General features: G+C 60.1%; 54 protein-coding genes (1 of these 54 running past the window's edge). 31 read left to right on the forward strand and 23 right to left on the reverse strand.

The features are described from left to right. Window positions 1-46 precede the first annotated feature (46 nt). Window positions 47-487, reverse strand: a complete 441-nt coding sequence (locus PSEUDOMOFG3G_RS06000) for a MarR family winged helix-turn-helix transcriptional regulator (protein WP_047229629.1) — start codon at window positions 485-487, stop codon at window positions 47-49. Between the two features lie 82 nt (window positions 488-569). Between PSEUDOMOFG3G_RS06000 and PSEUDOMOFG3G_RS06005 the strand changes: the two genes are divergently transcribed. Continuing rightward, complete coding sequence (locus PSEUDOMOFG3G_RS06005; RefSeq protein WP_139049417.1) at window positions 570-1,736, forward strand: PLP-dependent aminotransferase family protein; 1,167 nt, start codon at window positions 570-572, stop codon at window positions 1,734-1,736. 143 nt (window positions 1,737-1,879) lie between these two features. On the opposite strand, the gene PSEUDOMOFG3G_RS06010 is transcribed toward PSEUDOMOFG3G_RS06005, so the two are convergent. The 5 genes from PSEUDOMOFG3G_RS06010 to PSEUDOMOFG3G_RS06030 form a co-directional block, all read right to left on the reverse strand. Continuing rightward, on the reverse strand, window positions 1,880-2,251 hold the full coding sequence (locus PSEUDOMOFG3G_RS06010) for a glutathione S-transferase N-terminal domain-containing protein (RefSeq protein WP_047229660.1): 372 nt from the start codon (window positions 2,249-2,251) through the stop codon (window positions 1,880-1,882). A gap of 104 nt (window positions 2,252-2,355) precedes the next feature. Beyond that, window positions 2,356-2,901, reverse strand: a complete 546-nt coding sequence (gene folE, locus PSEUDOMOFG3G_RS06015; protein WP_003204506.1) for a GTP cyclohydrolase I FolE — start codon at window positions 2,899-2,901, stop codon at window positions 2,356-2,358. A 77-nt stretch (window positions 2,902-2,978) separates the two neighbouring features. Further along, window positions 2,979-3,536 (reverse strand): Smr/MutS family protein, encoded by a 558-nt coding sequence (locus tag PSEUDOMOFG3G_RS06020; protein WP_025214971.1) that lies wholly within the window; start codon window positions 3,534-3,536, stop codon window positions 2,979-2,981. Between the two features lie 74 nt (window positions 3,537-3,610). After that, the gene (locus tag PSEUDOMOFG3G_RS06025; protein WP_047229627.1) at window positions 3,611-3,931 is read right to left on the reverse strand and encodes a hypothetical protein; all 321 of its coding nucleotides are present in this window, start codon (window positions 3,929-3,931) and stop codon (window positions 3,611-3,613) included. 131 nt (window positions 3,932-4,062) lie between these two features. Then, on the reverse strand, window positions 4,063-4,653 hold the full coding sequence (locus tag PSEUDOMOFG3G_RS06030) for a cysteine hydrolase family protein (RefSeq protein WP_047229626.1): 591 nt from the start codon (window positions 4,651-4,653) through the stop codon (window positions 4,063-4,065). 266 nt (window positions 4,654-4,919) lie between these two features. Between PSEUDOMOFG3G_RS06030 and prmB the strand changes: the two genes are divergently transcribed. After that, window positions 4,920-5,828: a 50S ribosomal protein L3 N(5)-glutamine methyltransferase gene (gene prmB, locus PSEUDOMOFG3G_RS06035; protein WP_047229625.1), complete on the forward strand. Its 909-nt coding sequence runs from the start codon at window positions 4,920-4,922 to the stop codon at window positions 5,826-5,828. Between the two features lie 193 nt (window positions 5,829-6,021). Here the strand turns inward: prmB and PSEUDOMOFG3G_RS06040 are convergent, their stop codons facing one another. Further along, window positions 6,022-6,810, reverse strand: a complete 789-nt coding sequence (locus tag PSEUDOMOFG3G_RS06040; RefSeq protein WP_047229624.1) for a hypothetical protein — start codon at window positions 6,808-6,810, stop codon at window positions 6,022-6,024. A 99-nt stretch (window positions 6,811-6,909) separates the two neighbouring features. Further along, on the reverse strand, window positions 6,910-7,875 hold the full coding sequence (locus PSEUDOMOFG3G_RS06045; RefSeq protein ID WP_139049511.1) for an alpha/beta hydrolase: 966 nt from the start codon (window positions 7,873-7,875) through the stop codon (window positions 6,910-6,912). Window positions 7,876-8,018: 143 nt separating this feature from the next. Here PSEUDOMOFG3G_RS06045 and aroC point away from each other — a divergent pair, with 143 nt between their 5' ends. The 5 genes from aroC to mtnC are packed head-to-tail and all read left to right on the forward strand — an operon-like array spanning window position 8,019 to window position 12,159. Beyond that, a complete protein-coding gene (gene aroC / locus PSEUDOMOFG3G_RS06050; RefSeq protein WP_139049418.1) occupies window positions 8,019-9,110 on the forward strand; it encodes a chorismate synthase in 1,092 nt (363 codons plus the stop codon). 34 nt (window positions 9,111-9,144) lie between these two features. Continuing rightward, entirely contained in the window at window positions 9,145-10,290 is a 1,146-nt protein-coding gene (locus PSEUDOMOFG3G_RS06055) for an MFS transporter (protein WP_047229622.1), read from the forward strand. Continuing rightward, complete coding sequence (locus PSEUDOMOFG3G_RS06060; RefSeq protein ID WP_107321768.1) at window positions 10,287-10,907, forward strand: methylthioribulose 1-phosphate dehydratase; 621 nt, start codon at window positions 10,287-10,289, stop codon at window positions 10,905-10,907. The genes PSEUDOMOFG3G_RS06055 and PSEUDOMOFG3G_RS06060 overlap by 4 nt, the downstream gene beginning before the upstream one ends. 18 nt (window positions 10,908-10,925) lie before the next feature. After that, window positions 10,926-11,471, forward strand: a complete 546-nt coding sequence (locus tag PSEUDOMOFG3G_RS06065) for an acireductone dioxygenase (protein ID WP_139049419.1) — start codon at window positions 10,926-10,928, stop codon at window positions 11,469-11,471. Window positions 11,472-11,475: 4 nt separating this feature from the next. After that, complete coding sequence (gene mtnC, locus PSEUDOMOFG3G_RS06070) at window positions 11,476-12,159, forward strand: acireductone synthase (RefSeq protein WP_139049420.1); 684 nt, start codon at window positions 11,476-11,478, stop codon at window positions 12,157-12,159. A 42-nt stretch (window positions 12,160-12,201) separates the two neighbouring features. Here mtnC and PSEUDOMOFG3G_RS06075 read toward each other — a convergent pair whose 3' ends face one another. Then, the gene (locus tag PSEUDOMOFG3G_RS06075) at window positions 12,202-12,480 is read right to left on the reverse strand and encodes a DUF3509 domain-containing protein (protein ID WP_042732342.1); all 279 of its coding nucleotides are present in this window, start codon (window positions 12,478-12,480) and stop codon (window positions 12,202-12,204) included. 354 nt (window positions 12,481-12,834) lie between these two features. On the opposite strand from PSEUDOMOFG3G_RS06075, the gene PSEUDOMOFG3G_RS06080 reads away from it, so the two are divergent. The 4 genes from PSEUDOMOFG3G_RS06080 (at window position 12,835) to PSEUDOMOFG3G_RS06095 (ending at window position 16,212) form a co-directional block, all read left to right on the forward strand. Then, entirely contained in the window at window positions 12,835-14,661 is a 1,827-nt protein-coding gene (locus PSEUDOMOFG3G_RS06080) for a long-chain-acyl-CoA synthetase (RefSeq protein WP_139049421.1), read from the forward strand. 94 nt (window positions 14,662-14,755) lie between these two features. Then, on the forward strand, window positions 14,756-15,274 hold the full coding sequence (locus tag PSEUDOMOFG3G_RS06085; protein ID WP_047229617.1) for an ankyrin repeat domain-containing protein: 519 nt from the start codon (window positions 14,756-14,758) through the stop codon (window positions 15,272-15,274). A gap of 144 nt (window positions 15,275-15,418) precedes the next feature. Continuing rightward, on the forward strand, window positions 15,419-15,949 hold the full coding sequence (locus PSEUDOMOFG3G_RS06090; protein WP_139049422.1) for a hypothetical protein: 531 nt from the start codon (window positions 15,419-15,421) through the stop codon (window positions 15,947-15,949). A gap of 71 nt (window positions 15,950-16,020) precedes the next feature. Beyond that, window positions 16,021-16,212, forward strand: coding sequence for a PLDc N-terminal domain-containing protein (locus PSEUDOMOFG3G_RS06095; protein WP_047229615.1), 192 nt, complete (start codon window positions 16,021-16,023; stop codon window positions 16,210-16,212). Between the two features lie 63 nt (window positions 16,213-16,275). On the opposite strand, the gene PSEUDOMOFG3G_RS06100 is transcribed toward PSEUDOMOFG3G_RS06095, so the two are convergent. The 9 genes from PSEUDOMOFG3G_RS06100 to gcl form a co-directional block, all read right to left on the reverse strand. Continuing rightward, window positions 16,276-17,481, reverse strand: a complete 1,206-nt coding sequence (locus PSEUDOMOFG3G_RS06100) for an MFS transporter (RefSeq protein ID WP_076383802.1) — start codon at window positions 17,479-17,481, stop codon at window positions 16,276-16,278. 161 nt (window positions 17,482-17,642) lie between these two features. Beyond that, a complete protein-coding gene (locus PSEUDOMOFG3G_RS06105; RefSeq protein ID WP_139049423.1) occupies window positions 17,643-18,641 on the reverse strand; it encodes a sulfate ABC transporter substrate-binding protein in 999 nt (332 codons plus the stop codon). A 94-nt stretch (window positions 18,642-18,735) separates the two neighbouring features. Beyond that, complete coding sequence (locus PSEUDOMOFG3G_RS06110) at window positions 18,736-19,557, reverse strand: ion transporter (RefSeq protein ID WP_139049424.1); 822 nt, start codon at window positions 19,555-19,557, stop codon at window positions 18,736-18,738. A 21-nt stretch (window positions 19,558-19,578) separates the two neighbouring features. Continuing rightward, complete coding sequence (locus tag PSEUDOMOFG3G_RS06115; RefSeq protein ID WP_139049425.1) at window positions 19,579-20,481, reverse strand: urea transporter; 903 nt, start codon at window positions 20,479-20,481, stop codon at window positions 19,579-19,581. A gap of 123 nt (window positions 20,482-20,604) precedes the next feature. Further along, window positions 20,605-22,020 carry a pyruvate kinase gene (gene pyk, locus PSEUDOMOFG3G_RS06120; protein ID WP_047229610.1) on the reverse strand — a complete coding sequence of 472 codons (1,416 nt, stop codon included), beginning with the start codon at window positions 22,018-22,020 and terminating at the stop codon, window positions 20,605-20,607. After that, on the reverse strand, window positions 22,010-23,290 hold the full coding sequence (locus tag PSEUDOMOFG3G_RS06125; protein ID WP_047229609.1) for a glycerate kinase: 1,281 nt from the start codon (window positions 23,288-23,290) through the stop codon (window positions 22,010-22,012). The genes pyk and PSEUDOMOFG3G_RS06125 overlap by 11 nt, the downstream gene beginning before the upstream one ends. 150 nt (window positions 23,291-23,440) lie before the next feature. After that, on the reverse strand, window positions 23,441-24,331 hold the full coding sequence (locus PSEUDOMOFG3G_RS06130) for a 2-hydroxy-3-oxopropionate reductase (RefSeq protein WP_139049426.1): 891 nt from the start codon (window positions 24,329-24,331) through the stop codon (window positions 23,441-23,443). Between the two features lie 163 nt (window positions 24,332-24,494). Continuing rightward, complete coding sequence (gene hyi, locus PSEUDOMOFG3G_RS06135; RefSeq protein WP_139049427.1) at window positions 24,495-25,277, reverse strand: hydroxypyruvate isomerase; 783 nt, start codon at window positions 25,275-25,277, stop codon at window positions 24,495-24,497. A 137-nt stretch (window positions 25,278-25,414) separates the two neighbouring features. Further along, entirely contained in the window at window positions 25,415-27,190 is a 1,776-nt protein-coding gene (gcl, locus tag PSEUDOMOFG3G_RS06140) for a glyoxylate carboligase (RefSeq protein WP_139049428.1), read from the reverse strand. Between the two features lie 266 nt (window positions 27,191-27,456). On the opposite strand from gcl, the gene PSEUDOMOFG3G_RS06145 reads away from it, so the two are divergent. Both PSEUDOMOFG3G_RS06145 and PSEUDOMOFG3G_RS06150 read left to right on the forward strand, forming a co-directional pair. After that, window positions 27,457-27,897 carry a heme-binding protein gene (locus tag PSEUDOMOFG3G_RS06145; protein WP_139049429.1) on the forward strand — a complete coding sequence of 147 codons (441 nt, stop codon included), beginning with the start codon at window positions 27,457-27,459 and terminating at the stop codon, window positions 27,895-27,897. Window positions 27,898-28,108: 211 nt separating this feature from the next. Further along, complete coding sequence (locus PSEUDOMOFG3G_RS06150) at window positions 28,109-28,567, forward strand: transposase (protein WP_139049430.1); 459 nt, start codon at window positions 28,109-28,111, stop codon at window positions 28,565-28,567. 130 nt (window positions 28,568-28,697) lie between these two features. On the opposite strand, the gene PSEUDOMOFG3G_RS06155 is transcribed toward PSEUDOMOFG3G_RS06150, so the two are convergent. After that, the gene (locus PSEUDOMOFG3G_RS06155; RefSeq protein WP_139049431.1) at window positions 28,698-29,303 is read right to left on the reverse strand and encodes a TetR/AcrR family transcriptional regulator; all 606 of its coding nucleotides are present in this window, start codon (window positions 29,301-29,303) and stop codon (window positions 28,698-28,700) included. A 131-nt stretch (window positions 29,304-29,434) separates the two neighbouring features. On the opposite strand from PSEUDOMOFG3G_RS06155, the gene PSEUDOMOFG3G_RS06160 reads away from it, so the two are divergent. Beyond that, window positions 29,435-30,349, forward strand: a complete 915-nt coding sequence (locus PSEUDOMOFG3G_RS06160) for a DUF808 domain-containing protein (RefSeq protein ID WP_047229603.1) — start codon at window positions 29,435-29,437, stop codon at window positions 30,347-30,349. Between the two features lie 133 nt (window positions 30,350-30,482). Here PSEUDOMOFG3G_RS06160 and PSEUDOMOFG3G_RS06165 read toward each other — a convergent pair whose 3' ends face one another. Together PSEUDOMOFG3G_RS06165 and PSEUDOMOFG3G_RS06170 are read right to left on the reverse strand one after the other, a co-directional pair. Further along, window positions 30,483-31,271, reverse strand: coding sequence for a VacJ family lipoprotein (locus PSEUDOMOFG3G_RS06165; RefSeq protein WP_076383809.1), 789 nt, complete (start codon window positions 31,269-31,271; stop codon window positions 30,483-30,485). Beyond that, window positions 31,264-32,562, reverse strand: a complete 1,299-nt coding sequence (locus PSEUDOMOFG3G_RS06170) for a serine/threonine protein kinase (RefSeq protein WP_107321775.1) — start codon at window positions 32,560-32,562, stop codon at window positions 31,264-31,266. The genes PSEUDOMOFG3G_RS06165 and PSEUDOMOFG3G_RS06170 overlap by 8 nt, the downstream gene beginning before the upstream one ends. Window positions 32,563-32,991: 429 nt before the next feature. Here PSEUDOMOFG3G_RS06170 and PSEUDOMOFG3G_RS06175 point away from each other — a divergent pair, with 429 nt between their 5' ends. The 3 genes from PSEUDOMOFG3G_RS06175 to PSEUDOMOFG3G_RS06185 all read left to right on the forward strand — a co-directional run bounded on the left by PSEUDOMOFG3G_RS06175 (window position 32,992) and on the right by PSEUDOMOFG3G_RS06185 (window position 36,127). Next, window positions 32,992-33,843 carry a glycine betaine ABC transporter substrate-binding protein gene (locus tag PSEUDOMOFG3G_RS06175; RefSeq protein WP_139049432.1) on the forward strand — a complete coding sequence of 284 codons (852 nt, stop codon included), beginning with the start codon at window positions 32,992-32,994 and terminating at the stop codon, window positions 33,841-33,843. 317 nt (window positions 33,844-34,160) lie between these two features. Beyond that, on the forward strand, window positions 34,161-34,472 hold the full coding sequence (locus tag PSEUDOMOFG3G_RS06180; protein WP_047229599.1) for a DUF485 domain-containing protein: 312 nt from the start codon (window positions 34,161-34,163) through the stop codon (window positions 34,470-34,472). Further along, window positions 34,469-36,127: a cation acetate symporter gene (locus PSEUDOMOFG3G_RS06185; protein ID WP_047229598.1), complete on the forward strand. Its 1,659-nt coding sequence runs from the start codon at window positions 34,469-34,471 to the stop codon at window positions 36,125-36,127. Before PSEUDOMOFG3G_RS06180 ends, PSEUDOMOFG3G_RS06185 begins: the two co-directional genes overlap by 4 nt. Window positions 36,128-36,391: 264 nt before the next feature. On the opposite strand, the gene gltA is transcribed toward PSEUDOMOFG3G_RS06185, so the two are convergent. Beyond that, entirely contained in the window at window positions 36,392-37,681 is a 1,290-nt protein-coding gene (gene gltA / locus PSEUDOMOFG3G_RS06190; protein ID WP_003204440.1) for a citrate synthase, read from the reverse strand. Between the two features lie 364 nt (window positions 37,682-38,045). On the opposite strand from gltA, the gene sdhC reads away from it, so the two are divergent. The 11 genes from sdhC (at window position 38,046) to PSEUDOMOFG3G_RS06245 (ending at window position 52,008) form a co-directional block, all read left to right on the forward strand. After that, entirely contained in the window at window positions 38,046-38,420 is a 375-nt protein-coding gene (gene sdhC / locus PSEUDOMOFG3G_RS06195) for a succinate dehydrogenase, cytochrome b556 subunit (RefSeq protein WP_024780620.1), read from the forward strand. Continuing rightward, on the forward strand, window positions 38,414-38,782 hold the full coding sequence (gene sdhD / locus PSEUDOMOFG3G_RS06200; RefSeq protein WP_047230490.1) for a succinate dehydrogenase, hydrophobic membrane anchor protein: 369 nt from the start codon (window positions 38,414-38,416) through the stop codon (window positions 38,780-38,782). Before sdhC ends, sdhD begins: the two co-directional genes overlap by 7 nt. A gap of 3 nt (window positions 38,783-38,785) precedes the next feature. After that, window positions 38,786-40,558, forward strand: coding sequence for a succinate dehydrogenase flavoprotein subunit (gene sdhA, locus PSEUDOMOFG3G_RS06205; RefSeq protein WP_047230489.1), 1,773 nt, complete (start codon window positions 38,786-38,788; stop codon window positions 40,556-40,558). 11 nt (window positions 40,559-40,569) lie between these two features. Next, the gene (locus PSEUDOMOFG3G_RS06210; RefSeq protein WP_047230491.1) at window positions 40,570-41,274 is read left to right on the forward strand and encodes a succinate dehydrogenase iron-sulfur subunit; all 705 of its coding nucleotides are present in this window, start codon (window positions 40,570-40,572) and stop codon (window positions 41,272-41,274) included. Between the two features lie 262 nt (window positions 41,275-41,536). Beyond that, window positions 41,537-44,368, forward strand: a complete 2,832-nt coding sequence (locus tag PSEUDOMOFG3G_RS06215; protein WP_047230488.1) for a 2-oxoglutarate dehydrogenase E1 component — start codon at window positions 41,537-41,539, stop codon at window positions 44,366-44,368. A 42-nt stretch (window positions 44,369-44,410) separates the two neighbouring features. Further along, the gene (odhB, locus tag PSEUDOMOFG3G_RS06220; RefSeq protein WP_139049433.1) at window positions 44,411-45,634 is read left to right on the forward strand and encodes a 2-oxoglutarate dehydrogenase complex dihydrolipoyllysine-residue succinyltransferase; all 1,224 of its coding nucleotides are present in this window, start codon (window positions 44,411-44,413) and stop codon (window positions 45,632-45,634) included. A 109-nt stretch (window positions 45,635-45,743) separates the two neighbouring features. After that, the gene (lpdA, locus tag PSEUDOMOFG3G_RS06225) at window positions 45,744-47,189 is read left to right on the forward strand and encodes a dihydrolipoyl dehydrogenase (RefSeq protein WP_139049434.1); all 1,446 of its coding nucleotides are present in this window, start codon (window positions 45,744-45,746) and stop codon (window positions 47,187-47,189) included. 196 nt (window positions 47,190-47,385) lie between these two features. Beyond that, a complete protein-coding gene (gene sucC, locus PSEUDOMOFG3G_RS06230; RefSeq protein ID WP_003179235.1) occupies window positions 47,386-48,552 on the forward strand; it encodes an ADP-forming succinate--CoA ligase subunit beta in 1,167 nt (388 codons plus the stop codon). Then, window positions 48,552-49,436, forward strand: coding sequence for a succinate--CoA ligase subunit alpha (gene sucD / locus PSEUDOMOFG3G_RS06235; RefSeq protein WP_014339581.1), 885 nt, complete (start codon window positions 48,552-48,554; stop codon window positions 49,434-49,436). The genes sucC and sucD overlap by 1 nt, the downstream gene beginning before the upstream one ends. 313 nt (window positions 49,437-49,749) lie before the next feature. Further along, window positions 49,750-51,063: a branched-chain amino acid transport system II carrier protein gene (gene brnQ / locus PSEUDOMOFG3G_RS06240; RefSeq protein ID WP_139049435.1), complete on the forward strand. Its 1,314-nt coding sequence runs from the start codon at window positions 49,750-49,752 to the stop codon at window positions 51,061-51,063. A gap of 207 nt (window positions 51,064-51,270) precedes the next feature. Continuing rightward, on the forward strand, window positions 51,271-52,008 hold the full coding sequence (locus tag PSEUDOMOFG3G_RS06245; protein ID WP_139049436.1) for a DUF599 domain-containing protein: 738 nt from the start codon (window positions 51,271-51,273) through the stop codon (window positions 52,006-52,008). 73 nt (window positions 52,009-52,081) lie between these two features. On the opposite strand, the gene PSEUDOMOFG3G_RS06250 is transcribed toward PSEUDOMOFG3G_RS06245, so the two are convergent. Continuing rightward, a complete protein-coding gene (locus tag PSEUDOMOFG3G_RS06250) occupies window positions 52,082-52,345 on the reverse strand; it encodes a hypothetical protein (protein ID WP_139049437.1) in 264 nt (87 codons plus the stop codon). Window positions 52,346-52,503: 158 nt separating this feature from the next. Between PSEUDOMOFG3G_RS06250 and PSEUDOMOFG3G_RS06255 the strand changes: the two genes are divergently transcribed. The 3 genes from PSEUDOMOFG3G_RS06255 to htpG form a co-directional block, all read left to right on the forward strand. Beyond that, window positions 52,504-52,980, forward strand: coding sequence for a PaaI family thioesterase (locus PSEUDOMOFG3G_RS06255; RefSeq protein WP_139049438.1), 477 nt, complete (start codon window positions 52,504-52,506; stop codon window positions 52,978-52,980). Then, window positions 52,977-53,438 carry a PaaI family thioesterase gene (locus PSEUDOMOFG3G_RS06260; RefSeq protein ID WP_139049439.1) on the forward strand — a complete coding sequence of 154 codons (462 nt, stop codon included), beginning with the start codon at window positions 52,977-52,979 and terminating at the stop codon, window positions 53,436-53,438. The genes PSEUDOMOFG3G_RS06255 and PSEUDOMOFG3G_RS06260 overlap by 4 nt, the downstream gene beginning before the upstream one ends. Window positions 53,439-53,525: 87 nt before the next feature. Continuing rightward, on the forward strand, window positions 53,526-54,824 hold the 5' portion of the coding sequence (gene htpG / locus PSEUDOMOFG3G_RS06265) for a molecular chaperone HtpG (protein ID WP_047230356.1). The gene runs 606 nt beyond the window's last position; the window shows 1,299 of its 1,905 coding nt (coding positions 1-1,299); it begins with the start codon at window positions 53,526-53,528; its stop codon lies beyond the right edge, outside the window.

Consider the following 54,824-nt stretch of genomic DNA (forward strand, 5'->3'; position numbering starts at 1 on the left):
GAGCGAGCCTGCTCGCGATGGCGCCGGTTCTGACGCTACAAATCCCTCAGCTCGCCGAACCCTTGCCCAATCCCAGGTTCACCGCCAACCACCCATTCACCGCTTCCTCCCCAGCCTCGGCAAACACCCGCTCGAGCAATTTCACCTGCTCGCGACGCAACGCCTGTTCGAAGCGCTCGCCCTCGGCCGTCAGTTCCAGCAGCCGCTTACGCTTGTCGGTCTCGGACGCGACGCTGTTCACCAAATGCATTTCCATCAGCTGCCGCAACGGCATGTTCAACGCCTGTTTGCTCACGCCGAGCAGCGTCAGCAATTCCTTCACGCTCAGGGATGGGTAACGGGCGATAAAAAAAACGATGCGCTGATGCACCCGGCTCAGCCCGCGACGCTCAAGCATTTCATCGGCCTTGGCGGTAAACGCCTGGTAACCGAAGAAGAACGCTTCCATGGCCATTTGCTGGGAGGCCGGGTTTTTAAGGTCAAGCATGTTGACGTATCCAGAGAGGTCGGAGTAATTTCGGTCAACTAGTTTGACTCATTTTTCCAGTGACCCGCTACAGGTGACCCCCATGGCTTTTTCCGAACGTGTCTCGCGCCTCAAAAGTTCTTTGATTCGAGAAATCCTCGCCGCCGCGCAGCGTCCTGAAGTGATGTCGTTCGCCGGTGGCCTGCCGGCCGAAGCCATGCTGCCGAAAGTCGAATGGGCGGCCATGCCGGTGTCCATGGGCCAATACGGCATGAGCGAAGGTGAACCGGCCTTGCGCGAAGCCCTGGCGGCACAGGCGCGGTCATTGGGCCTGGCGTGTGAAGCCAGTCAGGTGCTGGTGGTCAGCGGCTCCCAGCAAACCCTCGACCTGGCGGCCAAGCTGCACATCGATGTCGGCACTCAAGTCATGCTGGAAGCGCCGACCTACCTGGCCGCGTTGCAGATTTTCCAGCTGTTTGGCGCCGACTGCATCACGGTGCCCCTGGAGGCCGATGGGCCTGATCTGAAACAGTTGCGAGCCCGGCTGGAACAGCATCGACCCGCGTTCATCTACCTGATTCCCACCTTCCAGAACCCTTCGGCGGTGCGCTACAGCGAAGCCAAGCGCGATGCCGTGGCGGCGCTGCTGGATGAGTTTGGCGTGACCCTGGTGGAAGACGAGCCCTACCGCGAGCTGACCTTCGACGGCGGCAGCGCCACGCCGATTGCCAGTCGCTTGAAGAAAGCCAGCTGGATCTACACCGGCACTGTGTCGAAAACCCTGTTGCCCGGGCTACGTGTGGGTTACCTGATCGCCAGCCAGGATCTGTTCCCACACCTGCTGCGGCTCAAGCAGTCGGCGGACCTGCACACCAATCGCATCGGTCAGTGGCAGGCATTGCAATGGATCGGCACCGAGCAGTACCAAAGCCATTTGAGCGAGTTGAGGGATTTTTACCGGGATCGTCGCGACCGGTTCCAGGCGGCGCTGCAAACACATTTTTCCGATATCGCGCATTGGAACGTGCCTCAGGGCGGGCTGTTTTTCTGGCTGACCCTCAAGCAACCGCTGGACACCCGCACCTTGCTCGACGCCGCGCTGGCTGCCGACGTCGCGTTCATGCCGGGAGAGCCGTTCTTTCCCGAGCCGGACAAGCATCCGGGGCACCTGCGGTTGAACTTCAGCCACATTGAGCCGGCGCGGCTGGATGAGGGGCTTAAGCGGTTGGCGGGGGTGGTGCGGGAGGCTTTGGCGGTAAAAGCAGCCTGACTTATGTGGTGACTGGACTGGCCCCATCGCGAGCAGGCTCGCTCCCACAGGGTTCAGAGTCGATCACAAAACCCAGTTATCCACAGTTCCATTGTGGGAGCGAGCCTGCTCGCGATAGGGCCCGCAAATACACCATAAAACTATCAGACTGCCGCAAACCGCTTATCCAGATAATCAATGATCACCTTGGACTCATACATCCAGGTGGTCTCGCCGTTCTCTTCGATGCGCAGGCACGGTACTTTGATCTTGCCGCCTTGCTCCAGCAGCGTCTGGCGATCCTGCTCGTTGTTTTTTGCATCCCGCAAGGCCACCGGCACGTTGAGGCGGTGCAGGGTGCGGCGGGTCTTCACGCAGAACGGGCAGGCGTGGAACTGATAGAGCGTCAGGCTGCGGGCGGCCTGATTGACTTGCGCCTGGGCTTCGGCCGGACGTTGCTTCTTGCCGGGGCGGGTGATGAAGTCGATGAAAATAATCAGCTGGCCCAGGCCAACTCGCAGCGCTTTGACGATCACGGTATTAAGCCTCACGACAGGGAAGAAGAGGGCGCGCAGCTTACCTGATTTTTCACGGGCGAAAAAAAACCGGCGATCAATGCCGGTTTTTTTCATGCGGGGGGTTACTTGATCAGGCTGAGGAACTCGCTGCGGGTCGCGGCGTTTTCGCGGAACTCGCCAAGCATCACCGAGGTGATCATCGAGGAGTTCTGCTTTTCCACACCGCGCATCATCATGCACATGTGCTTGGCTTCGATCACCACCGCCACGCCCAGGGCACCGGTCACCTGTTGGACCGCGTCGGCGATCTGGCGGCTGAGGTTTTCCTGGATCTGCAGGCGACGTGCGTACATGTCGACGATGCGTGCGACTTTCGAAAGCCCCAGCACCTTGCCACTCGGAATGTAGGCCACATGGGCCTTGCCGATGAAGGGCAGCAAATGGTGCTCGCACAGCGAGTACAACTCGATGTCCTTGACCAGCACCATTTCGCTGTTGTCGGAGCTGAACAAGGCACCGTTGGTGACTTCTTCGAGGGTCTGTTCGTAACCGCGGCAGAGGTACTGCATGGCCTTGGCAGCGCGCTTGGGCGTGTCGAGCAGGCCCTCGCGGGAAACGTCCTCGCCCAGTTGGCCGAGAATCGCGGTGTAATTCTGTTCCAGAGACATGAAACTACCTGTGGGATTTTACGCAAAGGGCAAGGGTACGGTGGCGGACACGGCGCTGCAAGCTCGGCAATCGGGTGCTACTCGTCGCGGCCTTCCATCATGGTGCGCTTGAGCATCACGTACACCGCCCCGGCGCCACCGTGTTTCGCCTGGCAGGAGGTGAAGCCCAGCACTTGCGGGTGCTGGCGCAGCCAGGTGTTGACGTGGCTCTTGATCATCGGCCGCTTGCCGTCCAGCCGCACGGCCTTGCCGTGGGTGACGCGCACGCAGCGGATTTCGAATTTGGTGGCTTCGGCCAGGAAGGCCCAGAGGGTTTCCCGGGCTTTTTCCACGGTCATGCCGTGCAGGTCGAGGCTGCCTTCGAAGGGGATCTGGCCGACCTTCAGCTTGCGCATCTGGCTTTCCTGAACGCCGTCGCGAGCCCACATCAGCTCGTCTTCAGGACCTACGTCGATCACGAACTGGTCGGACAAGCCATCCACGGTGGTGGCGTCGGTGCGCACCGTGGCGGCCTGGCGCAGCTTGGCGATTTGTGCGCGATCCGCCTTGGGTTTGCCGGTTTCGGCACGGTCGTGCTTGATCGGTTTAACGCCCTGGATCGCACTTTTGAACAGGGAAAAGTCGTCGTCTTGCATGTCAGCCTCCGCGAAGGCCGGCCAGTTTACCCAACTCCTGCGGGATCCGGCGCGACAAAACGTCGGGCGGCGGGTCAGTCGTGCTTTTTCATCAAGTGAGGAGCCATGGCCAGCTCCAGGGATTGGCGGGCCCGACGGCGGCAAAGGCGCCACAGCCACACGCCCAACAGCAGTACCAGCAAACCGATCACCAGAATGATCGTGGAGCCGAGCGGGGTTGCGTTCAACTCGCCCAGGGCGGGCGGGCGACCCAGCAGGCTGGCGGCGCCCGCCATCGACAGCAGTACACCGAGCGTTGCCAGGAGCGCCGCGAGCGCGGCACCGAAACGCAAGCGCCAGTTGCTCGGGCCTTTGGGCCGCAAGCGACGTGCGTCAAAACCATCGGATAACTTCATTCCGACCTTCCTCAATGGGTATCGGCCCTTCGACCGGAAGATGTTCGGGTTGTTCCTGACACTACGGCAATTGCGGCAAATGAGAGGCTTTTGCGGATAAGCGGCGCAACGGGCCGCTTATCGAAGGGGTGTCAGATGAAATCGCGGGTCAGGGCCAGGGTGGCGAAGTTGTCCGCCATGATCGCCATTTCGGTCTGGTGCACGTGTTCGGCGCTCAGGACTCCGCCCTTGTGCGGCAGATCGCGAGTGGCGCAGGCGTCTTCGACCAGAGTGCAACGAAAGCCCAGGTTCTTGGCGGCACGCACGGTGGTGCTGACGCTGGAATGGCTCATGAAACCACAAACGATCAGGTCCAGGGGGCCGAGGTCCTCCAGGCGCTTTTTCAGTTCGGTGCCGTGAAACGCGCTGGGCAGCAGTTTTTCCACCACGGTTTCGTCGCCCTGGGGTTCCAGGCCGCTAATGAACTCCCCGCGTTCGCCCTGTGGGTCGAATAGCCCGCCATGGGTGCCCAGGTGACGCACATGCACGATCGGCCGGCCGGCAGCACGGGCCGCGCCGAGCAATTGCTTGATGTTCGCGACCGCCGCATCCATGCCACTCAACGCCAGGGGGCCGGCGAGGTATTCTTTCTGGGCATCGATGATGATCAGCGTCGCTTGACTCAGATTGGCCGCTGCGTAACCGCGACCGCTGAGTTGAAACATCGTTTTTGGAACGGACATTCTGGGGCTCCTTCGAGTGGGGCTTTTGCGACATTCTCCTCTGGCTGAGCGGTTCTGTGAATCGCTTCCATCGCAAGGGCCGTCGTTGCTGGCCTACAGCCTTGTCAAGATGTCTGTCTTGTTCAATAGTCAGCGCGAAAAACGGATAAATCCTACATCTGCCCCGTCCTTTTTCGTGCGTGTTTGAGGTGTGTTTGAGGCGTGCTTTGGTGAGGGGAGTGTTTGGCTGGTAGACTCGCCAGTCGTTTTTTCTGGAGTTTGCCGCCGTGATCACTTCCCGTCTCCGTACCCTGCGCGACCATATACGTTGGGCCGTCAGTCGTTTCCATGGAGAGGATCTGTTTTTCGGCCATGGCACCGACAATGCGTGGGATGAAGCCCGGCAACTGGTGTTGGGCGCGTTGCATCTGCCGTGGGAGATTGCCGATAGCTACCTGGACTGCCGTCTCGAAGATGAAGAGCTGGTCCATGTGCAACGCCTGCTGCGCCGACGCATCGCCGAACGCATCCCGGCGGCCTACCTGCTGGGTGAAGCCTGGTTCTGCGGAATGTCTTTCATCGTCGACGAGCGCGTGCTCATTCCACGCTCGCCCATTGGTGAACTGATCGAAAACCGTTTTGCGCCCTGGCTGGGTCAGGAACCGGCACGGATTCTCGACCTCTGCACCGGTTCCGGCTGCATCGGCATCGCGTGCGCTTTCGAATTCCCGGAGGCGGAGGTGGTGCTGGCTGACCTGTCGTTCGAAGCGTTGGAAGTGGCCAACCAGAACATCGAGCGTCACGGCGTCGACGAGCGCGTGTTCACTGTCCAGGGGGATGGTTTCGAGGGCTTGCCGGGCCAGCGTTTCGACCTGATCGTGTCGAACCCGCCCTATGTCGATGCCGAAGATTTCGCCGACATGCCCCAGGAGTATCAGCACGAGCCGGAGCTGGGCCTGGCCTGTGGCGATGATGGCTTGAACCTGGTACGCCGGATGCTGGCCGAGGCCGCCGACCATCTGACCGAGAAGGGTTTGTTGATTGTCGAGGTGGGCAACAGCCAGGTCCACGTCGAGGCGTTGTATCCGGAAGTCGATTTTGCCTGGCTGGACTTCGAACGCGGCGGGCATGGTGTGTTCATGCTCAGCGCCGAACAGTGCCGTCAGCATCAGGCGTTGTTTGCTTCGCGGGTTTGACGACAATTGATCTGACGGAGCCGTCCTTGTGGCGAGGGGATTTATCCCCGCTGGGCTGCGTAGCAGTCCTGAACCCCGCCACCGCGATGTGTCAGGCAAATCGCATTCAGCTCTTTAAGGGCTGCTACGCAGCCCAGCGGGGATAAATCCCCTCGCCACAGGTAAAGTTTTGTCAAACGCCCTGCGGCAGTAATCAACTACGCGTCGCAATCCAGATCAACAACCCGGCCTGGAACATGGCAAATGCCACCAGGCAGGTGATGGTGAAACGCAGGCCGTTGTCTTCGCGTTTGAACTTGGCGACCTTTTCTTCCTGCTGCTTGAGTTTGACTTCCTGCTCCGCCAGGTTCTGCTCGGCTTGCTGGAGCATTTGCGCGGCTTCGAGAATTTCCACGAACTGCAGTTTTTCGGTGTTCCAGTCCCCCAGCAGATTGCCAACCTGGGCTGGCTTGACGCTGCCTTTGAGGTGCTGGGCGTCGGCGTAGACCACTTCGAAACCATGAGCTTTCAGGAAGTGGTCGCGGCGCAGGCGGGTGTCTTCGTTCAGCGCGTCCTTGTTATTCAGGTCGCTGCCATCGACCCGGTAGCTCGACCAGCGCTTCTTGGCCCAGGTAATGCCCTGTGCGGCGAGGAAGCGGCCAATGCCACGGTTCAGCGGCTCGACCTGCAAGCTGTCCGGGGAAAAATACAGGCGTTTATCGACGTGGTCGGCCCAGACGTCCAGGTGATTCTGTTCCTTGCGCACCCGCTGGCCCGGCAACTGGATGCTCATGCGCAGCAAACTGCGCTCCTTGCTGTGGCGCTCGGCATAGCTGAATTCGACAAACCGCAGCGGCCGCGCACCCGTGGCACGGTCGGTCTTGAGCGGTGCCAGCCGGAGCATTTTATGGTGCTCGGCCTGCACATCCGCCCAAGGCAGCTCCGCCACTGGAGCGGCGGGCGTTTCGGCGGGGGTGTCGGGTGAAGTTTGAGTGTCAGTCATAACGGCAAAATCCTGTCCAGGCCGGCCCGTCGGCAGCCATGGCGCTGTCCGACACCGGTCTATCGGCCGTTTTTGCCAGGACTGGAGGGGAAAAACCGCTTATCGAGCGGGTAATGAGCTAATAAAACCCAGAATGTGCGTGCCCAGTTCGGCCGCCAGGGGCAGGTTTGGATTTTTGTAGGAGGCCAATTGCCGCTCCATGTCGTTGGGGACGATGCGCATGACATGGTTCATGCCCTTGATCAGCGCCAGCTCGGCGTCGGGTTTGGCAGCTTGCAACTGCCTGGCGTCATCGACGCTGACTTGAATGTCATGGCTGCCCTGGATAATCAACGCTGGCATCTTCAGCGCCGCGAAAGCCTGGGCCGGCGCCTGGCGGAACAGCGAGATCAGGTAGGGCTGCACGCTAGGGCGAAAGATGACCTGCAGTTGCGGCGGCACATTTGGGTCGAGCCGACCGGCCTTGAGGCTGTCCAGCAGCTCATTGGCGCGCACCATCAGGGGGGGAGGCAGGCGGCTGCTCAGTTGTTGACGCAGCACCTGGTCGATCGGCCGGGCACTGCCGGACAGCGAGATGACCGCAGCTGCATTGGCCTGGGGCGCGGCGAGACTGGCGATCAACGCGCCTTCGCTATGACCCAACAGGATCAACGGACCCATTCGCGGATCGGCAGCCAGTTTGCGGCTCCAGGCCACGGCGTCGGCCACGTAGGCTTCGACGCTCAGGTTGCGTTCGTCCGGGGTCGCCGCAAGGCTGGCGGCCACCCCGCGTTTGTCATAGCGCACGCTGGCGATGTTGTGCTTGGCCAGCACCCAGGCCAGGCGCTTGAGGCTATCGTTGCGCCCGCCGTCGGGGTTGTTTCCGTCACGGTCGGTAGGACCCGACCCGGAAATGATCAGGACAACCGGCACCGGTGCGTCGGATTTGGGTAACAGCAGCGAGCCGAAAAGCTCGCCGTTGCCGGTGTCGAGGCTGATCGGTCGTTGCAGGACGGTGGCCTGGGCCAGGCTGGAAAGCAGGCCGGTCAACAGGGCAAGGCTCAAGGCAAGCAGTTTTAACATCATCACGCCATTAGTTACGAAGGTGCCGGTTGGACTGACAGGCATCGATAAGGTTCGAGGATGAACTCGTCGGGGAGCCTGCGTATACTGGCGCCCACTACGAATCCAAGGTTGAGTCTCTCAGCGTTTTTCACGGAGCACCCTGCATGTCCGGCAATACCTACGGCAAGCTGTTCACCGTTACCACCGCGGGCGAAAGCCATGGCCCGGCGTTGGTCGCCATTGTCGACGGCTGTCCGCCGGGCCTGGAGATTACCCTGGACGATCTGCAGCGTGACCTGGACCGGCGCAAGCCGGGCACCAGCCGCCACACCACCCAGCGCCAGGAAGCCGATGAAGTCGAAATCCTCTCCGGCGTGTTCGAAGGGCGCACCACCGGCTGCGCCATTGGCCTGCTGATCCGCAACACCGACCAGAAGTCCAAGGACTACTCGGCCATCAAGGATCTGTTCCGCCCGGCCCACGCCGACTACACCTACCACCATAAATACGGCGAGCGCGACTACCGTGGCGGCGGCCGCAGTTCGGCCCGGGAAACCGCCATGCGCGTGGCGGCCGGCGCGATTGCCAAGAAGTACCTGGCCAGCCAGGGCATCGTGATTCGTGGCTATATGAGCCAGTTGGGTCCCATCGAAATCCCGTTCAAGACCTGGGATTCGGTGGAACAGAATGCCTTCTTCTGCCCCGACCCGGACAAGGTGCCGGCCCTTGAGGCCTACATGGACCAATTGCGTCGCGACCAGGATTCGGTCGGCGCGAAGATCACCGTGGTGGCCGAAGGTGTGATGCCGGGCCTGGGCGAGCCGATCTTCGACCGGCTCGACGCCGAACTGGCCCACGCGCTGATGAGCATCAACGCGGTGAAGGGTGTGGAAATCGGCGCCGGTTTCGCTTGTGTCGCCCAGCGTGGCACCGAGCACCGCGACGAACTGACCCCGCAAGGTTTCCTCAGCAACAATGCTGGCGGCATCCTCGGTGGCATTTCCTCGGGCCAGCCGATCGTGGCGCACCTGGCATTGAAGCCAACCTCCAGCATCACCACGCCGGGGCGCTCCATCGACATCCATGGCAACCCGGTGGACGTCATCACCAAGGGCCGTCATGACCCGTGCGTCGGCATCCGCGCCACGCCAATCGCCGAGGCGATGATGGCGATCGTGCTGATGGACCACCTGCTGCGTCATCGCGGCCAGAACGCCGATGTGCGAGTCAGCACCCCGGTGCTGGGCCAGCTTTGATGGCTGACCTGCCGACCGCCGTGGCCTGACGACCATGGCGGCTCTGCCGTACTGGCGGCTCTCCAGTTTCTATCTGTTCTATTTCGCGCTGCTCGGTTCGACGGCGCCGTTTTTGGCGTTGTATTTCGATCACCTGGGGTTCAACGCGGCGCGCATCGGCGAGCTGGTGGCGATCCCCATGCTGATGCGCTGTGTGGCACCGAACATCTGGGGCTGGCTGGGGGATTACACCGGTCAGCGCCTGGCGATCGTGCGTTTTGGCGCCATTTGCACGCTGCTGACGTTCTCGCTGATCTTCATCGACCAGAGCTACGCCTGGCTGGCGCTGGTCATGGCGCTGCACGCGTTCTTCTGGCACGCGGTGTTGCCGCAGTTCGAAGTCATTACCCTGGCCCACTTGAGCGGGCAAACTTCGCGCTACAGCCAGATCCGCCTGTGGGGCTCCATCGGCTTCATCATTACCGTGGTTGCGCTTGGCCGGCTGTTCGAATGGTTGAGCCTGGACATTTACCCGGTGGCGCTGGTGCTGATCATGGGCGGCATCGTGCTCGCCAGCTTCTGGGTCCCCAATGCCCAGCCGACACAGGGGCCGCGAGTCGCGGGGGAAGGTTTTCTGCGGCAATTGCGCAACCCTGGGGTGCTGGCGTTCTATGGGTGCGTGGGGCTGATGCAGGTCAGCCACGGGCCGTATTACACCTTTCTGACGCTGCACCTGGAAGGCCTGGGTTACAGCCGCGGGTTGATCGGTATGCTCTGGGCCATTGGCGTGGTCGCGGAAGTCTTGATCTTCCTGCTGATGAGCCGGATCCTGGCGCGGTTTTCCGTGCGTCGGGTGCTGCTGGTGAGTTTCCTGCTGGCGGCGTTGCGTTGGCTGCTGCTGGGCTCACTGGCCGAATTTCTCTGGGTCCTGTTGTTTGCCCAGGTGCTGCACGCGGCGACCTTCGGCAGTTTTCACGCCGCTGCCATCCATTTCGTGCAACGTAGCTTCGGCCCACGCCAGCAAGGCCAGGGCCAGGCATTGTACGCCGCCCTGGCCGGCATGGGCGGGGCGTTGGGCGCGTTGTATTCCGGCTACAGCTGGAACGCCCTGGGTGCCAGTTGGACTTTCAGCATCGCCAGCCTCGCAGCCTTCGCTGCAGCCGTTATCATTGCCACACGTATGCAAGAGGACAGGCCATGAGCCTTACCCGTGAACAGCTCGCCCGGGAAATCATCGACGCCGGGCGTTTTTTGTATGGCCGCGGCTGGTCCCCGGCCACCAGCAGCAATTATTCGACCCGGCTTGCCCCTGACCAGGCCTTGCTCACCGTGTCCGGCAAGCACAAGGGGCAACTGGGCCTGGATGATGTGCTCGCCACCGACCTGGACGGCAACAGCCTGGAGCGCGGCAAGACACCCTCCGCCGAAACCCTGCTGCACACCCAGCTGTATCGCTGGCGCCCGGAGATCGGCGCGGTGCTGCACACCCATTCGGTGAATGCCACGGTGTTGTCGCGCCTGACCCACCAGGCTTTCATCGACTTTGAAGACTACGAACTGCAAAAAGCCTTCAGCGGTGTGTCGACCCACGAATCCTGTGTCCGCGTGCCGATTTTCGACAACGACCAGGACATCGCGCGCCTGGCCGGCCAGGTGCAGCCGTGGCTCGAGGCTCACCCCGATTGCGTCGGCTACCTGATTCGCGGGCATGGCCTGTATACCTGGGGGCCGAGCATGAACGATGCCCTGCGCCAGATCGAAGCGTTCGAGTTCCTGTTTGAGTGTGAGCTCAAGACCCGCGCACTCCTGAACCGTTAATTTGCTGGAGCCCTAACCATGAGCAGCCTGTCCGTCTACCACGTCTCAAGCCCCGACATTCCGAACAAGGTGCTGACCCATTTCGAAGACATCGCCGCGACCCTGGCCGATAAAGGTGTTCGCTTCGACCGCTGGGAAGCGGCGGCGAAAATCCAGCCCGGCGCCGGCCAGGACGAAGTGATTGCCGCCTACAAGACCCAGATCGATCGGTTGATGACCGAGCGCGGCTACGTCACGGTCGACGTCATCAGCCTCAACAGCGATCACCCGCAAAAAGCCGAACTGCGGGCCAAATTCCTCGATGAACATCGCCATGCTGAAGACGAAGTACGATTTTTCGTCGCCGGCCGTGGCCTGTTTACCCTGCACATCGACGATTACGTCTACGCCGTACTGTGCGAAAAGAATGACCTGATCTCGGTGCCTGCGGGCACGCCGCACTGGTTCGACATGGGCGAGCATCCACATTTCGTTGCCATTCGCCTGTTCAACAACCCGGAAGGTTGGGTCGCGAAGTTCACTGGCGACGACATCGCCAGCCGTTTTCCGCGCCTGGAGGACTGAGCCTGTGTCGATCAAAGCCATTCTCACGGACATCGAGGGCACCACCAGTGCGGTGAGTTTCGTGTTCGATGTGTTGTTTCCCTATGCCGCCAGACATCTTCCGGATTTCGTTCGTCAGCATGCCAACCGCGCCAACGTCGCCGAGCAATTGGCAGCGGTGCGTCAGGACAATGGTGAGCCGGGGGCTGACATCGAGCGCGTCATCGCGATCCTGCTGGAGTGGATCGCCGAAGACCGCAAGGCCACGCCGCTCAAGGCGTTGCAGGGCATGGTCTGGGAGCAGGGGTATCAGGCGGGGCAGTTGAAAGGGCACGTTTACCCGGACGCGGTGCAGGCACTGCAGCGCTGGCATCAGCAAGGTTTACGGCTGTTCGTTTATTCCTCGGGCTCGATCCAGGCACAGAAGCTGATTTTCGGCTGTTCCGAGGCTGGCGATCTGTCGCCGTTGTTCAGTGGTTATTTCGACACCACATCGGGACCCAAGCGGGAAGTCCAGTCCTACCAGCGCATCAGCGCGGCGGTGGGCGTAGCCCCGGAGGAGATTCTGTTTCTGTCGGACATCGTCCAGGAACTGGATGCGGCCCGTGATGCCGGCATGGCTACGTGCGGAGTGGCGCGCGAGGGCGGTGAGCTGCAAGGGCATGTCACGGTGGACAGTTTTGCCCGGATCGATCCTGCGCGTTTTTGATAGAGGACTGTGGGAGCGAGCAAGCTCGCTCCCACAACACGATCAGGCGCTGTGATAGGTCGGCAGCGCAAAACGATGCTGGCTTTGCAGCATGGCGATCTGCGGCAACTCGCTGGCCTGTTCCGCCAGGTCGCGACGGATTGCGCTGATTGCCCAGGACAGTTGGTCCCCGGCGTGCAACTGGGCGTAGGAAATTGTGCGTTTAAACAGTTTGCCTTCGCTGTTGCGCAAGGTCAGCAGGATACCGCCATCCGGGCGGGCCTGAGTGGTCACTTCGTAGTTGGAGAAGAGGGACGCAAACTTTTCTTGAATCATGTTCATATTTGACTGCTCCATGGTGGTGGCAAACCGTGGAGAGGTAGTTGCAGTGTCTGTGCCAGCGTTGGGCTTGATTAAAAAGCGTTATAAAACAATCAGTTAACAATTCCCCCTATTTTTGCTTTCGTGCAACTTGCATGAATGGCCATCGTGCATCCTGCATTTTGCGTGGTCGGCTGATCTTTTGTTGAACCAAATGGATTTCTGGCGCTCATGCTCCGCCTGTCCGGAACGGTGGATACAAAACATTGCAAAAACCGCATGTACAGCGCCGGAATCGCTGGCGTAATTTCGAGCGCAATTGAGCTCCAGCCTGACAACAAGAACCCAGACCCACGAGGTCGAACGGGAGTGACCATGAGTCGTACATCCAGCGACGCCATTACCTGGGGCAAGATGCTGCGCAAGCTACCCACTATTGCCAGAGCCATTCCCCGTATCGTCAAAGGCATGAAGCTCGCCAACGTCCAGGACCCGACCCAGCCTTGCGGCCTGGGCTGGTGTTTCGAACAGGCCACCCAGCGCAATCCCCAAGGGCCGGCGTTGTTGTGTGGCGACACGGTATTGAGTTACGCGCAGGCCAACGAACAGGCCAATCGCATCGCTCATTACCTGTTGGCACAGGGCATCGGCAAGGGCGACTGCGTGGCGATTTTCATCGAGAATCGGCCAGAGATGCTGGTGACGGTGCTGGCGGTGGCGAAGGTCGGTGCGGTCAGCGCCATGGTCAACACCTCGCAGACCGGGGACGCGCTGGTGCACAGCCTGGCGTTGGTCACGCCTGTCGCGGTGGTGGTCGGGGCAGAACGGGTCGCGGCCTTCAACGACGTGCGAGCCCGCACCTCACTGTCCGGCCACCGAACCTGGTGGGTCGCCGACCAGGACAGCGCCGTCGTTCCTTCAGGTTTTGTCGATCTGATAAGTAGCAGCGCCAGCCATCCAGGCGAGAACCCGGCCAGCAGTCAGCAGGTTTTTTTCAACGACCCATGTTTTTATCTCTACACCTCGGGCACTACCGGGCTGCCCAAGGCCGGGGTGTTTCGCCACGGGCGCTGGATGCGCACTTCCACCAGTTTCGGCCTGATCGCCCTGGACATGCAGCCCGCGGATGTCTTGTATTGCACGCTGCCGCTGTACCACGCCACGGGCCTGTGCGTGTGCTGGGGAGCGGCGATCTGCGGCGCCTCGGGGTTTGCGATCCGGCGCAAGTTCAGCGCCAGCCAGTTCTGGAGTGACGTTCGCCGTTACCGGGCCACCACCCTGGGCTATGTCGGTGAATTGTGTCGCTACCTGGTCGACCAGCCCGCCAGTGCCGAGGACCGGCGGCACGAGGTCCGGAAGATGATCGGCAACGGCTTGCGCCCCGGGGCATGGTCGGCCTTCAAGACGCGTTTTGGTGTCGACCATATCTGCGAGCTGTACGCGGCCAGCGACGGCAATATCGGCTTCACCAATGTGCTGAATTTCGACAATACCGTCGGATTTTCCCTGATGGGCTGGGAACTGGTGCAGTACGACCATGACAGCGGGGCGCCGTTGCGCAACCTGCAAGGCCGGATGCAGAAAGTACCCAAGGGCGAACCGGGCCTGCTGATGGCGCGCATTGACGACAAGGCGCCGCTGGACGGTTACACCGATCCGGCCAAGACCGAAAAAACCATCTTCAAGGACGTCTTCGTTCCTGGTGACCGTTACTTCAATACCGGTGACCTGCTGCGCAACATCGGCTTCGGCCATGGGCAGTTCGTTGATCGCCTCGGTGATACCTATCGCTGGAAGGGCGAGAACGTCTCCACCACGGAAGTTGAAAACGTATTGCTACAGCACGCGCAAATCGCCGAGGCGGTGGCTTATGGCGTCGAAATCAATGGCACCAATGGCCGCGCCGGCATGGCGGCGATTACTCCGTCCGAATCCCTGGCTACCCTGGATTTTGCTGAGCTGTTGCAATTTTTGCAGTGCAAGTTGCCGGCCTATGCGGTGCCGTTGTTCTTGCGCATCAAGGTAAAAATGGACACCACCGGCACCTTCAAATACCAGAAAAACCGCCTCAAGAGCGAAGCCTTCGACCCGTGCGCCACGGACGATGAGCCGGTCTACGCCTGGCTGCCCGGCACCGCGACCTACGTGCGGGTCGACCGGCAACTGGCGGCGCAGATTCAGCAGGGACAGTACCGTTATTGATTCTGACTATGCACGGTGCAGAGAAAAAAGGGATGACAGGCCTGGAGTCCCTCGGGAAACTAGCCGCTTTGCGAAGACTTAAGTGGAGTTTCCCATGTCCGATACAAGCCGCCAGATGACCCCGGAAGAGGCTGCGGAGTTTGCCGAACAGGTGTTCAATGTCGCACGCCAGGGTGACGCCGCCATGATGGCCGCCTTGCTGAGCAAAGGTTTGCCCCCCAACCTGCGCAATCACAAGGGTGACACCTTGCTGATGCTGGCCGCTTACCACGGGCATGTGGAGACGGTGAAGGTATTGCTGGAAAACAAGGCTGATCCGGAAATCCGCAATGACAATGGCCAGAGCCCGATTGCCGGTGCGGCGTTCAAGGGCGACCTGGCCGTGGTCACCGCGCTGGTAGACGGCGGGGCGCAGGTGGAAGGCTCGTCCTTCGATGGTCGCACCGCGTTGATGATGGCGGCGATGTTCAATCGTGTGGAGATCGTCGATTACCTGATCAGCAAAGGCGCCGACCCCAAGGCCAAGGATGCAAACGGCGTCTCGGCGCTGGATGCAGCCAGGACCATGGGCGCGGTGGATACCACGGCGCAGTTGGAGAAGTTGTTGGGTTGATCCCTATCTTTTAGGGCTGCTTTGCAGCCCAGCGGGGATAAATCCCCTCGCCACAAAAGCTCCCAGGCCACAGCTTTCTGACTCAATCAATGTGATGCGCTATCCTGCGCGCCCTCAAAACCCAATCGCCACAGGATTTTCCCCATGAAAGCCGCACTCGTCGAACTCATCAGCAAAATAAGCTCCGGCTGCCTGGGCGATGCGGACGTTGCGAAAATCGCTGACGAAGCGGCCCAGGCCTACGCCGACCCGGCGGCTTTTCTGGCGGCCAACCCGGACATCAACTACGACGACAGCTTTCCGATTCCACTGGGGGAGTGGGTGGTGGTGGGGAGTCTGCCGGACACCGTGTTGTTTCAGGCCGACTCTTATGTAGAGCTGTTCGAACAGATCGTTGCCTCGTTCGGGCCCGGTGTGGCCTTCAACCTCAAGCCCAAGCAACTGGCGAAAACCGAAGCCCTGACGGCGCTCAATCGCATCCAGATCCAGATGAGCAGTCTGAACAAGGAAAACGGCGGTTATGTGCTGATGAATTTCAGCCAGTTGCTCGACGATGAACTGCAAATGGTTCTGGTGTATGGCAACGACGTGCCGCGCGTGCTGGAGCTGTGCGCCGAAGTCGGCATCGCCGCCGCGCCGGCCCTGGAAGCGTTGAAGGTTGCGATCCACGTCTGACGCAATAAAACGGAACCCTCGCCGGGCCCCCGCTATCCTAAGTGGGCATATCACCATCTGGGAGCGACACCATGGGTTCCACCTTCAACGGCCTGATTGGTCTGATCATCCTGGCGCTCGATATCTGGGCGATCATCAATGTGCTCAAGAGTGGCGCGGGAACGGGGGCAAAAGTCCTGTGGGTGCTGTTGATCCTTCTGTTGCCGGTGCTGGGCCTGATCATCTGGGCGATTGCCGGGCCGCGAGGCAACGTGCGGATCTGATCGCTTTTTGATGTTGCCCGGCAGGCCTCGGCCGCCGGGCATTGCGACCCTGTCGCGACGGTATCAGGCCGTCGCCAGTGCGTGTTTTTTCGAGGTCTTCAGGAAACTCAGCAAGGCCAGCAGCGGGAAGCCGCTGCCGACGATCACCACCCATAACCAGCCGCCGTGCTCGTACACCGCGCTGGCAATCGATGAACCAAACGCGCCGCCGACGAAGATGCTGGTCATGTACAGCGCATTGAGACGACTGCGGCTTTTGGCGTCGAGGGCATAGATGGTGCGCTGGCCCAGGACCATGTTCATCTGCACACAGAAATCCAGCACCACGCCCGTAACCGCCAGGCCGATGACGCTGTAGAGCGGATGGATGAACGCTGGCAGAAAACTCAGGCTGGCCAACAGCATTGCCAGCAACGAAGCGATGCGGGTATGACCGGCATCCGCCAGGCGACCGGCAATGGGCGCGGCGATGGCGCCAATGGCACCGACCAGGGCGAACAGGGCGATTTCAGTTTGCGACAGGCCATGATTGCGCGACAGTTCCAGCGGCACGGCGGTCCAGAACAGGCTGAAGGTGGCGAACATGCAGGCCTGGTAAAAGGCTCGTTGGCGCAACAATGGCTGCTGGCGCAACAGGGTGCCGAGCGAGCCCAGCAGCTGGCCATAAGAGGCGCTGTGGTCGGGTTGGCGCTTTGGCACGGTCAATGCGAGGACGATGCTGATCGCCGCCATCAAGGCGGCGGCGATCATGAACATCGCCCGCCAGCCGAAGTGATCGGCCACCACGCTTGAGATCGGCCGCGCCAGCAGGATCCCCAGCAGCAGGCCGCCCATGATCCCGCCCACGACCCGCCCTCTGGACTCTTCCGGGGCCAAGTGCGCGGCCAGCGGGATCAGCACCTGCACCGACACCGAACTGAAACCCACCAGCAGCGAGACCAGCAGGAACACGTTCGGCTGGTCGGTGAACGCTGCCGCCAACAGACTGGCAATCGCCACAACGGTGGTGAGGATCATCAGGCGACGGTTTTCCAGCAGGTCCCCCAGTGGCACGAGGAAAAACAGGCCCAGGGCATAACCGATCTGAGTCAGCGAGACGATCAGGCTGGCCATGGTGCTGCTCAGGCCGACGTCGGGTGCGATCAGTTCGATAATGGGCTGGGCGTAGTAGATGTTGGCGACAATGGCGCCGCAGCAGAAGGCGAAGAGCAGGACCATGCCGCGAGTCAGGCTTGTACCGGCGGGCACGGAGGAGGGATGGGCACTCATGGCAATCTCATTAGTAGCTTGAAAGGATGGCGTGAGGCTAAAGAGTTAGCGGGCTCTGGAACAGGCTTTGTGGCTGATATCGGACATGCTTGCTATTGATGATGAAACAGGCGTGATCGTTCCCACGCGGGGCCTGGGAACGATCAAATGTGGATAGGACGTTATTGCCCGCTGTAGATCTGGTCGAAAACCCCACCGTCATTGAAGTGAGTCTTCTGCACTGTGCGCCAGTCGCCGAAGGTTTTTTCCACGGGCAGGAAGTCCACTTTCGGGAAACGGTCGGTGTATTTGGCGAGTACCGCAGGGTCCCGTGGGCGCAGGTAGTTGGCGGCGGCGATTTCCTGGCCTTCGGGCGACCACAGGTACTTGAGGTAGGCCTCGGCGGCCTCGCGAGAACCTTTCTTCTCGACCACTTTATCGACCACGCTCACCGGTGGCTCGGCTTCGGCAGAAACGCTCGGGTAGATCACCTCGAACTGGTCGCGGCCAAATTCGCGGGCGATCATCTCGGCTTCGTTTTCAAAGGTCACCAGCACGTCGCCGATCTGGTTGGTCATGAAAGTGGTCGTCGCGGCACGGCCACCGGTATCCAGTACCGGCGCCTGCTTGAACAGTTTGCCGACGAAGGCTTTGGCGTTGTTCTCGTCACCGCCATTCTTGAGCACATACCCCCAGGCCGACAGGTAGGTGTAGCGACCGTTGCCGGAGGTCTTTGGGTTGGGCACGATCACCTGCACGCCGTCCTTGAGCAGGTCGGGCCAATCTTTCAGCGCTTTCGGGTTGCCCTTGCGCACGATGAACACGGTGGCCGAGGTGAACGGGGCACTGTTGTTCGGCAAGCGGGTGACCCAGTTTTCGGGCACCAGTTTGCCGTTATCCGCCAGGGCATTGATGTCGGTGGCCATATTCATGGTGATGACGTCAGCTGGCAGCCCGTCGATCACCGAGCGAGCCTGCTTGCTGGAACCGCCGAAAGACATCTGCACGATGATGTTTTCGTTGTGCTCGGCCTGCCAGTGTTTCTGGAAAGCCGTGTTGTAGTCCTTGTAGAAATCGCGCATCACGTCATAGGAAACGTTGAGCAGGGGCGGGGCGGCGTGGGCCAGGCTGCCAAAGGTCAGGCCAGCGGCGAGAAGGGAGGCACCAAAGAAGTTCTTCACTGCGAATTCCTTTTTATTTGAAAGGGGTTCCGGGCAATTAGCCGGCACACTAGCGGCAAGCCAATAGGCCATCAAGCATTAAAAAGTGCTTTGCTTATTCCAATTTCTTAAACAGTGCATTGCCGCAACGGGAGCAGAACGCAGCTCCATGATCGTGGTTGTTTTTGCTGCAGACCGGACAATCATGCTTGAGCTGGTCACCGCGCATGGCCGTGGCCAGCTCAGCGGTGAAAATGCCCGTCGGCACGGCGATGATCGAGTAACCGGTGATCATCACCAGGGACGAAACCACCTGGCCCAACGGTGTCTTGGGCACGATATCGCCAAAGCCCACGGTGGTCAGTGTGACGATGGCCCAATAGATGCCCTTGGGAATGCTGGTGAAACCGTTCTCGGGACCTTCGATGACGTACATCAAGGTGCCGAACACGGTCACCAGGGTCGAGACGCTGACCAGGAACACGATGATTTTCTGCTTGCTGCCCCGCAGCGCCGCCAGTAGGTAGTTGGCTTGCTTGAGGTAAGGGCTGAGCTTGAGCACGCGGAATATCCGCAGCATGCGAATGATGCGAACGATCAGCAGATACTGGGCGTCGCTGTAGTACAGCGCCAGGATCCCAGGCACGATCGCCAGCAAGTCCACCAGGCCGTAGAAGCTGAACGCATAGCGCAGGGGCTTGGGCGAGCAGTACAGGCGCAGGCCATATTCGACGATGAAGATGAAGGTGAACCCCCATTCGATGGCGGCCAGCAGGGAGGCGTAGTTCTGGTGCACGCTGTCGATGCTGTCGAGCATCACGATCACCAGGCTGGCGAGGATGATCAACAGCAGTGTGCTGTCGAAGCGCCGGCCGGCCACGGTGTCGGTCTGGAAAATGATCACGTAGAGGCGTTCACGCCAGTTGCTGCTATCCATAACCTTCGCCTGAACCAATAGTCAGCGAAGCCTAGGGTGATTGCCCCGCAAAGCGCAAGGCGCAGTGTCCCGACTGGCCTGTTGCCACACTCGGTGGGTGGCATGAACCAGCCAGCAGGCCAGGATGAAGGGCGCGGTCAGCGGCGCCAGACCGAGGGCAAGAAAGCCCGGTGTGAGTATGAGCGCCAGCACAATACCCGCCAGCGGCAACCATCGCTGGCGGCGTTGTTGGCTGAGGGCCAGCGCCACCAGGGCCGGGTTATAACCGCCGAGCCCCGACAGGGCTTGGGTCGTGTCGTGATGCAGCAGGGAGAACCCCAGGCCTGCGGCTGAACCCAGCATCGCCCACCCGGCGGCGCGTGGATTGGCAATCAACAATCCCACAGCGATCAGCGCACCGGCGAATGGCTGGTCGAGAAACATGACCTGACCGAGTCCGCTCCAACAAGCGGCCAGCAAATCGGGCATCGTCAGTTCAACTGAAATGGGTGAGGGCTGTGCCGGGGCAAAACTCAGCAGCAACCAGCCCAGCGCCACGAACGGCGCGGTGTAGGCGGGCAGGCACTGAGGGCCACGGCTGCGCTTGAGCCATTGCTCGGTCAACATCGCGCTGAGGCCGCCGCTGGCAATAATCAATGGCGGCAACACGGCTGACCAGGGTAACGCGAGGCTCAATAGCAAGCCCAGCAGGATGCCGTTGTAACTGAACAGTCCGGCCTGTCGATCAACCTTCGCATAACCGCGTCGCTGGGCGGTGAGCAACCCGGCCACGCCGCCGAGTAACGCACCGCCAAACAAGGCGGGTGCGGTGAAGAGAATCGCCAGCAGGCACAGCAGACCGCACAGCGGATGACGCTGGAGGAAAATCTGGCTGAAGCCGTTGAGCAGGGCGGTGGCCCAGTCGGGGCAGTGGGTGTAGGGCATGGTGGGTATGTCTGATGGGACGGAGTTGCCCTTATCGCGAGCAAGCTCGCTCCCACACTGGATTTGCGGCGATCACAAACCCCTGTGGGAGCGAGCTTGCTCGCGATGAGGCCAGTACAAACGCTAGATCAACGTCTCGATGCGCAGCGAATTGGTCGACCCCGGCTGCCCGAACGGCACGCCGGCTGTGATCAGCAGGGTGTCGCCGCGTTGGGCCATGCCCTGGGCCTGGGCGATTTCCAGGGCGGTGGAACACACTTCGTCCACCTGGCGCAGCCGATCGTTGACCACCGAATGCACGCCCCAGGCCACGGTCAGACGGCGGGCTGCTTGCAGGTTGGGCGTGAGGTTGAGGATCGGCACCGTCGGCCGCTCCCGCGCCGCCCGCAGGCTGGAGCTGCCCGATTCGCTGTAGTTCACCAGCACCGCCACCGGCAGCACGTTGCTGATACGCCGGATTGCGCAACTGATGGCGTCCGACGCCGTGGCTTCGGCCTTCGGCCGGCTGACATCCAACTGCGCCTGGTAATCCGGGCCGTTCTCCACCTGGCGGATGATCTTGCTCATCATCTGCACGGCTTCGAGGGGGTAATCGCCCGACGCGGTTTCCGCCGACAGCATCACTGCATCGGCCCCTTCAGCCACGGCGTTGGCCACGTCGGTGACTTCGGCTCGGGTGGGTGCGGGAGAAAAACGCATGGATTCGAGCATCTGCGTGGCCACCACCACCGGTTTACCAAGGGCGCGGCAGGTGCCGATGATGTTCTTCTGGATCTGCGGCACGCTTTCGGCCGGTACTTCGACACCCAAGTCACCCCGGGCAACCATGATCGCGTCGCTCAGTTCGGCGATCTCCCGAAGCTGGGTCACCGCCGACGGTTTCTCGATCTTGGCCATCAGGAATGCCTTGTCGCCAATCAACGCACGCGCCTCGCGGATGTCCTCGGGGCGCTGCACGAACGACAGCGCCACCCAGTCCACGCCCAGCTCCAGGCCAAAGCTCAAGTCGCGACGGTCCTTGGCGGTCAGCGGGCTCATGTCGAGCACGGCCTGGGGCACATTCACGCCTTTGCGGTCTGACAGTTCGCCGCCGTTGAGCACTTGGGTGTCGATGGCATCGGCGTGTTTGGTGGTCACACGCAGGCGCAGCTTGCCGTCGTCCAGCAGCAGGTCCATGCCCGGCTCCAGGGCCGCGATGATCTGTGGGTGGGGCAGGTTGACCCGCTGTTCATCGCCGGGCGTGGCGTCCAGATCCAGGCGCAGGGCCTGGCCGCGTTGCAGCAGCACTTTGCCGTCGGCGAATGTACCCACGCGAAGTTTCGGGCCCTGCAAGTCCATCAGAATGCCCAGTGGGTAGTTGAGCTGCTGCTCGACGTCACGAATCCACTGGTAGCGCTGGGCGTGGTCGGCATGCTCGCCGTGGCTGAAGTTCAGGCGGAAAATATTCACGCCGGCTTGCACCAGTTCACGGATGTCATCGATCCCACGGGTTGCGGGGCCAAGGGTCGCGAGAATCTTGACCTTTTTATCAGGCGTCATGTTTGGGGTTCTCAAGAATCAGGATGGCGCGAAAGTCGTTGACGTTGGTGCGCGTCGGCTCGGTAACGATCAACGCCTCCAGCGCGGCGAAGTAGCCGTAGCCATTGTTATTGTCCAGCTCGTCGCTGGCGCTCAGGCCCAGTTCGGCGGCTCGGCGATAGCTGTCCGGGGTCATGATGGCGCCGGCGTTGTCTTCGGAACCGTCGATGCCGTCCGTGTCACCGGCCAGTGCGTAAATGCCGGGATGGCCCTTGAGGCTGTCGGTCAGGCTGAGCAGGAATTCTGCGTTGCGTCCGCCCCGGCCATTGCCGTGCACGGTGACTGTGGTTTCGCCGCCGGAGAGGATCACGCATGGCGCCGCCAGAGGCTGGCCGTGCAGGGCGATTTGCCGGGCGATACCGGCGTGGACTTTGGCCACTTCCCGGGATTCGCCTTCCAGGTCGCCGAGGATCAACGGGCTGAAACCGGCCTGGCGGGCTTTCACCGCCGCCGCTTCCAGTGATTGTTGGGGACGGGCGATCAATTGGAAGTGACTGCGGGCCAGGCGCGGGTCGCCGGGTTTGACGGTTTCCGATTCCGGGCTTTGCAACCAGTTGCGCACCGAGGCCGGTACTTCAATGTTGTAGCGCTTGAGGATCGCCAAGGCTTCGGCCGACGTACTGGGGTCGGCCACGGTGGGGCCGGAGGCGATGACCGTGGCGAGGTCGCCGGGCACATCGGAAATCGCGTAGGTGTAGACCGTCGCCGGCCAGCAGGCCTTGCCCAGGCGCCCGCCCTTGATTGCCGAGAGATGTTTGCGCACGCAATTCATCTCGCCGATGGTGGCACCGGACTTGAGCAAAGCCTTGTTGATCGATTGCTTGTCGGCCAGGGTGATGCCAGCTGCCGGCAGCGCCAGCAACGCCGAGCCGCCGCCGGACAGCAGGAAAATCACCCGGTCGTCTTCGTTGAGGTTGCTGACCAGCTCCAGCACCCGTTGGGCCACCGCCAGGCCCGCCGCATCAGGCACCGGGTGAGCGGCTTCCACTACTTCGATCTTCTGGCAAGGCGCGCCATGGCCGTAGCGGGTCACCACCAAACCGGTGACGTCGCCCTGCCAGCAGCGCTCGACCACCTGCGCCATCGCCGCGGCGGCCTTGCCGGCGCCGATGACGATCACCCGGCCGCTGCGATCGCTGGGCAGATACTGTTCAAGGACATGCTGCGGATGGGCCGCATCGATGGCTGTGGCAAACAGCTCGCGCAGCAATTGTTGCGGATCGACCGACATGGCGGACTCCCGATTTTTATTATTGGATGAAGCGACTCGATTCCCTGTGGGAGCGAGCCTGCTCGCGATGGCGTTAATCCAGTCACTTTATGTGTTGAATGTAAGACCGCTATCGCGAGCAGGCTCGCTCCCACAGGGGTTAGTGCAGGTTTACTTGTCGCGAATCGAGAAATTCGCCATGTGCTCCAACCCCTTGATCAACGCCGAGTGATCCCAGTTGCTGCCGCCGATGGCCGCGCAGGTGCTGAAAACTTGCTGGGCGTTGGCGGTGTTGGGCAGGTTGATGTTCAGCTCCTTGGCGCCTTGCAGGGCCAGGTTCAGGTCCTTCTGGTGCAGGCTGATGCGGAAGCCCGGATCGAAGGTGCCCTTGATCATGCGCTCGCCGTGTACTTCCAGGATCTTCGAAGAGGCAAAACCGCCCATCAACGCTTCGCGAACCTTGGCCGGATCGGCGCCGTTTTTCGCGGCGAACAGCAGGGCTTCGGCCACGGCCTGGATGTTCAGCGCGACGATGATCTGGTTCGCCACTTTCGCGGTCTGGCCGTCGCCGTTGCCGCCCACCAGGGTGATGTTCTTGCCCATGGCCTGGAACAGCGGCAGGGCGCGCTCGAAAGCGCCGCCGTCGCCGCCGACCATGATGCTCAGCGTGGCGGCTTTGGCGCCGACTTCACCACCGGACACGGGGGCATCGAGGTATTGCGCACCTTTTTCATTGATCCTGGCCGCGAACGCCTTGGTGGCGGTGGGGGAGATCGAGCTCATGTCGATGACCACCTTGCCCGTGCTCACGCCCGCCGCGACGCCATCGGCGCGAAACAGCACGTCATCGACCTGCGGGGTGTCCGGGACCATGACGATGATGAACTCGGCTTCCTGGGCGACTTCCTTCGGGTTGGCCAGCGCCACCGCGCCGCCGGCCAGCAGATCGGCGGGGGCCGGGTCGTGGTGCTGGCTCAGGAACAGATTGTGCCCGGCCTTTTGCAGGTTCATTGCCATGGGGTGGCCCATGATGCCGGTGCCGATGAATCCGATTTTAGCCATGAGAAAATCCTCTCTTATTTAGATGTCCCGGGTCTCTGTGGCGAGGGAGCTTGCTCCCGCTGGGTCGCGAAGCGGCCCCAGAAATCCATGTTGGGTGAAAAATCATGCGTCTGCTTCGCAGCCGAGCGGGAGCAAGCTCCCTCGCCACAAAGGCCGTATCGGGTCAAATCGCGTTATGGCTTTTCAGCCACCCCAGACCCGCTTCCGTGCTGGTCAGCGGCTTGTATTCGCAGCCGACCCAGCCCTGGTAACCGATGCGGTCCAAGTGTTCGAACAGGAAGCGGTAGTTGATCTCGCCGGTTCCCGGCTCGTTGCGTCCCGGGTTGTCCGCCAGTTGCACATGGTTGATCTGACCCAGGTGCGCCGACAGGGTCCGGGCCAGGTCGCCTTCCATGATTTGCATGTGGTAGATGTCGTATTGCAGGAACAGGTTGGCGCTGCCCACCTGCTCGCGGATCGACAGGGCCTGGGCGGTGTTGTTCAAGTAGAAACCGGGAATGTCGCGGGTGTTGATGGCTTCCACCACCAGCTTGATGCCTTTGGCCTGCAGCTTCTCGGCAGCGTATTTCAGGTTGGCGACGAAGGTTTTCTCCACCAGGGCCTTGTCGCAGTTCTGCGGACAAATGCCGGCCAGGCAGTTGACCTGGGTGTTGCCCAGCACCTGGGCATAAGCGATCGCCAGGTCAACGCCCGAGCGGAACTCTTCAACCCGGTCCGGCAGACAGGCAATGCCGCGCTCGCCCTTGGCCCAGTCTCCGGCCGGCAGGTTGAACAGCACCTGGGTCAGGCCATTGGCCTGGAGCAGCGCCTTGAGCTCGGCGGAGCTGTAGTCATAAGGGAACAGGTATTCGACACCCGTGAAACCGGCGTTGGCGGCCGCTTCGAAACGGGCGAGGAAATCCTGCTCGGTGAACAGCATGGACAGGTTGGCTGCAAAACGCGGCATGGTGGTCTCCTATAAATAGTTGGCAGGCCCCCTGTGGGTGCGAGCTTGCTCGCGATAGCGGTGTGTCTGCTTGCATCCATGTTGAATGTAGCGCCGTCATCGCGAGCAAGCTCGCTCCCACAGGAGTGCGTCGGCATTCAATCGAGCAACGAAATCGCTGTCGGCGCATCGTTGCCCACCAGCGCCAGGTCTTCGAATTCGTTGACGGCGTTGATCTCGGTGCCCATGGAAATGTTGGTCACCCGTTCCAGGATGATCTCGACGATCACCGGCACCTTGAATTCTTCGATCAACTCCTGGGCCTTGCGCAGCGCCGGCTGGATGCCGGACGGTTCGAACACCCGCAGCGCCTTGCAACCCAGGCCCTCGGCCACGGCGACGTGGTCCACGCCATAACCGTTGAGTTCCGGGGCGTTGAGGTTGTCGAAGGACAGTTGCACGCAATAGTCCATGTCGAACCCGCGCTGGGCCTGGCGGATCAACCCCAGGTAGGAGTTGTTCACCACCACGTGGATGTACGGCAGCTTGAACTGCGCGCCTACCGCCAGCTCTTCGATCATGAACTGGAAGTCATAGTCGCCCGACAACGCCACGACCTTGCGGCTCGGGTCGGCCTTGACCACCCCCAGTGCCGCCGGAATGGTCCAGCCCAACGGGCCGGCCTGGCCGCAGTTGATCCAGTGGCGCGGTTTGTAGACGTGCAGGAACTGCGCCCCGGCGATCTGCGACAGCCCGATGGTGCTGACGTAGCAGGTGTCCTTGCCGAAGACCTGGTTCATTTCTTCGTACACACGCTGGGGCTTGACCGGTACGTTGTCGAAGTGAGTCTTGCGCTGCAGGCTGGCCTTGCGCTGTTGGCAATCCTGCAGCCAGGCGCTGCGGTTTTTCAGTTTGCCGGCGGCTTGCCATTCGCGGGCGACTTCGATGAACGCCGTCAGTGCCGAAGCGGCGTCGGACACAATGCCCAGGTCGGGGGTAAACACACGGCCGATCTGGGTCGGCTCGATGTCCAAATGAATGAAGGTGCGGCCTTCGGTGTAGACATCCACCGAACCGGTGTGGCGGTTGGCCCAGCGGTTGCCGATACCCAGCACCACGTCCGATTTGAGCAGCGTCGCATTGCCATAGCGGTGGGAGGTTTGCAGGCCGACCATGCCGACCATCAGCGGGTGATCGTCAGGGATGGTGCCCCAGCCCATCAAGGTAGGGATGACTGGGATGCCGGTCAGCTCAGCGAACTCCACCAGCAGCTCACTGGCATCGGCGTTGATGATCCCGCCGCCGGCCACCAGCAAGGGGCGCTCGGCCTGATCGAGCATGGCCAGGGCCTTTTCGATCTGTACGCGGTTGGCGGCGGGTTTGGCCAGGGGCAGCGGTTGGTAGGCGTCGATGTCGAACTCGATCTCGGCCATCTGCACGTCGAACGGCAGGTCGATCAACACCGGGCCCGGTCGGCCGGAGCGCATCTCAAAGAAGGCTTTCTGGAAAGCGTACGGCACCTGGCCCGGTTCCAGAACGGTGGTGGCCCACTTGGTCACCGGTTTGACGATGCTGGTGATATCCACAGCCTGGAAATCTTCCTTGTGCAGGCGGGCGCGGGGCGCTTGGCCGGTGATGCACAGGATCGGGATCGAGTCGGCCGAAGCGCTGTAGAGCCCCGTCACCATGTCGGTCCCCGCCGGCCCCGAGGTGCCGATGCACACGCCAATGTTACCGGCCTTGGTGCGGGTGTAGCCCTCGGCCATGTGGGAGGCGCCTTCAACGTGGCGAGCGAGGACATGATCGATGCCACCCACCTTTTGCAGGGCAGAGTACAGCGGGTTGATCGCGGCACCCGGGATGCCGAAGGCGGTGTCCACGCCTTCACGGCGCATCACCAGAACGGCGGCTTCGATTGCTCTCATTTTGCTCATGATTTTGTGCCTCTTACGTTTTGTAATTGTATACAAGTGGCTTTGCGTTGAGTGTATTCACGGTGGACGGCGCAGGTCAATCCATTTTCTCAAGCACCTGTTTCATTCGTCGGAAGGCCGTAAATGCTGTGGCTTTTCGTCGATAAGGTTACGTTGTTGGATTTATTGTATACAAAAAATATTATCATTGTGTTCTATTGTTTGCGTCTGGTTTTGCCAAAGGCAATGCCAGGAACGCTTCCCACAACAAAAAAAGGACAGCACCCATGAGCGCTTTAACCTTGAAAGTCGCCGTCAGCCTGACGGGGCAAGCCCTTGCCGCAGGCCGTGAAATCAGCGCTGCACCGCTGACCATTGCGGTCCTGGACAGCGGCGGCCATCTGATTGCCTTGCAACGCGAAGACGGCGCGAGCCTGCTTCGCCCTCAGATCGCCATCGGCAAGGCCTGGGGCGCCATCGCCCTGGGCAAAGGCTCGCGCCTGCTGGCCCAGGACGCCCAACAACGCCCGGCGTTCTTTGCCGCTTTGAATGGGTTGGGCCAAGGCAACGTCGTACCGGCCCCGGGTGGGGTGTTGATCAGGGATCAGGAGGGGAGGGTGCTGGGGGCGATTGGTGTCAGTGGGGATGTTTCGGATGTGGATGAGCAGGTGGCGATCAGGGCCGTGGAGGCGCTGCAGTTGAGGGCGGATGTCGGGGTGGTTGCTTGATTTTGTGGTGAATGGACTGGCGTCATCGCGAGCAAGCTCGCTCCCACAGGGGTTGATGTTGGACACATAATGTCTGAACACCGCAAACCCTGTGTGGGAGCGAGCTTGCTCGCGATGATGACCTCCCAGACACATCCAGCCAAGAGTCTGCCCGGTATTCAAAATCCACTGATCTAGCCTTTGATGACCTGATCATTGGAGAGGCGAAGGAATGCCTGATTTACCTGCTTCACATCGCTTGCGTACTGGCCGTTACGGTGAGTTGAATCGAATCTATTTATTGACCTCTAACACGGCTGAGCGAAAGCCGATTTTTCAGGATTTCGCTTTAGGCAGGTTGGTCGTTGAACAGTTTCGATGTGCCCAGGATGAGGGATGGGCGAAGTCACTGGCTTGGGTGGTCATGCCTGATCATTTCCATTGGTTGATTGAATTGCAGCAAAGCCCGTTGAATGAGTTGATGCAAAAAACCAAGTCCTTGAGTGCTCGGGCGGTGAACATATCCACAGGGCAGAGAGGTCGCCTTTGGCAACCGGGATACCATGACCGCGCACTGCGGCGGGAAGAAGAGTTGATCATAATGGCGCGCTATGTCGTCGCTAACCCGTTGCGGGCAGGTCTCGTGAAGCGGCTTGGCGATTATCCGCTGTGGGATGCCATTTGGCTTTGACTTGAAATCGAGCTGTCTTCAATCGCGAGCAAGCTCGCTCCCACAAGGGATTCAGGTTTGCTAGCAGAACCTATATTCACAACAAAACCTGTGGGAGCGAGCTTGCTCGCGATAAAGGCAACTCGATCTATCAGCCTGGCTCACACCCCTTCAACACCAACCGAATAATCGTCTGCGCCGCCGCTTCATAATCCGCTTCATCGAGCTTCACCTTGCCGGTCACGGCGCTGATCTGCCAGTCGAAATCGGCATAGGTCTGGGTGGCCGCCCAGATGCTGAACATCAGGTGGTTGGGGTCGATGGGGGCGATCTGGCCGCGGTCGATCCAGGTCTGGATGCAGTCGATGTTGTGCCGGGCCTGGGCGTTGAGTTGTTCCACCAGGTCGGCGCTCAGGTGCGGGGCGCCGTGCATGATTTCGCTGGCGAAGACTTTTGAGGCGAAGGGCAGGTCGCGGGAGATGCGGATCTTGGAGCGGATGTAGTGGCTCAGCACTTCGCCGGGCACGCCGTCCGCGTTGAACGGGGTCGAGGCCTGGAGGATTGGCTCGATGATACTTTCCAGCACCTCGCGGTAGAGGTTTTCCTTGGACTTGAAATAGTAGTAGACGTTGGGTTTTGGCAGGCCCGCCTTGGCCGCGATATCGCTGGTTTTGGTCGCCGCGAAGCCCTTGTCGGCAAACTCTTCGCTGGCGGCACGCAGGATCAGTTCTTTGTTGCGCTCGCGGATAGTGCTCATAAACCCAGGGGTTCCTTGCCTGTTCTGGCGGTTGCGCATGGTAGCACCGGCCTCGCGAAGCGCTCAAGAATGCCCCGCGGCCACGTCGGGCGCGCTATGCTGCGCAGCATTATTGTTCAAGGAGTTCCTCCATGGCCGGAAGCAGTTTGCTGTTACTGATCGACGATATCGCCACGGTGCTCGACGATGTTGCATTGATGACCAAGATGGCCGCCAAGAAAACCGCCGGCGTGCTCGGCGATGACCTGGCGCTCAATGCCCAGCAGGTGTCAGGCGTGCGTGCCGAGCGGGAAATACCGGTGGTCTGGGCGGTGGCCAAGGGGTCGTTCATCAACAAACTGATCCTGGTGCCGTCGGCGTTGGCCATCAGCGCTTTCGTGCCCTGGCTGGTGACGCCACTGCTGATGGTGGGGGGCGCCTACCTGTGCTTCGAAGGGTTCGAGAAACTGGCCCACAAGTTCCTTCACAGCAAGGCGCAAGACCAGGCCGAGCATGCGCAACTGGTCGAGGCCGTGGCGAATCCGGCGGTCGATCTGGTGGCCTTCGAAAAGGACAAGATCAAAGGTGCGATACGCACCGACTTCATCCTCTCGGCGGAAATCATCGCCATCACCCTCGGCACCGTCGCTGATGCACCGCTGACCCAGCAGGTGATCGTGCTGTCGGGTATCGCCATCGTCATGACCGTCGGCGTCTATGGTTTGGTGGCCGGGATCGTCAAGCTCGATGATCTGGGGTTGTGGCTGACGCAGAAGCCGGGGCAACTGGCCAAGAGCGTCGGTGGCGCCATCCTGCGCGCCGCGCCCTACATGATGAAAGGCCTGTCGGTGATCGGCACGGCGGCGATGTTCCTGGTGGGCGGCGGCATCCTGACCCATGGCGTGCCGGTGGTGCATCACTGGATCGAAGGTGTGACGGCCAGTGCTGGCGGCGCCGGGTTCATTGTGCCGTTGTTGCTTAATGCGGTGGCCGGGATTGTGGCGGGGGCGCTGGTGTTGGCGGGTGTGATGGTGGTGGGCAAGGTTTGGAAAGCGCTGAAAAGCTGAATCTGACAACACATGACAACTGTGGGAGCGAGCCTGCTCGCGATAGCGGTCTACCAGCCAACATAAATGTTGAATGGCAGGCCCTCATCGCGAGCAGGCTCGCTCCCACAGTGGGTTTTGGGGTGGCCGGGAGTTACTCGGCAATCTGCAACTTGCGCGACTCGGTATACACGTAACGCACCTTCTCATATTCGAATGGCGAGTTCAGTTGGCCATAGCGGAAGCTGGTCTGGTGGCGCTTGTCCACGGCGCGCAGGAGCAGCAGTTCCGGGTGGTTGCCGCTGACTTCTGAAACGTTGAGGAAGTTGATCGCCGATTCAGCCGTGTAGTCCACCAGCAATCCCGAGGTGTCGCGAAGGTTCGAAGGGCCGAAGATCGGCAGTACGAAATACGCACCGCCGGGCACGCCATAGAAGCCCAGGGTCTGACCGAAGTCTTCGCTCTGGCGCGGCAGGCCCATGGCGGTGGCCGGGTCCCACAGGCCGGCGATGCCGACGGTGGTGTTGAGCAGCAGGCGTGCCGTGGTTTCCATCGAACGCTTGCCCTTGAATTGCAGCAGGCTGTTCATCAGGTTCGGCACGTCTCCCAGGTTATTGAAGAAGTTGCTCACCCCGGTGCGCAGGAAGCCTGGCGTGATGTAACGGTAACCATCGACGACTGGCAGGAAGACCCACTGATCGAATCGATAATTGAAGTGGTAAACGCGGCGGTTCCAGGACTCCAGCGGGTCATAGACGTTCAGGGCGTTGAGGGTCGAGCGTTCGAACTCGCGCTGGTCCAGCCCGGGGTTGAACTTGAGCTTGCTCAACGGTTCCTTGAAACCGTCGGAGTCCACCACCACAGGCGCGTTGGCCTTGCTGTTATCGGCGTGGACCATGCCAGCACTCATTAACGCGGCGATAAGCAGGAGATATTTAGCCACGGAAGAACTCCAGCATGGCGTCGCTGTTGACGCGGTAGTTTAGGTTGCCGCAGTGGCCGCCCAATGGGTAAACCGTCAGGCGGTCGCCAAAGGTCTTGCGCAAGAAGCCCAGATCGCCCGGGCCGAGGATGACGTCGTCGGCGTTGTGCATGACGGCAATCTTCGGACTGTCGTGCAGGTAATCCTTGAGCGCATAAAGGCTGACCTGATCGATCAGTTGCAACAGGCTGCCGCCGTCGGTGCGCGCGCGCCACATCGGAATCACCTGCTCGGTGAGATAGCAGTCGAAATCGCATTGCAACGCGCGCTTGAGGAACGGCGTCAGGCTGGTGCTTTCGGTAATCGGGAATTTGGGCGGGATGATCAGGCCGCGACGGTTGATCAGGTCCGAGGTGAATGCAATGTCGGCCGCCGAGAAGCGGAACGAAGTGCCGATCAGCATCGCCATCTGCTCGTTGGTCAGGTGCTGCTTGGACTGCTGGAAGTCATAGAGCAGGGCATCGTTGAGATCGATGTAGCCTTTTTGCTGAAAGTAACGAGTCAGCTTGTTGAGCACCAATTCATAAAAAGTGGTGGTGTTGTTGATGCCCTTGACCTCGGTCTGGACCAGTTTGTCCAGGTTGGTGATCGAGGTGTAGAGGTTGACCGGCGGGTTGAGCAGCAGCACTTTCTTGAAGTTGAAGCTGCGTCGGGTTTCATCCAGATGCGCGACGAAAGCCGCGTCCAGGGCGCCGAGGCTGTAGCCGGTGAGGTAATACTCGGTCACGGGCAACTTGGGGTTCTGCGCGCGCACGGCCTGCATCACCCGGTACATGTCTTCGGCGTCTTCCTTGGTGATGCCGGGTGTGGCGAAGCGCGAAGCGGCACTCATGAAGTCAAAGCTGGTGGGCGACGACAGCTGCACCACGTGGTAACCGGCCTTGTAATAGAGGCGCTTGAGGTATTCGTTGAGGCTGCTGTCGTATCGTGCGCCGGTGCCAGCGATCAGGAAGATCAGCGGCGCGGGCTTGTCCTGGGTCGCCATGCGGTAGGTGAGGCTTTTCACCGGCCAGAAATTGTCTGGCAGGATGAACTCGCGTTCCGGGCGCAGGGTCAGGCTGTGGTCCGCCTGGTCGATATCTTCGATCGGGGGCAGTTCCGGGCGCAGGTCCGGTGGCGTAGTGGCGATGGTCGCCTCGAACGGGTTGGTCAAGGGGTAGCCATAGCTGGCGGCATCGATGTCCACCGCCAGCGCGGACGCACTCAGAATAAGGCCGCCGGCGAAGGCAGCGAAGCGCAAGGAATGGAGCATGACTGGATCCCTTAAAGGAAGATGCCGATTGAAGTTCGCAGGCTATGACCGCCGAAGTGAAGCCAAGTGCCATGATTGGCACAAAACAGGCACAAACGGGGCGCGATAGTAGCGCGAAGATACACGGTCACGCGTGGTAGCGGCTAGTTATCTGGCGGTTTGCCGAATTCGGGCGTGACCGGCAGGAGAGCATTTTTGTTGGCCCGAATGGCGCAGGCAGGTAGCTGGCGTTCTGATGTCGTTTCTCGTTGCTTCAACGTCGCAGGCAGAGCAGGTTCCAGATCGGCGCAGGTTGATGATCAACGAGTCAGTACTCCACTGACGTTCGAACCGGTTTTGCAGGCGAGCGTGATGGGGGCGCTGTGCACCATAACAATACGTTGACGCCGCTCGGCATCCGTCGGGCGCAGCACTTTCGGGGAAGTAACGATGAGAATGCGACGACTCTTGGGCGCAGGTGCCGCACTGGTACTGGCGATCAGCTCCACACTGGCCACCGCCGAAACCAAAACCCTGAGCATCGGTTATGTCGATGGCTGGTCCGACAGCGTCGCGACCACCCATGTGGCGGCCGAAGTCATCAAGCAGAAACTGGGCTATGACGTGAAGCTGCAAGCGGTTGCGACCGGGATCATGTGGCAAGGCGTAGCCACTGGCAAACTCGACGCGATGCTCTCGGCCTGGCTGCCGGTGACCCATGGCGACTACTGGACCAAGAACAAGGATCAGGTGGTCGATTACGGTCCGAACTTCAAGGATGCAAAAATCGGCCTGATCGTGCCGGAGTACGTCAAGGCCCAGTCCGTGGCCGACCTCAAGACCGATGACAGCTTCAAGAACCGCATTGTCGGTATCGACGCCGGTTCAGGTGTCATGATCAAGACCGAGCAGGCCATCAAGGATTACGACCTGACCGGGTATCAACTCAAGGCCAGTTCCGGCGCCGGCATGATTGCCGAGCTGACCCGTGCCGAGAAGAAAAAAGAATCCATCGCCGTCACCGGTTGGGTGCCGCACTGGATGTTCGCCAAGTGGAAACTGCGCTTCCTGGAAGACCCGAAAGGCGTTTACGGCGCGGCTGAAACCGTGAACAGCATCGGCAGCAAGGAGCTGGACACCAAGGCGCCGGAAGTGGTCGCGTTCCTGAAGAAGTTCCAGTGGAACTCGAAAGACGAAATCGGCGAGGTCATGCTGGCGATTCAGGAAGGCGCCAAGCCGGACGCCGCTGCCAAGGATTGGGTTGCCAAGCACCCGGATCGCGTGGCCGAGTGGATCAAGTAATCGACTTGGTCTGACTGTTCCGAAAGCCGCATGACTGTCTGTCATGCGGTTTTTTTGTGCCCGAAATTCCTGGATTCCCCACAATCCCCTTGTGGGAGCGAGCTTGCTCGCGATAGCGGTACATCTGCTTGCATCCATGTTGAATGTAGCGCCTCCATCGCGAGCAAGCTCGCTCCCACAGGAGGGCAATTGTGAAAGTGTGCGGGAAACCGGCAGCACCGTCATGTCGTTCTAATACTAAGGTCGTCTGGAACCTGGCCTTCAGCCGCATAGAGTAGAGCTGTTCCAATTAAATCTGTGCTGCGAGGATAAAAACAATGAACGACAGCATTTACCTCTCGATTCAAAACAGCCCGCGCTTCAAGGAGCTGGTGAGAAAAAGAGAAAAGTTCGCCTGGATTCTCTCGGCGATCATGCTTGGGTTGTATTCAGGCTTCATTCTTCTGATTGCCTACGGGCCGCATGTTCTCGGGGCCAAGATTTCGCCCGAGTCCACCATTACCTGGGGTATCCCCATAGGTGTCGGCCTGATCGTCTCGGCCTTCATCCTGACCGGTATCTACGTGCGACGCGCCAACGGTGAGTTCGACGATCTGAACAATGCGATTCTCAAGGAGGCTCAGCAATGATCCGGCGTCTAATGGCTCTGTTGAGCATCGCAGCTTTCGCACCGGGGGCCTGGGCGGCTGAAGCCCTGACCGGTGCCGTGCAGAAACAACCGCTTAACGTTTCGGCCATTGTCATGTTCGTGGCTTTCGTTGGCGCGACCTTGTGCATTACCTACTGGGCGTCCAAGCGCAACAACTCGGCAGCCGACTACTATGCTGCGGGCGGGCGGATCACCGGTTTCCAGAACGGCCTGGCGATTGCCGGTGACTACATGTCGGCGGCGTCCTTCCTGGGGATTTCCGCGCTGGTGTTCACGTCTGGCTACGACGGTCTGATCTACTCCATCGGCTTTTTGGTCGGCTGGCCGATCATTCTGTTCCTGATCGCCGAGCGCCTGCGTAACCTGGGTAAATACACCTTTGCCGACGTGGCGTCCTACCGCCTGGGGCAAACCCAGATCCGCACCTTGTCTGCCAGCGGCTCGCTGGTCGTGGTGGCGTTCTACCTGATCGCGCAGATGGTGGGTGCCGGTAAGCTGATCCAGCTGCTGTTCGGCCTGGATTATCACGTTGCGGTGATTCTGGTCGGTATCCTGATGTGCCTCTACGTGCTGTTCGGCGGCATGCTGGCCACTACCTGGGTACAGATCATCAAGGCGGTGCTGTTGCTGTCGGGCGCTTCGTTCATGGCGCTGATGGTCATGAAGCACGTCAACTTCGACTTCAACATGCTGTTCTCCGAGGCGGTCAAGGTTCACGCCAAGGGTGAAGCGATCATGAGCCCTGGTGGCCTGGTCAAGGATCCGATCTCGGCGTTCTCCCTGGGTCTGGCGCTGATGTTCGGTACCGCTGGCCTGCCGCACATTCTGATGCGCTTCTTCACCGTAAGTGACGCCAAGGAAGCTCGCAAGAGCGTGCTGTACGCCACTGGCTTCATCGGTTACTTCTACATCCTGACCTTCATCATCGGCTTCGGCGCGATCCTGCTGGTCAGCACCAACCCGGCCTTCAAGGACGCGGCAGGTGCCTTGCTGGGTGGCAACAACATGGCGGCGGTGCACCTGGCTGACGCGGTGGGTGGCAGCATCTTCCTGGGCTTTATCTCGGCCGTAGCCTTTGCCACCATCCTGGCGGTAGTGGCGGGTCTGACCCTGGCCGGTGCCTCGGCGGTGTCCCATGACCTGTATGCCAGTGTCGTCAAGAAAGGCAAAGCCAACGAAAAGGATGAGATCCGCGTGTCGAAGATCACCACCATCGCCCTGGCGGTGCTGGCGATCGGCCTGGGCATCCTGTTCGAGAAGCAGAACATCGCGTTCATGGTGGGCCTGGCGTTCTCCATCGCGGCAAGCTGCAACTTCCCGGTACTGCTGCTCTCGATGTACTGGAAGAAACTGACCACCCGTGGCGCCATGATTGGCGGCTGGCTGGGCCTGGTCAGTGCCGTGGGCCTGATGGTGCTCGGTCCGACCATCTGGGTGCAGATCCTGGGGCACGAGAAGGCGATCTTCCCGTATGAATACCCTGCGCTGTTCTCGATGGCCATTGCCTTCGTCGGCATCTGGTTCTTCTCCGTCACCGACAAGTCGGCTGAAGGCGTGAACGAGCGTGCACTGTTCTTCCCGCAGTTTGTGCGTTCGCAGACTGGCCTGGGGGCGAGTGGGGCGGTTAACCATTGATGTAGCGAGAAGTGCTTGAAGAAATACCCCGGTCGAGAGGCTGGGGTATTTTTTTGTGTTGGGTTTAAGGGGCCGGCCGGCCGCCAATCGCGAGCAGGCTCGCTCCCACAGGGGAGTGCATTTCCATGTGGGAGCGAGCCTGCTCGCGATGACGCCGGACCGGGCGAAGAAGATGGGGAGGGGCACAAACAAAACAGCCCCTGCTCTTATATAAGAAGCAGGGGCTGTTTCGGTGCAGCTCAAGACCTCATTGCAAGGCAGGTCTTACTTGCGGTCTTCCAGCTGGGTGATGTCACGCGACTCGTAGCCGGTGTACAACTGGCGCGGGCGGCCGATCTTGTACGGGCTGGAGAGCATTTCCTTCCAGTGGGAGATCCAGCCCACGGTCCGCGCCAGGGCGAAGATCACGGTGAACATGCTGGTTGGAATGCCGATCGCCTTGAGGATGATCCCCGAGTAGAAGTCGACGTTCGGGTACAGCGAGCGTTCGATGAAGTACGGGTCGGTCAGGGCGATCTCTTCCAGGCGCATGGCCAGTTCGAGTTGCGGATCGTTCTTGATCCCCAGTTCCTTGAGCACTTCGTCGCAAGTCTGCTTCATGACGGTGGCGCGCGGGTCGCGGTTCTTGTAGACCCGGTGACCGAAGCCCATCAGCTTGAACGGATCGTTCTTGTCCTTGGCCTTGGCGATGAACTTGTCGATGTTCGAGACATCGCCGATTTCATCGAGCATGGTCAGTACCGCTTCGTTGGCACCGCCGTGGGCCGGGCCCCAGAGTGCGGCGATACCGGCGGCGATACAGGCGAACGGGTTGGCACCCGAGGAGCCTGCCAGGCGCACGGTGGACGTGGAGGCGTTCTGCTCGTGGTCGGCGTGGAGGATGAAGATCCGGTCCATGGCCTTGGCGAGCACCGGGCTGATCGGTTTGATCTCGCACGGGGTGTTGAACATCATATGCAGGAAGTTTTCTGCATAAGTCAGGTCATTGCGTGGGTACATCATGGGCTGACCCATGGAGTACTTGTAGACCATGGCTGCCAGGGTTGGCATCTTGGCCACCAGGCGGATCGCGGAGATTTCGCGGTGCTGGGGGTTATTGATGTCCAGGGAGTCGTGGTAGAAGGCCGAGAGGGCGCCGACAACGCCGCACATGACGGCCATCGGGTGGGCATCGCGACGGAAGCCGTTGAAGAAGGTCTTCAACTGTTCGTGAACCATGGTGTGGTTCTTCACGGTGCTGACGAACTGGGCCTTTTGCTCTGCGGTTGGCAGCTCGCCGTTGAGCAGCAGGTAGCAGGTTTCCAGGTAGTCCGACTTTTCAGCCAGTTGTTCGATCGGGTAGCCGCGGTGCAGCAGGATGCCGTTGTCGCCGTCGATATAGGTGATTTTCGACTCGCACGAAGCGGTCGACATGAAACCCGGGTCAAAGGTGAAACGGCCCGTGGCCGTCAGGCCCCGTACGTCGATTACATCGGGACCAACGGTGCCGGTTAAAATGGGCAGCTCGACGGGGGCTGCGCCCTCGATGATCAACTGCGCTTTTTTGTCAGCCATGTGGCCTCCTATTAATGCTTGGAATCATCAGACAGACCCCCCACGCAGGGCCCGCACCACTATAGTGAGATAAATTCGAATGTCAATTTGCCTAAAGTCTTGCTCCAGAAGGCTTTAACCTGACTTTTTCCGCGAAATTGCCTGCCGTTTACGCCTTTTGCTTCATATGTGCAATGCGCTATTAGGGGAAGGTGAACGCGTTGTCATTAGTAGCCTAACTGTCTATACTCGGCCACCGACCGCCAGGGGCTTTTGGGCCTGCTTTCTTGGGGGTCGTCACTCCCTGGGTGGTGAGTACCTGACCAGTGCGCGCCCCAACAACTTTGCCCTGATTGTTAGGGGCTCTTCAGTGTGAAAAAAAGCCGTGAAAAGCCAACGACCTGTAAACCTAGACCTAAGGACCATCAAACTCCCAGTCACTGCTTACACGTCCATTCTTCACCGTATCTCCGGTGTCATTCTCTTCGTCAGCCTGGCCATCATGCTTTATGCATTGGACAAGTCGCTCGACTCGGAAGAAGGCTTCGGTCAGGTGAAAGCGTGTCTGACCAGTCCGCTAGCCAAGCTAGTGATTTGGGGCATCCTGTCCGCCTTGCTGTATCACCTGGTTGCCGGTGTGCGCCACTTGATCATGGACATGGGCATCGGTGAGACGCTGGAAGGCGGCAAGCTGGGCTCGAAAATCGTTATCGCCGTTTCCGTGGTGGTAATCGTTCTGGCAGGAGTCTGGATATGGTAACCAACGTCACGAACCTTTCCCGTTCGGGCCTCTATGACTGGATGGCGCAGCGTGTGTCTGCGGTCGTTCTCGCGGCTTACTTCATTTTCCTGATCGGATATGTCGTAGCAAACCCTGGCCTTGGCTATGCCCAATGGCACGAACTGTTCGCAAACAACTGGATGCGTATCTTCAGTCTGCTGTCGCTTGTCGCACTGGGCGCTCACGCCTGGGTCGGCATGTGGACCATCGCGACCGACTACCTGACGCCGATGGCGTTCGGCAAGTCGGCGACTGCCGTACGTTTCCTCTTCCAGGCAGTATGCGGCGTCGCGATGTTTGCGTACTTCGTCTGGGGTGTGCAGATTCTTTGGGGTATCTGATTCATGGCTAACATTCCTACGATTTCTTTCGACGCCATCATTATTGGTGGCGGCGGTGCCGGCATGCGCGCTGCGCTGCAACTGGCACAGGGCGGTCACAAGACTGCCGTGATCACCAAGGTTTTCCCGACCCGTTCGCACACTGTTTCCGCCCAGGGCGGCATCACCTGTGCCATCGCTTCGGCTGACCCGAACGATGACTGGCGCTGGCACATGTACGATACCGTCAAGGGTTCCGACTACATCGGTGACCAGGACGCTATCGAATACATGTGTCAGGAAGGTCCTGCCGCGGTTTTCGAACTGGACCACATGGGCCTGCCGTTCTCGCGTACCGAAACCGGCCGTATCTACCAGCGTCCGTTCGGCGGTCAGTCCAAGGACTACGGCAAGGGCGGCCAGGCTGCGCGTACTTGCGCGGCGTCCGACCGTACCGGTCACGCACTGCTGCACACCCTTTATCAGGGCAACCTGAAAGCCGGTACCACGTTCCTGAACGAGTACTACGCCGTTGACCTGGTGAAAAACCAGGATGGCGCCTTCGTCGGTGTGATCGCGATCTGCATCGAAACCGGCGAAACCACCTACATCCGCGCCAAGGCTACCGTGTTGGCGACTGGCGGTGCCGGCCGTATCTACGCGTCCACCACCAACGCCCTGATCAACACCGGTGACGGTGTCGGCATGGCGCTGCGTGCTGGCGTGCCGGTACAAGACATCGAAATGTGGCAGTTCCACCCGACCGGCATCGCCGGCGCCGGTGTACTGGTCACCGAAGGTTGCCGCGGTGAAGGCGGTTACCTGATCAACAAGCACGGCGAGCGTTTCATGGAGCGTTATGCTCCGAACGCCAAAGACCTTGCCGGTCGCGACGTAGTTGCCCGTTCGATGGTGAAAGAAATCATCGCCGGCAACGGTTGCGGTCCGAATGGCGACCACGTGATGCTCAAGCTCGACCACCTGGGCGAGGAAGTGCTGCACAGCCGTCTGCCAGGCATTTGCGAACTGTCGAAGACCTTCGCTCACGTCGACCCTGTCGTTGCGCCGGTTCCAGTAGTTCCAACCTGCCACTATATGATGGGCGGCGTTGCCACCAACATTCACGGCCAGGCGATCACCCAGAACGCCGAAGGCGTGGACGAAATCATCCCTGGCCTGTTCGCAGTGGGTGAAGTGGCTTGCGTATCGGTTCACGGTGCCAACCGTCTGGGCGGCAACTCGCTGCTCGACCTGGTGGTATTCGGTCGCGCTGCCGGCCTGCACCTGGAAAAAGCGCTGACCGAGGGTATCGAGTATGACGATGCCACCGACGCCAACATCGAAGCCGCCCTGGCGCGTCTGTCCGCTCTGAATGAGCGTACCGAAGGCGAAGACGTGGCGACCCTGCGTCGCGAGCTGCAAAACTGCATGCAAAACTACTTCGGTGTGTTCCGTACCGGCGAGTACATGCAGAAGGGTATCGCTCAGCTGGCTCAATTGCGTGAACGAATCGCCAACGTGAAGATCAACGATAAGTCGCAGGCGTTTAACACTGCACGTATCGAAGCGCTGGAACTGCAGAACCTGCTGGAAGTGGCCGAAGCCACCGCCATCGCGGCAGAAGTGCGCAAAGAGTCCCGTGGTGCCCATGCCCGCGAAGACTTTGAAGACCGTGATGACGAAAACTGGTTGTGCCACACCTTGTTCTTCCCGGGTGAAAAACGTGTCGCCAAGCGTGCGGTGAACTTCTCGCCGAAGACCGTTCCGACGTTTGAACCCAAGATCCGGACTTACTAAGGGTGGCCGCCATGTTGCAAGTCAGTGTTTATCGCTACAACCCTGATCAGGACGCCGCGCCGTTCATGCAGGATTTCCAGGTCGATACCGGTGGTAAAGACCTGATGGTGCTGGACGTGCTGGCCCTGATCAAAGAGCAGGACGAAGGTTTTTCCTACCGTCGTTCCTGCCGCGAGGGCGTTTGCGGCTCCGACGGCATGAACATCAACGGCAAGAACGGCCTGGCGTGCATCACGCCGCTGTCCGCCGTGGTCAAGGGCAACAAGCTGATCGTTCGTCCGCTGCCAGGTTTGCCGGTTATTCGTGACCTGGTCGTCGATATGAGCATCTTCTACAAGCAATACGAGAAGGTGAAGCCATTCCTGCAGAACGATTCGCCGGCTCCGGCCATCGAACGTCTGCAGTCCCCGGAAGAGCGTGAAAAGCTCGACGGTCTGTACGAGTGCATCCTGTGCGCCTGCTGCTCGACCTCGTGCCCATCCTTCTGGTGGAACCCGGACAAATTCCTGGGCCCGGCCGCTCTGCTGCAAGCGTATCGCTTCCTGGCAGACAGCCGCGACACCAAGACGTCCGAGCGTCTGGCTGCACTGGATGACCCGTTCAGCGTATTCCGCTGCCGCGGGATCATGAACTGCGTCAACGTCTGCCCGAAAGGCCTGAACCCGACTAAGGCCATCGGTCACGTACGTAACATGCTGCTGCAAAGCGGCGTGTGATTCAGCTGCTGTACCCGTAGAACCGCTGTACCCGTACAGGTCGGGGCGTGGGCTTCAACCCGCGTCCTGGCTATAACCAGAACCGCCGCTCACAAAGCGGCAGTTCTTATTTTGAAGAAATGAGACAAGCAGGGGCATCCGGGCTGGTACCCGGACTATCAGCGTGATCCTAAGTGGCTTGTTTTGGTCGCTGCATTCGGACTTCTGCAAGTTTGCTCGGTGTTTTCGCCGATGGTGTTCCCCAAATCGAGGGTGACCAAGCATGCAAGAAAGCGTGATGCAGCGCATGTGGAACAGTGCCCACCTCTCCGGTGGTAACGCTGCCTATGTGGAAGAGCTCTACGAGCTCTACCTGCACGACCCTAACGCTGTGCCAGAAGAGTGGCGCACCTACTTTCAGAAGTTGCCGGCTGACGGTAACTCTGCCACTGATGTTTCGCACTCGACAATTCGCGATCATTTCGTGCTGCTGGCAAAGAACCAGCGCCGCGCTCAACCGGTGTCTGCCGGCAGCGTGAGCAGTGAGCACGAGAAGAAGCAAGTTGAAGTGCTGCGACTGATCCAGGCCTACCGGATGCGCGGCCACCAGGCAGCCCAGCTGGACCCGCTGGGGCTGTGGCAGCGTCCTGCACCTGCAGACCTGTCGATCACTCATTACGGCTTGACCAATGCCGATCTTGATACGACCTTCCGTGCCGGCGACCTGTTCATCGGCAAAGAGGAAGCGAGCCTACGCGAAATTCACGAAGCGTTGCAGCAGACATATTGCCGCACCATCGGTGCCGAATTTACGCACATCGTCGATTCCGAGCAGCGCCAGTGGTTCCAGCAGCGTCTGGAAAGCGTTCGTGGCCGTCCGACCTTCTCCGCTGACGTCAAGAGCCACTTGCTCGAGCGCGTCACTGCCGCCGAAGGCCTGGAAAAGTACCTGGGCACCAAATACCCGGGCACCAAGCGTTTCGGCCTGGAAGGTGGCGAAAGCCTGATCCCGCTGCTGGACGAACTGATCCAGCGCTCCGGTTCCTACGGCACCAAGGAAGTCGTCATCGGCATGGCCCACCGCGGCCGTCTGAACGTGCTGGTCAACACCTTCGGCAAGAACCCGCGCGAGCTGTTCGACGAGTTCGAAGGCAAGAAGAAGGTCGAGCTGGGCTCCGGTGACGTCAAGTATCACCAGGGTTTCTCGTCCAACGTGATGACCACCGGTGGCGAAGTTCACCTGGCGATGGCCTTCAACCCGTCCCACCTGGAAATCGTTTCTCCGGTGGTCGAGGGTTCGGTCCGTGCCCGTCAGGATCGTCGCAACGACCCGACTGGCGAAAAAGTCCTGCCGATTTCCATCCACGGTGACGCTGCATTCGCAGGTCAGGGCGTGGTCATGGAAACCTTCCAGATGTCGCAGACTCGCGGCTTCAAGACCGGCGGTACCATTCACCTGGTGATCAACAACCAGGTCGGCTTCACCATCAGCAACCCGGAAGACTCGCGTTCCACCGAGTACTGCACCGACGTTGCGAAGATGATCCAGGCACCGATTCTCCATGTGAATGGCGATGACCCGGAAGCCGTGCTGTTCGTGACCCAGTTGGCCATTGACTACCGCATGCAGTACAAGCGTGACGTGGTGATCGACCTGGTCTGCTACCGTCGTCGCGGCCACAACGAGGCCGACGAGCCAAGCGGCACCCAGCCTCTGATGTACCAGCAGATCGCCAAGCAGCGCACCACCCGTGAGCTGTATGCCGAGCGCCTGACCCAGAGCGGTGTGCTGGACGCTGAGCGCGTCCAGGAAAAAGTCGATGAATATCGTAATGCCCTGGACAATGGCCTGCATGTTGTAAAAAGCCTGGTCAAAGAGCCGAACAAAGAGCTGTTCGTGGACTGGCGCCCGTACCTGGGCCATGCCTGGACCGCTCGTCACGACACCCGTTTTGATCTCAAGACCTTGCAGGAACTGTCCGCCAAGCTGCTGGAAATTCCGGAAGGCTTCGTGGTCCAGCGTCAGGTCGCGAAAATCTACGAAGACCGGCAGAAGATGCAAGCCGGCGGCCTGCCGATCAACTGGGGTTATGCCGAAACCATGGCATACGCGACCCTGGCGTTCGAAGGTCACCCTGTGCGCATCACCGGCCAGGACGTAGGCCGCGGCACTTTCTCGCACCGTCACGCAGCGCTGCACAACCAGAAAGACGCCAGCACCTACATCCCGCTGCAACACCTGTACAAAGGCCAGCCACGTTTCGACCTGTACGACTCGCTGCTGTCCGAAGAAGCCGTCCTGGCGTTCGAATATGGCTACTCCACCACCGAGCCGAATGCGCTGGTGATCTGGGAAGCCCAGTTCGGCGACTTCGCCAACGGTGCCCAGGTGGTTGTCGACCAGTTCATCACCAGCGGCGAGCACAAGTGGGGCCGTCTCTGCGGTCTGACCATGCTGTTGCCACACGGTTATGAAGGGCAGGGGCCGGAGCACTCTTCGGCACGTCTGGAGCGTTACCTGCAGCTGTGCGCCGAGCACAACATCCAGGTGTGCGTACCGACGACCCCGGCTCAGATCTACCACTTGCTGCGCCGTCAGGTGATTCGCCCGCTGCGCAAGCCGCTTGTAGTGCTGACACCGAAGTCATTGCTGCGTCACAAGCTGGCGATCTCGACTCTGGAAGATCTGGCCGAAGGCTCGTTCCAGACCGTTATCCCGGAAATCGACGCTCAGGATCCGGCCAACGTCGGTCGCGTGGTTCTGTGCAGCGGCAAGGTCTATTACGACTTGCTGGAAAAACGCCGTGCCGAAGGCCGTGACGATATCGCCATCGTGCGTCTCGAGCAGCTGTACCCGTTCCCGGAGGACGACCTGGTCGAAATCCTGGCTCCGTACAAAAACCTGAAGCACATCGTCTGGTGCCAGGAAGAGCCGATGAACCAGGGTGCGTGGTACTGCAGCCAACATCACATGCGCCGCATCATCAGCGCTCACGACAAGTCGCTCGTACTTGAGTACGCCGGCCGTGACGCTTCTGCTGCACCTGCTTGTGGTTATGCATCGATGCACGCCGAGCAGCAGGAACAACTGCTGCAAGATGCCTTTACCGTTTAATGCCTTCGCGCACCTGAAACCGAATTTAAGGAACCACAGATAATGGCTATCGAGATCAAAGCCCCCACTTTCCCGGAATCGGTTGCCGATGGCACGATTGCCACCTGGCACAAAAAACCGGGCGACGCGGTCAAGCGCGACGAACTGATCGTCGACATCGAAACCGACAAAGTTGTCCTGGAAGTGTTGGCCGAAGCTGACGGCGTCCTGGGCGCCATCATCAAGAACGAAGGCGACACCGTACTGTCGGCCGAAGTGCTGGGCTCCATCGAAGCGGGCGGCGCTGCTGCCGCTGCTCCGGCTGCCGCCGCCGCACCGGCCGCCGCTCAGGCTGCTGCTCCTGCCGCTGGCGGCGAAGACGATCCAGTCGCCGCTCCTGCTGCTCGCAAGCTGGCTGAAGAGAATGGCATCAACATCGCTTCCGTTGCCGGCACCGGCAAGGGTGGTCGTGTGACCAAGGAAGACGTGGTTGCAGCGGTTGCCGCCAAGAAAGCCGCTCCGGCCGCTGCGCCGGCCAAGGCTGCCGCGCCTGCCGCTGCCGCTCCGGTGTTCGCTGCCGGTGATCGCGTTGAAAAACGCGTTCCGATGACCCGCCTGCGCGCCAAGGTTGCCGAGCGTCTGGTTGAAGCCCAGTCGAACATGGCGATGCTGACCACCTTCAACGAAGTCGACATGACCGAAGTCATGGCCCTGCGTTCGAAGTACAAGGACCTGTTCGAGAAGAGCCACAACGGCGTACGCCTGGGCTTCATGTCGTTCTTCGTCAAGGCTGCCACTGAAGCACTCAAGCGCTTCCCGGCCGTCAACGCGTCGATCGACGGTTCCGACATCGTTTACCACGGTTACGCCGACATCGGTGTTGCGGTCTCCAGCGACCGTGGCCTGGTGGTTCCGGTCCTGCGTAACGCCGAACTGATGAGCCTGGCTGAAATCGAAGGCGGCATCGCCACCTTCGGCAAGAAAGCCCGTGACGGCAAGCTGTCCATCGAAGAGATGACCGGCGGTACGTTCACCATCACCAACGGTGGTACATTCGGTTCGATGATGTCGACCCCGATCGTCAACCCGCCACAAGCGGCGATCCTGGGCATGCACAACATCCTGCAACGCCCGATGGCGATCAATGGTCAGGTCGTGATTCGTCCGATGATGTACCTGGCATTGTCCTACGATCACCGTCTGATCGACGGTAAAGAAGCCGTGACTTTCCTGGTAACCATCAAGAACCTGCTTGAAGATCCGGCTCGTCTGCTGCTGGATATCTGATTCGCCGCAAGGGCCGGTCGGTTGACCGGCCTCTTGCTGAAATAACCGGTTTCGTCCCACGACGGTCTCCACAAGTGACCGTCCGGTTTGATTCGAGAAGGAATGACTCATGACTCAGAAATTCGACGTGGTAGTGATTGGTGCGGGCCCTGGCGGCTACGTAGCGGCCATCAAGGCTGCGCAACTGGGCCTCACCACTGCCTGCATCGAGAAATACACCGACAAGGAGGGCAAACTGGCCCTCGGCGGTACTTGCCTGAACGTCGGTTGCATTCCGTCCAAGGCGCTGCTGGACAGCTCCTGGAAGTTCCATGAAGCGCAGGATGGCTTGGCCATCCACGGCATTGGCGGTGTCAACCGCGAAAACGTCACCATTGACGTACCTGCCATGGTTGGTCGCAAGGCCAACATCGTCAAAGGCCTGACCTCTGGCGTTGCCACCCTGTTCAAGGCCAATGGCGTGACCTCGATCCAGGGCCACGGCAAGCTGCTGATGGGCAAGAAGGTCGAAGTGACCAAGCCAGACGGTTCGGTTGAAGTGATCGAAGCCGAGAACGTCATCCTGGCACCGGGCTCGCGTCCGATCGACATTCCGCCGGCTCCGGTGGACCAGAACGTGATCGTCGATTCGACCGGCGCTCTGGAGTTCCAATCCGTACCAAAACGCCTGGGCGTGATCGGCGCGGGTGTTATCGGTCTGGAGCTGGGTTCGGTCTGGTCGCGCCTGGGCGCGCAAGTAACCGTCCTCGAAGCACTGGACACCTTCCTGATGGCCGCCGATGCCGCGGTTTCCAAGGAAGCGCTGAAAACCCTGACCAAGCAAGGCCTGGACATCAAGCTGGGCGCTCGCGTGACCGGCTCCAAGGTCAACGGCGAAGAAGTCGTGGTGAACTACACCGACGCCAACGGCGAACAGACCATCACCTTCGACAAACTGATCGTTGCGGTTGGCCGTCGCCCAGTGACCACTGACCTGCTGTCCGCCGATTGCGGCGTGACCCTCGATGAGCGCGGCTTCATCGCGGTTGACGAGCAATGCGCAACCGACGTTCCGGGTGTCTACGCCATCGGTGACGTGGTACGCGGCATGATGCTGGCGCACAAAGCGTCCGAGGAAGGCATCATGGTGGTCGAGCGCATCAAGGGCCACAAAGCCCAGATCAATTACGACCTGATCCCGTCGGTTATCTACACCCACCCGGAAATCGCATGGGTTGGCAAGACCGAGCAAACCTTGAAAAACGAAGGTGTTGAAGTTAACGTCGGCACCTTCCCGTTTGCAGCCTCCGGCCGTGCCATGGCAGCCAACGATACCGGTGGTTTCGTGAAAGTCATCGCTGATGCCAAGACGGATCGCGTATTGGGCGTTCACGTGATTGGCCCAAGCGCTGCCGAGCTGGTACAGCAAGGCGCGATCGGCATGGAATTCGGCACCAGCGCTGAAGATCTGGGCATGATGGTCTTCTCCCATCCGACCCTGTCCGAAGCCTTGCACGAAGCGGCCCTGGCCGTAAATGGCGGTGCCATCCACGTGGCCAACCGCAAAAAGCGTTAATAGACAATAAGAAACCACGGCGGTATGGCCCGTCGTGAGCCTTGCGAGCAAGACTCACCGCGGAATATCCGCTGGACGCAGCCTTGCGTAGCGGCACCGGTCAACCGGAACGCTACGCAAGCAGCAGTCACAGGTGGTGCGGCACCATAACGGTGCAGCACCGAATGCGCAGTACCTAACGAAGACGGTAATAAGCATGAATCTTCACGAGTATCAGGGTAAGCAGCTGTTCGCTGAGTACGGCCTGCCAGTATCCACCGGCTACGCGGTAGACACCCCGGAAGCGGCAGCAGAAGCTTGCGACAAAATCGGCGGCAGCGAATGGGTTGTCAAAGCCCAGGTTCACGCCGGTGGTCGCGGTAAAGCGGGCGGCGTCAAGCTGGTTCGCAGCAAAGAAGACGCCAAAGCCTTCGCACAGCAGTGGCTGGGCAAGCGTCTGGTGACCTACCAGACTGACGCCAACGGTCAGCCAGTCACCAAGATCCTGGTTGAATCGTGCACTGATATCGCTAAAGAGCTGTACCTGGGCGCTGTCGTTGACCGTTCGAGCCGCCGTATCGTGTTCATGGCTTCCACCGAAGGTGGCGTGGACATCGAGAAAATCGCTCACGATACCCCTGAGAAAATCCTCAAGGCCACCATCGATCCACTGGTTGGCGCCCAGCCATTCCAGGGTCGTGAGCTGGCATTCCAGCTGGGCCTGGAAGGCAAGCAGGTCACTCAGTTCGCCAAGATCTTCGTAGGCCTGGCCAAGCTGTTCCAGGACCACGACCTGGCGCTGCTGGAAGTGAACCCGCTGGTGATCAAGGCCGACGGCGATCTGCACTGCCTCGATGCCAAGATCAACATCGACGCCAACGCCATGTACCGTCAGCCTAAGCTGAAGACTTTCCACGATCCGTCGCAAGACGATCCGCGCGAAGCGCACGCTGCCAAGTTCGAACTGAACTACGTGGCCCTGGAAGGCAACATCGGCTGCATGGTCAACGGTGCTGGCCTGGCCATGGGTACCATGGACATCGTCAACCTGCATGGCGGCAAGCCAGCCAACTTCCTCGACGTGGGCGGTGGTGCTACCAAGGAACGCGTAACCGAAGCGTTCAAGATCATCCTGTCCGACACTAACGTCGCTGCAGTACTGGTCAACATCTTCGGCGGCATCGTTCGTTGCGACATGATTGCCGAAGGCATCATCGGCGCCGTGAAAGAAGTCGGCGTGAAAATCCCGGTTGTTGTTCGCCTCGAAGGCAACAACGCTGAGCTGGGCGCTAAAGTACTGGCAGAAAGCGGTTTGAACATCATCGCTGCTACCAGCCTGACCGACGCTGCTCAACAAGTCGTTAAAGCTGCGGAGGGCAAATAATGAGCGTCCTGATCAATAAAGACACCAAGGTTATCTGCCAGGGTATTACCGGTTCGCAAGGTAGTTTCCACACCCAGCAAGCTCTGGAATACGGCACCAAGATGGTTGGTGGCGTAACGCCGGGCAAAGGCGGCACCGAACACCTGGGCCTGCCTGTCTTCAACACCGTCAAAGACGCTGTTGCTGCCACTGGCGCTACCGCCAGCGTGATCTACGTTCCAGCTCCTTTCTGCAAGGATTCCATCCTTGAAGCAGCGTTCGGCGGCATCAAGCTGATCGTCTGCATCACCGAAGGCATCCCGACCATCGACATGCTGGAAGCCAAGGTCAAGTGCGACGAGCTGGGTATCACCCTGATCGGCCCTAACTGCCCAGGCGTGATCACTCCAGGCGAATGCAAGATCGGCATCATGCCAGGTCACATTCACTTGCCAGGCAAGGTCGGTATCGTTTCCCGTTCCGGCACCCTGACTTACGAAGCCGTCAAGCAGACCACTGACGCCGGTTTCGGTCAGTCGACTTGCGTCGGCATCGGCGGTGACCCGATCCCGGGCTCCAACTTCATCGACATCCTGAAGCTGTTCCAGGAAGACCCGAAGACCGAAGCGATCGTCATGATCGGTGAGATCGGCGGTTCGGCTGAAGAAGAAGCGGCTGCCTACATCAAGGCTAACGTGACCAAGCCGGTTGTTTCCTACATCGCGGGTGTGACTGCTCCTCCGGGCAAGCGCATGGGCCATGCTGGCGCAATCATCTCTGGCGGCAAAGGCACTGCGGACGAGAAATTCGCCGCTCTGCAAGACGCAGGCGTGAAAACCGTGCGTTCGCTGGCAGACATCGGCAAGGCCCTGGCCGAGCTGACTGGCTGGGAAATGAAGAAGTAAGCTTCGGCTGACTTTTTTGTTCCAGCAACAAAGGCCACCTTCGGGTGGCCTTTGTCGTTTTCGGATGAGGGAATTGCAATCAGCAACCCATTTAGATGCAAAAACGCGACACGGAAATGTCGTGCATCGGATAGTTCGCCCCCTAACAGTGCGTTATTCACACTAATTCGTTAGGCTACCCGCCATTTTTGCGACCGCTACCCACAAGGAAGCGGCGCGCTAAACGGGTTGGTCTTATACGGATCGGCAGCATTTCCCTCCATCCTTAAGGGAAGTCCCTCTCTAAATTCCGATTCAGCAGTGTGGTTTCCTAATGAAAGTGTTGAAAGGCCAGGACATCCTGGCGCTTGGTTTCATGACATTTGCCCTGTTCGTCGGGGCTGGCAACATCATCTTCCCGCCGATTGTCGGTTTGCAGTCCGGGCCCCATGTCTGGATGGCGGCGCTGGGCTTTCTGGTCACGGCGGTCGGGCTACCGGTCATCACCGTCGTTGCGCTGGCCAAGGTCGGTGGGGCGATGGATGCCTTGAGCAGTCCTATCGGCAAGGTTGCCGGTGGCCTGCTGGCGGCTGTGTGCTACCTGGCCGTCGGGCCGCTGTTCGCCACTCCGCGCACCGCCACCGTCTCCTTCGAAGTCGGGCTGGCGCCGTTGACCGGTGAAAGCCCGCTGGCGCTGTTTCTCTACAGTGCGGTGTATTTCCTGCTGGTGTTCTTCATCTCGCTCTATCCCGGCCGCTTGCTGGACACCGTCGGGCGATTCCTTGCCCCGCTGAAAATCATCGCCCTGGCCGTGCTGGGCATTGCCGCGTTTGCCTTGCCCGCCGGCGATATCGGCGTGGCGACACCGCAATACGTGGCCGCGCCATTCTCCCAAGGGTTCATCAACGGTTACCTGACCATGGATACCCTGGGCGCATTGGTGTTTGGCATCGTCATCGTCAATGCGATCCGTTCCCGGGGCGTTGAATCGCCTGCCTTGATCACCCGCTACGCCATCATCGCCGGGCTGATCGCCGGGGTCGGGCTGGCGCTGGTCTATGTCAGTCTGTTCCGCCTGGGGTCTGGCAGCCATGAAGTGGCCGCGGGCGCGAGCAACGGCGCGGCGGTGCTGCATGCCTATGTGCAACACACGTTCGGCAGCCTGGGCAGCGGTTTCCTGGCTGTGTTGATTTCCCTGGCGTGCCTGGTCACTGCAGTTGGCCTGACGTGCGCCTGTGCCGAGTACTTCAGCCGTGTCTTGCCGCTGTCGTACAAAACATTGGTGGTCATCCTGGCGGCGTTTTCGCTGCTGGTGTCGAACCTCGGACTGACCAAGCTGATCGCTTTCTCGATCCCGGTCCTGACCGCGATTTACCCACCGTGCATTGCCTTGGTGGCCCTGAGCTTCTGCAAGGACTTCTGGCATGAGCAGGGGCGCATCGTCGGCCCGGTCATGCTGGTGTCGTTCCTGTTCGGCCTGATCGATGCGCTTAAAGGCGCTGGACTGGCGGATTGGATGCCGACGCAAATGGCCCATCTGCCATTGAGCGAGCAGGGTTTGGCCTGGCTCGTGCCGTCGGTGATGACCCTGGCGGTTGCGTTGGTGTGTGATCGTCTGCTGGGCAAGCGCAGCGAAGCCTTGGCCTGAGTTGCCGCGGCCTGCCACGAGCGGGCCCACCGGTAAAAAACAAATGCCCCGTATCCATCGATACGGGGCATTTTTTATGGCGCGGGTGCAGTGTCTTTTTCCTTGGACTAACGTCGAAGCATTGTCTTGAAAGGCTTGTGCCGGCCCTGTGGACTGAGCAGGGTCAATCGCAAGCTGCTCCATGTTCTTCGTCAGATAAGGAATTACATGTCATTCATCCAAGCCAATCTGATCCATCTTCTGGCCGCGGTCTGGTTCGTCGTCTGCTGGGGCGGCTACACCCGTTATGCGTCGTTGAAAGCCCGCGATACGGCCTGTCTGGCCAGCGTCATGCACTTGTATCGCGAAGACTGGATGCGCCGCATGTTGCTGCGCGAAAACCGTATCGCCGACGCCAGCGTGATCGGCAACCTGGAGCGCAACGCGTCCTTCTTCGCCTCAAGCACGCTGATCATCCTGGCGGGCATCCTGACGGTGCTTGGGGCGTCCGATCGTGCGGTGTCGTTGTTGGCCGACTTGCCGATGGTGCAGCAGGCGTCCCAAGGCATGTCCGAGGCCAAGTTGCTGTGCCTGGCGCTGGTGTTTGTGTATGCCTTCTTCACCTTCAGCTGGTGCATGCGCCAATACAACTTCGCGGCGGTTCTGGTGGGATCGGCGCCAATGATCGGCGAGCGACATGTATCGGCGCAGGAACGCAAGGCCTTCGCGCTCAGGGCGGCGCGGGTGATCTCCATGGCGGCCAACCAGTTCAATTTTGGCCTGCGCGCTTATTATTTCGGCATGACCATGTTGGCGTGGTTCGTCAGCCCCTGGCTGTTCATGTTGATGAGTGCAGGCGTGGTGTTGGTGCTGTACCGTCGGGAGTTTCATTCCGACGTGCTGCAGGTCATGGTTTACACCCCCACCGAAGCGCCATTGCCTGATATAAGCAAGGACCCGGCCTGACAGGACGGTCACTACTAAATTGCAGACAAAAGAAAACCCGCGCCAGGCGGGTTTCTTTTAAGCCCAAACCGTATCAGTTGGTAGCTGGTGCGGTGGCGGGCGCTGTTGCAGGTGCTTGTTCCTGTGTAGCAGCTTCGTTCGATTCGGCCTGATCTTTGGCGGCTTCGGCGTTTTCTTTCGCTGCGTCGTTCACTTTATCCTGTGCTTCGTTCATTTTTTCCTGAGCTTGCTCAGAGTGTTCGGCGGCATCTTGAGCTTTGTCCTCGGATTTTTTATCGCAGGCAGCGAGACCGAGGGAGGCGGCCAACATCAAGGCAATAGCTAAAGTCTTACGCATGGGGTGTTTCTCCTTATGGAAATAACTACTGGCCTTTTGAACGCCCCCCCTTGGATTAAGTTCCTCTTTTGCTACAGATATATAACTTTGCATGGGAACGGAACTTTACAGGGCATGCTCGTTACCGCGACTGCTCATTAATAAAGGCGTTAAATCCAATGGCGCAAGACCCCGTTTTTGAGCGTGCGACACGCTTTCTGTCCGCACTGCGACATTGTCAGGTGCTGGGCTTGAAGTTGCACAGTGCCAGTCCCGAGGGGCTGACCGTGATCCTGCCTTACAGCCCCCAGATCGTCGGCAACCCCCTTACGGGCATCATCCATGGTGGCGCGTTGACCTCATTGATGGACACGGCGTGTGGCATGTCGACGTTGTGCGTGTTGCCGCAGTTCGAGGTCTGTCCGACCCTGGATCTGCGCATCGACTACATGCACGCCGCTGAGCCGAACAAGGACGTCTATGGCTTTGCCCACTGCTATCGGGTCACTCAGGACGTGATCTTCAGCCGTGGATTTGCCTATCAGGACGACCCCGAACAACCCATCGCCCATGTGGTGGGCACCTTCATGCGCCTGGGCCAGCACGCCAAGGGAATCAAAAGGGGTGGCCCGCTGGCTGCCGTAGACAAGCCATGAGCGATATCACTCAGGAACAACTGCGCCACGCCTGCGAGCGGGGCGACTACGCGCTGCTGCTGGCCTCGATTCCTTATGCGCGGTTGATCGGCGTGGAATGCTCGCGTCAGGGCGAGGAGCTGCTGTTTCGCCTGCCGGCCAACCGGGACAACATTGGTAACCCTTTATTGCCGGCCATCCACGGCGGCGTCATCGCCGGTTTCATGGAGTTGTCGGCCGCGGTGTATCTGTTGATTGCCACCCGTGCGACGGGCGTGCCGAAAATCATCGATTTCTCCCTGGATTACCTGCGCGCCGGGCAGTATCGCGACACTTTCGCCAGATGTCAGGTCTGGCGGCAGGGGCGCCGGGTAGCCAATGTTGCGATCACCGCCTGGCAGGATCTAGAGGCCGAACCCATTGCCACCGCCCGGGCGCATTTCAAGATTCAGGAGTCTTCAAAAGCGCATAGCCCTTGAAATCATCAGCGTTGCCCCCACCTTGAGGACATCCCGCCGCCAATCTCTGCGAGGCGGACACCACCATCCACTTGGAGTTTGATGACCATGAGCGTGGAAACTCAAAAGGAAACCCTGGGCTTCCAGACCGAGGTGAAGCAACTGCTGCACCTGATGATTCACTCGCTGTATTCGAATAAGGAAATTTTCCTTCGCGAGCTGATTTCGAACGCCTCTGACGCTGTCGACAAATTACGTTTCGAAGCCCTGTCCAAGCCAGAGTTGCTGGAAGGCGGCGCCGAACTGAAAATCCGCGTGAGCTTCGACAAGGACGCCAAGACCGTCACCCTCGAAGACAACGGCATCGGCATGAGTCGCGAAGAGGTGATCACTCACCTGGGCACCATCGCCAAGTCCGGCACCGCCGATTTCATGAAGAACCTCTCCGGCGACCAGAAAAAAGACTCCCACCTCATTGGCCAGTTCGGTGTCGGTTTCTATTCCGCGTTTATCGTCGCTGATCAGGTGGAAGTGTTCAGCCGTCGTGCCGGCCTCGCTGCGAGCGAAGGCGTGCATTGGTCGTCCAAGGGCGAGGGCGAGTTTGAAGTCGCCACCGTCGACAAGGCTGATCGCGGTACCCGCATTGTGCTGCACCTCAAGTCCGGTGAAGACGAGTTCGCCGATGGCTGGCGCCTGCGCAACATCATCAAGAAGTACTCCGACCATATCGCGTTGCCGATCGAGCTGCCGAAGGAAGTCGCCGCTGCCGAAGGCGAAGAAAAGCCCGAAGTGGAATGGGAAACCGTCAACCGCGCCAGTGCCCTGTGGACCCGTCCGCGCACTGAGGTGAAGGACGAGGAATACCAGGAGTTCTACAAGCACGTCGCCCATGACTACGAGAACCCGCTGAGCTGGAGCCACAACAAGGTCGAAGGCAAGCTGGAGTACAACTCGCTGTTGTACGTGCCGGCCCGTGCGCCGTTCGACCTGTACCAGCGCGAAGCACCACGCGGCCTGAAGCTGTACGTGCAGCGTGTGTTCGTGATGGACCAGGCCGAATCGTTCCTGCCGCTGTACCTGCGTTTCATCAAGGGCGTGGTCGATTCCAATGACCTGTCCCTGAACGTTTCGCGGGAAATCCTGCAGAAAGACCCGATCATTGACTCCATGAAGTCGGCGCTGACCAAGCGTGTTCTGGACATGCTGGAAAAACTGGCGAAAAACGAGCCCGAGCAGTACAAGAGCTTCTGGAAGAACTTCGGCCAGGTGATGAAGGAAGGCCCTGCCGAGGACTTCGCCAACAAAGAAAAAATCGCTGGCCTGCTGCGCTTTGCTTCGACCCAGGGTGACGATGGCGAACAGATCGTTGGTCTGGCCGATTATCTGGCCCGCGCCAAGGAAGGTCAG

This window comes from Pseudomonas sp. FG-3G, assembly GCF_901007645.1.
Lineage (GTDB): Bacteria > Pseudomonadota > Gammaproteobacteria > Pseudomonadales > Pseudomonadaceae > Aquipseudomonas > Aquipseudomonas rhizophila.

Excerpts from the sequence above, each read along its gene's own strand:
- PSEUDOMOFG3G_RS06155 (WP_139049431.1), bottom strand. The coding sequence starts at position 29,303 with ATGAGCACTATCCGCGAGCGCAACAAAGAACTGATCCTGCGTGCCGCC.
- PSEUDOMOFG3G_RS06180 (WP_047229599.1), top strand. The coding sequence starts at position 34,161 with ATGAACGACAGCATTTACCTCTCGATTCAAAACAGCCCGCGCTTCAAG.
- PSEUDOMOFG3G_RS06170 (WP_107321775.1), bottom strand. The coding sequence starts at position 32,562 with ATGCTCCATTCCTTGCGCTTCGCTGCCTTCGCCGGCGGCCTTATTCTG.
- PSEUDOMOFG3G_RS06080 (WP_139049421.1), top strand. The coding sequence starts at position 12,835 with ATGAGTCGTACATCCAGCGACGCCATTACCTGGGGCAAGATGCTGCGC.
- folE (WP_003204506.1), bottom strand. The coding sequence starts at position 2,901 with ATGTCTCTGGAACAGAATTACACCGCGATTCTCGGCCAACTGGGCGAG.
- PSEUDOMOFG3G_RS06125 (WP_047229609.1), bottom strand. The coding sequence starts at position 23,290 with ATGTCGGTCGATCCGCAACAATTGCTGCGCGAGCTGTTTGCCACAGCC.
- PSEUDOMOFG3G_RS06185 (WP_047229598.1), top strand. The coding sequence starts at position 34,469 with ATGATCCGGCGTCTAATGGCTCTGTTGAGCATCGCAGCTTTCGCACCG.
- PSEUDOMOFG3G_RS06090 (WP_139049422.1), top strand. The coding sequence starts at position 15,419 with ATGAAAGCCGCACTCGTCGAACTCATCAGCAAAATAAGCTCCGGCTGC.
- PSEUDOMOFG3G_RS06085 (WP_047229617.1), top strand. The coding sequence starts at position 14,756 with ATGTCCGATACAAGCCGCCAGATGACCCCGGAAGAGGCTGCGGAGTTT.
- sdhD (WP_047230490.1), top strand. The coding sequence starts at position 38,414 with ATGGTAACCAACGTCACGAACCTTTCCCGTTCGGGCCTCTATGACTGG.
- PSEUDOMOFG3G_RS06260 (WP_139049439.1), top strand. The coding sequence starts at position 52,977 with ATGAGCGATATCACTCAGGAACAACTGCGCCACGCCTGCGAGCGGGGC.
- PSEUDOMOFG3G_RS06095 (WP_047229615.1), top strand. The coding sequence starts at position 16,021 with ATGGGTTCCACCTTCAACGGCCTGATTGGTCTGATCATCCTGGCGCTC.
- pyk (WP_047229610.1), bottom strand. The coding sequence starts at position 22,020 with ATGACGCCTGATAAAAAGGTCAAGATTCTCGCGACCCTTGGCCCCGCA.
- sucD (WP_014339581.1), top strand. The coding sequence starts at position 48,552 with ATGAGCGTCCTGATCAATAAAGACACCAAGGTTATCTGCCAGGGTATT.
- PSEUDOMOFG3G_RS06245 (WP_139049436.1), top strand. The coding sequence starts at position 51,271 with ATGTCATTCATCCAAGCCAATCTGATCCATCTTCTGGCCGCGGTCTGG.
- PSEUDOMOFG3G_RS06030 (WP_047229626.1), bottom strand. The coding sequence starts at position 4,653 with ATGTCCGTTCCAAAAACGATGTTTCAACTCAGCGGTCGCGGTTACGCA.
- PSEUDOMOFG3G_RS06175 (WP_139049432.1), top strand. The coding sequence starts at position 32,992 with ATGAGAATGCGACGACTCTTGGGCGCAGGTGCCGCACTGGTACTGGCG.
- PSEUDOMOFG3G_RS06040 (WP_047229624.1), bottom strand. The coding sequence starts at position 6,810 with ATGACTGACACTCAAACTTCACCCGACACCCCCGCCGAAACGCCCGCC.
- PSEUDOMOFG3G_RS06055 (WP_047229622.1), top strand. The coding sequence starts at position 9,145 with ATGGCGGCTCTGCCGTACTGGCGGCTCTCCAGTTTCTATCTGTTCTAT.
- PSEUDOMOFG3G_RS06100 (WP_076383802.1), bottom strand. The coding sequence starts at position 17,481 with ATGAGTGCCCATCCCTCCTCCGTGCCCGCCGGTACAAGCCTGACTCGC.
- sucC (WP_003179235.1), top strand. The coding sequence starts at position 47,386 with ATGAATCTTCACGAGTATCAGGGTAAGCAGCTGTTCGCTGAGTACGGC.
- odhB (WP_139049433.1), top strand. The coding sequence starts at position 44,411 with ATGGCTATCGAGATCAAAGCCCCCACTTTCCCGGAATCGGTTGCCGAT.
- hyi (WP_139049427.1), bottom strand. The coding sequence starts at position 25,277 with ATGCCGCGTTTTGCAGCCAACCTGTCCATGCTGTTCACCGAGCAGGAT.
- PSEUDOMOFG3G_RS06005 (WP_139049417.1), top strand. The coding sequence starts at position 570 with ATGGCTTTTTCCGAACGTGTCTCGCGCCTCAAAAGTTCTTTGATTCGA.
- gcl (WP_139049428.1), bottom strand. The coding sequence starts at position 27,190 with ATGAGCAAAATGAGAGCAATCGAAGCCGCCGTTCTGGTGATGCGCCGT.
- PSEUDOMOFG3G_RS06065 (WP_139049419.1), top strand. The coding sequence starts at position 10,926 with ATGAGCAGCCTGTCCGTCTACCACGTCTCAAGCCCCGACATTCCGAAC.
- PSEUDOMOFG3G_RS06250 (WP_139049437.1), bottom strand. The coding sequence starts at position 52,345 with ATGCGTAAGACTTTAGCTATTGCCTTGATGTTGGCCGCCTCCCTCGGT.
- PSEUDOMOFG3G_RS06075 (WP_042732342.1), bottom strand. The coding sequence starts at position 12,480 with ATGAACATGATTCAAGAAAAGTTTGCGTCCCTCTTCTCCAACTACGAA.
- PSEUDOMOFG3G_RS06130 (WP_139049426.1), bottom strand. The coding sequence starts at position 24,331 with ATGGCTAAAATCGGATTCATCGGCACCGGCATCATGGGCCACCCCATG.
- PSEUDOMOFG3G_RS06160 (WP_047229603.1), top strand. The coding sequence starts at position 29,435 with ATGGCCGGAAGCAGTTTGCTGTTACTGATCGACGATATCGCCACGGTG.
- sdhA (WP_047230489.1), top strand. The coding sequence starts at position 38,786 with ATGGCTAACATTCCTACGATTTCTTTCGACGCCATCATTATTGGTGGC.
- PSEUDOMOFG3G_RS06210 (WP_047230491.1), top strand. The coding sequence starts at position 40,570 with ATGTTGCAAGTCAGTGTTTATCGCTACAACCCTGATCAGGACGCCGCG.
- PSEUDOMOFG3G_RS06025 (WP_047229627.1), bottom strand. The coding sequence starts at position 3,931 with ATGAAGTTATCCGATGGTTTTGACGCACGTCGCTTGCGGCCCAAAGGC.
- brnQ (WP_139049435.1), top strand. The coding sequence starts at position 49,750 with ATGAAAGTGTTGAAAGGCCAGGACATCCTGGCGCTTGGTTTCATGACA.
- PSEUDOMOFG3G_RS06215 (WP_047230488.1), top strand. The coding sequence starts at position 41,537 with ATGCAAGAAAGCGTGATGCAGCGCATGTGGAACAGTGCCCACCTCTCC.
- lpdA (WP_139049434.1), top strand. The coding sequence starts at position 45,744 with ATGACTCAGAAATTCGACGTGGTAGTGATTGGTGCGGGCCCTGGCGGC.
- PSEUDOMOFG3G_RS06110 (WP_139049424.1), bottom strand. The coding sequence starts at position 19,557 with ATGGATAGCAGCAACTGGCGTGAACGCCTCTACGTGATCATTTTCCAG.
- PSEUDOMOFG3G_RS06045 (WP_139049511.1), bottom strand. The coding sequence starts at position 7,875 with ATGATGTTAAAACTGCTTGCCTTGAGCCTTGCCCTGTTGACCGGCCTG.
- PSEUDOMOFG3G_RS06150 (WP_139049430.1), top strand. The coding sequence starts at position 28,109 with ATGCCTGATTTACCTGCTTCACATCGCTTGCGTACTGGCCGTTACGGT.
- PSEUDOMOFG3G_RS06115 (WP_139049425.1), bottom strand. The coding sequence starts at position 20,481 with ATGCCCTACACCCACTGCCCCGACTGGGCCACCGCCCTGCTCAACGGC.
- PSEUDOMOFG3G_RS06020 (WP_025214971.1), bottom strand. The coding sequence starts at position 3,536 with ATGCAAGACGACGACTTTTCCCTGTTCAAAAGTGCGATCCAGGGCGTT.
- aroC (WP_139049418.1), top strand. The coding sequence starts at position 8,019 with ATGTCCGGCAATACCTACGGCAAGCTGTTCACCGTTACCACCGCGGGC.
- gltA (WP_003204440.1), bottom strand. The coding sequence starts at position 37,681 with ATGGCTGACAAAAAAGCGCAGTTGATCATCGAGGGCGCAGCCCCCGTC.
- PSEUDOMOFG3G_RS06000 (WP_047229629.1), bottom strand. The coding sequence starts at position 487 with ATGCTTGACCTTAAAAACCCGGCCTCCCAGCAAATGGCCATGGAAGCG.
- PSEUDOMOFG3G_RS06145 (WP_139049429.1), top strand. The coding sequence starts at position 27,457 with ATGAGCGCTTTAACCTTGAAAGTCGCCGTCAGCCTGACGGGGCAAGCC.
- PSEUDOMOFG3G_RS06255 (WP_139049438.1), top strand. The coding sequence starts at position 52,504 with ATGGCGCAAGACCCCGTTTTTGAGCGTGCGACACGCTTTCTGTCCGCA.
- PSEUDOMOFG3G_RS06060 (WP_107321768.1), top strand. The coding sequence starts at position 10,287 with ATGAGCCTTACCCGTGAACAGCTCGCCCGGGAAATCATCGACGCCGGG.